The following is a 57,671-nucleotide window of genomic DNA, read 5'->3' as shown; positions in this document are numbered from 1 at the left end:
CGGATTGTCAAATTCCGCGACCACTTCGCGCATGATGTGAATCGCTTCGGCTTCTAATGCCTTAAGATGTGTTTTTCGTTCTTGACTAATCATGGTCTTCTCCTTTGCTACCGTTTTTCAATCAAATAAAAATAGCCCAATCGGCCAACTCTTTGCGGCTCGAGTACTCATTATCCTCGAGTAATCCATCCAAAATATCCAACAAAAATTTCATTGTCATTTCCTTTTTATGTGGAGTCCACACTCCTTATGCTCAGGATTTTCCCACCACCATCGTCCGGCTCGGAGATCTTCTCCCTCGCGTATTGCTCGCGTACACGGTGCGCATCCAATACTCGGATAACCTTGATCATGCAGCACGTTGTAAGGGACCTTATTCTCTATCACATAATCCCAGACCATTTGTTCACTCCACTCGATGAGAGGATTGAGTTTTATCAGGCCATTTGCCTCATCCCATTCGACGAGTTGCATCGTCTCACGTGTAGGAGATTGAGATCGGCGTAATCCTGTAATCCATACTTCTAAGCCGCTCAAAGCCCTGCGCAGCGGTTCTAGCTTTCGAACCTGACAGCATGCTTTTCGGTTTTCGATACTCTCTCGAAACCCGTTAATCCCCTGACTTTTATAAAGCTCCTCGAGACTCGTTTTGTCGGGGCAGAAAACCTCGACATTAATCCCGTATTTTCGATTCGTTTGATCCATCAGGGTATACGTCTCTTCAGGAAGTCTTCCCGTATCGAGTGAAAAAATCTTTGCTACCGGATCAATTTTTACCATCAGATCGGTCAAAACCTGATCTTCCACACCATAGCTCGAAGCTAAAGCAATCCGGCCTTTATACGTTTGTAAAAAGTGAGAAAGTACCGTTTCGATCGATGCATCCTCAAACCACGCATTTAATAATTCAAAATCGTTTTTCATCCCATCAACCTATATCTGATAATCGTTTTCGACCACTTTGACTCGACCGAAATTCGTTTTATTCCATGCTCGTTCATGTAAATAATATAAAAACATCTTCGTAACCACTTCGATGGAGCCGATTGAGACGGCCATCACTAAATCCCCTGTGATAAAGTAGGATACGATCATGGTATCTATAGTCCCTACGGTACGCCATGAAATAGCTTTAATCACACTTCTATAATGTTTTTCTCCCATTACGACCCTTCCTTAATAACGCATTTACGTATTCTCAGAGGGGTATTCATAAAGCTCCGTACTTAGATACCGTTCTCCGGTATCGCACAAAATCGTTACGATCTTTTTCCCTCGATTTTCAGGACGTTCTGCGATCTTTTTCGCCGCAGCCACATTGGCTCCCGATGAAATTCCCACTAAAAGTCCTTCCGTTTTTGCAATCGTTCTTGCTGTTGTAATCGCTTCATCATTCGTGATTCGAATGATTTCATCATAAATACCCCGATTAAGCACTTGAGGAATAAAACCGGCCCCAATCCCCTGTATTTTATGAGGACCTGCCAACTCTCCCGAAAGTACCGCTGAAGCATCCGGTTCTACCGCAATGATTTGAATGTTGGGGTTATACTTTTTGAGTATTTCTCCCACACCGGTAATCGTTCCGCCCGTTCCGATAGCCGCGACAAAAATATCGATTTGCCCATCGGTATCTCTCCAAATCTCTTCCGCCGTCGTTTCTCTATGAATCTGGGAATTATCAGGGTTGTTAAACTGTTGTAAAACAACCGCTCCGGGAATTGAATTCCCAAGCTCGATTGCTTTGACTACGGCTCCGCCCATCCCCTTTTCAGGTTCGGTCAAAACGATCTGCGCACCCAAGGCCGCCAAAAGACGTCGTCTCTCCAGGCTCATTGAACTTGGCATTGTCAAAATTAATTTTAAACCCAGGCTTGCGGCGACACTTGCCAAGGCGATCCCGGTATTCCCGCTTGTCGGCTCAATAATAACACTCTCTTCGGTAATCTCACCACGCTGTAGGGCTTGGAGGATCATATTGCATCCAATTCGGTCTTTAACCGATCCAGATGGATTCATAAATTCGCATTTTCCTATGATCGTTGTTAATCCGTCCGAAAAATGGTTTAGCGTAATGAGCGGTGTATTTCCGATCAGTTCCGTGACATTGGCTGCAATTTTCATTGTTCACTCCTTTCCTTGGTGAGATTCATCTTAAATGAATGCTCATTCGTTTCAAACTGGAAGAATTATACGGAGATATTTTTTCATTGTCAAGTAATTCTATTGAATTAGTAGTGTTTATTTGATATTTATTTCAAAAATCCCTATTTTGTGGACTTTAAAGATACAATATTATTCATAGTGATTTACTAAGGTATTATTTAAACCAACTCTTACAGAGGTCAAATATGGTATATTTCCCACTTCTTTCATCGACCTGTGCTACTATTTCCAAAAAATTTGAGGATATTTATGGCTATTATTTCCATCGCTTCCACTAAAGGTGGAGTAGGTAAAACCTCGCTGGCTTTTTCACTTGCCAAAGATCTGCGCTATCGCTACGCGACCAACGATATGTCGGTTGTTCTGACGAAGTATAAAAATGCCCGCTATTATCCCAATAAAATTCCCCTTTATCCCGATACCGTCTATGACTTCGGGGGATTTGAAAATCCACATGCCAATGAGATACTTCGAGAATCCGATATCATTATTCTCCCGACAACGAACGATCTCAACTCTATTATGAAAAGTTTGGTATTTATTAAAAATTTTAAAGAGAAGACAATCCTTGTCTTTGCCAACATGCTTGAAAATCCCAATGATGCGGTGATGATTCGGGATAAGATCCATGAACACTTCCCGAATCTTGCCTTTACGTATCTGCGCCGGACAAAATTATTGAAAAATGCGTTGGAAAGCGGAATGAGTGCTACAGAGCTGTATGAGAGCAATAATCACACCCAACACTTGTATAAACAAGCGTATGGAGAGTATTCGAAGATTTTGAAGATTTTTACCGAAGAGAATTCGGTATATTAAAGTCCGGCAACTTTTTTCAGTTCCAGCCGATCGTACATGGCAAGCATATTCTGATAATCAGCGTGTAAAGCAGTACTAACGAAAAGCTCTTCTCCGTTTACAATGCTTACCGCTTTGTCAACTCGCTCAGCGCTATAAAGAGCATAAAGTGCATGGACATAGTCGCTAAATTCAAGCCCAAATTCCGCCATTTGAATCAATTCAACAATCAGAACGCTCATCGTATTGGTGCTAAATTCCAGATAACTTATCGCCTCTTCGATATTCCCTAACGATAGATGCAACTGAGCTTTGAGCTCTCCGATAGTGAAATTCTCCTCGAAAATAACCCCGATAAATTTCTCAACATTCAGATGATCTTCGAGCGCTTCGATCTCATCCAGCACCGTTTCAGGATCATAACCTGCAACGTTCAAAATCACTTCACGATACGCTTTACCCCGATTACGGTTGTTGTAAATCAAATCATCGATCGGGTACACCTCGGAAACTCCGGGGACAATCATCTGACAAGAATAAAAGCCGAGGTAATTGTAATCTCGAATATAGACATCTTTACCCATCGAAGCAAAGATAGCAGAGAGATAGGCAAACTCCTCTGCGGTACTTTCACCGCTGTATCCCCATGCAGCCAACTCAAAACTCTTTTTGGCACTCAAAAACTGTATCCCCATCTTGCCGTTGGAATCGATAAAATGCGATTCCAGATTAAAGCTCTCGGAGACAACCGACATATCAAACGTCGGTACTTCGAAACTCTCCAAATTTTCTAATCCGCGTCCTTGCATCAGCTCCGTCATCGTCCGTTCCAACGACACTTCCAGTATTGGATGAGCGCCGAATGAGACAAAAAGTGTGGCGTTTTCTGGGTTAATAAATGAAATTGCGGTCACAGGGTATTTACCACCTAATGACGCATCCAAAACATTAACGATATAGCCTAATTCGCGTAATTTCATCAAATCGCTGTAAAGACGCTCAAACTGCTGCAAAAATTCATCGCTGTAATGCGGCAAAGCGTAACCGTTTTTGATAATCTCTATCTTCGCATACCGCTCCAGTATTTCACTCATCGCCTGCACTTGTGCCTCTTGAGCCGTATTCCCCGTAGCAAGCCCGTTACTGACGTAAAGATTGCTGAGGATATTGATCGGAAAATAGACCACCTCATCACTGGAGAGTTTATGAAACGGCAATGCGACGATCTTATCCTCGTAATCGCTGTTAAAATCGAGGAGTTCATCCATGCTCAGTTCACTATTGGGATCAAACAACTCCATCAACTCACGATTCAGATAACCGCCGCCAAATTCAAACGCCGCCTCGTCGGGATAATACTTCCGCTGGGGGAGGTGAAAATCAATAAAAAAGTTGTTGGTTTGAAGCCGTTCGATGTATTCACCCAATGCACTTGCCGTAGAGGCTTGTGAATAGATCCCTTTACCGTTGGAATAAATATGTTTTGGGGCTTCAAGTGAAGCGAGATTCACCGAGTAGCAGTTGTTGAGGGGGTGTTTCTCTTGCGAGTAGCTAACGATACATCCCATCTCGCTTAATATACTCTCCATTTTTTTAATGGATTCTTCTACGGGGGCATTTTTAGAGACTAAATTCATTTCGGTTCACTTTTAAAAAATTGTGGCTAAGTATAGCCAAATCTGTTAATCGGACGGAATATGAAGCGGAAAGAGTGAAAATTCTAAATCGTTTTTAATGTTTTATTTTTTCAACTGAGCTGCTATAAACGTATTAAACGATTCAGCACTCAAAGGCTTACTAAAATAATATCCCTGTATTTCATCACAACCCTCTTCACGGAGATAATCAAGCTGTTCTATGGTTTCCACACCTTCAGCTATTACTTGTAAACCTAACGAATGAGCCATACTAATAATAGCGTTTACAATGGCTTTGTCTTCAGAATCCGTAGTGATATCCCGAATAAATGACTGATCAATTTTGAGTTTGTATACTTTAAATTTTTTAAGATAACTAAGAGAGGAGTATCCGGTTCCGAAATCATCGATGGACATCCGTATCCCTCTCTCATGCAAATTATCCATGACGGCAAAAGCGCTTTTCGGATCATGCATGGTAACCGCTTCCGTCAACTCAAGTTCTAAATATTCCGAAGGCAAACCAAATTCTTCCAGTATCTTTGTCACCAGTTCAGGAAGATGAGAATGACGAAATTGTACCGCAGAGAGATTGACGGCTACAATCATTGGAGCAAATCCACGATCAATCCACTCTTTCGCCTGCTTTACCGCACTGCGCAATACCCACTCTCCAATAGGGAGAATCAAACCGTTCTCTTCTGCAATCGAAATAAATTCTAAAGGGGATATAGCCCCTAATTCTGGGTGATTCCACCGCAGCAATGCTTCTGCACCGATGATATGTGCATCCGTTATTGCGACTTGCGGTTGATAGACTACATGCAGTTGATCTTTTTCCAGTGCATGACGTAATGCATTGGTAAGTTGAATATTTCGTTCCAAAGACTTCTGCATCACTTTGGTAAAGAATCGGAAATTGTTACGCCCATTTAACTTTGCCTGATACATTGCGGTATCTGCATTTTTAGAAAGAGTCTCAGGGTCTGTCCCGTCAATGGGATAAATGGCGATGCCGATGGATGCCGTCACGATTAGTTCATTATGCTCAGCCGAAAAAGGCTTAGTAATGTTTTCTAAAAGTTTTTCTGCCACAGTGACAATACCTTGTGTCGTTGTGTTAGGAAGCATAAAAATAAATTCGTCTCCCCCTAAGCGAGAGACAGTATCTTCATTACGCATGCACTCTTGGATCCGTTTGGCCAATTCAACAAGCAAAGCATCTCCAATGCTATGCCCTAAAGTATCATTAATATCTTTAAAGTGGTCAAGATCCAAGAACATAATGGCGAATTCGCTGTTTTGACGTTTTGCGACATTGATAAAATAGGTAATGCGCTCAATAAACTGAGACCGGTTAGGAAGCCCGGTTAAAAGATCATAATTGGCAAGATAGTGAATACGCTCTTCAATATGCTTTTTCTCTGTAATATCATCTTTCATCGCCATATAATGGCTGATGCTTCCATCCGCCTGAAAAATGGGAGCGATCTTCACTTCTTCTATGAATTGTGTTCCGTCTTTTCTCTGATTCATAAACTCTCCATGCCAGCTTTTTCCCTGCTTGAGTTGATTCCACAAATCGCTATACGCAGATGGCAATGTTTTTCCGGATTGAAGTAAACGGGGATTTTTTCCGATTACTTCATCCAAGCTATATCCGGTTGCCGCTGTAAAAGCGGCATTTACATATTCGATATTTGCTTCATTGTCTGTGATAATGACACTGTTTGGACTTTGCTCAATCGCTTGGGAGAGTTTACGCAGTTCTCTTTGGGATTTTTCATGCTCGGTAATATCACGAACGATTTTTGAGAGCCCGATAATCGTATTATTTGAATCTTTGATCGGAGAAAGCGTTACGGAAGCATTAACATACGAACCATTCTTGGTCATAAATACCGTTTCATACTGCTTAAACGATGCTCCGTCTTTGATCTGAGCGATATTGTCATTTTCTTTAGACTCTGAAGATGGAAGATAAAGTATAGAAACTGATCTCCCGATCGCTTCATCTGCCGTGTATCCAAAGAGATTTTCAGATGCTGTATTCCACGTCTGAATTATTCCACTCAGTGATTTTGTGATAATAGCATCAGCTGAAAATTCAATTGCACCCGATTGTATCTCCCGACTGACAAAAAGTTTATTTTTTTCTTCAATTAAACGGATGAAATAAAGGAGCACAAAAAAGAAACCGCTTAATCGCATAAAATGCCAATACCACCATGTCGCTCCCCAAAGTTGGGAGTATTGAAAAAGAAATGCCGCACCTGATAATAGCAATGCAAGAACAAAAAAATAAATATCTTCATTTTGATGTTTTTGTCGGTAATGGTATGCAAAGCGGATAGAAGCAAAAAAGAAAAATAACGCAGATAGATTGTTTATAGCGCTTTCACTCTCTGAAAAATGTCCATTAATAATTGCGGCAGGAAGCTTCTCCCCCTGATTGAGTAAAATTAGAGCAATAACGACTGAAAGCGTAACAGCGGACACAGGAAGTGCAATGTAAAAAAAGGCAGAGACTCTTCGCTCCGGTATAAATACACCGAAAATCAAAATACTCCCGACAAACATTCCGATTGTATGCAACCAAACAAACATCGATCCCGGAAGGCTCATAGCATGGAAAAGCCCTATTACTGCGATGGCTATAAGGGCAATAGAGACAAAATGAAATCGGCTTAAATAGTATTTATTATTGTCAAACTTAAAAATAAACAAAGCAAAGAATAGTGCAATAATGGAGCCGGATGTTTCCAAAACCGCATGTAAGGGAATACTTTCGGTTAATCCATTCGCTTGAAGAATCCATACGGCTATCCCACTAAACAAAAAGGTTCCAATAGCTAAAGCGATTAGACGGTAGAAAACAATACTCTCTTTTTTCATCATTAACCCTGACACAAAGTACTTTCACTTTTATAATTCATATTGCAATGATTGTAACACAATACTATATTAACATCCAATCACATTGTTTAAATAGCTGACTAATATATAGGCATTGATCTGCTTCTATTAAAAATTAAATTTTACTTACGTATTATGTTAGTTTATAATTAAACAATACTATTTAACTATTATAAATTATTATAAGGATATATCTTCTGAATGAAGGAGTTGAAATGAAACATAATCTTATGGAATTGCCCTTTGAGCAAACTGCATTACAGCCTTATATTTCCGCTGAAACAATCGCTTATCATTACGGTAAACACCATGCCGGATACGTCAACAAACTCAATTCTCTTATCGAAGGGACAGAATACGAGGAAAAACCGTTAGAGTATATTGTCAAATATGCGCACAATGCTATTTTTAATAATGCGGCTCAAATCTATAACCATGATTTTTACTGGAAAGGGCTTAAGAATATACCCTCTGCCCCTTCGGTAGAACTTTTAGGGTTGATCGAGCGTGACTTTGGTTCAATGAAAGCGTTTAAGGATACTTTTTTAACTGCCGGTGCAGCTCTTTTCGGTTCGGGATGGGTATGGCTTAGTATTTCGAAAGAGAAGAGATTAGAAATTAAAATGACCTCTAATGCCGATACACCGATACGTCACGGAGACACCCCTTTATTGACCTGTGATGTCTGGGAACATGCCTATTACATTGATTATCGAAACACTCGCCAAGAGTATCTTTCAAATTGGTGGAAACTGATCAATTGGAATTTTGTTTCAGATAATCTTTCAGATTTTATGAATGATCCGATTGCAGGTTATAATCAACCGTGCAACGCTATAAATTCAGTCTGTGAGTATGTTGATTTTATGCAAAACAATGAGCGTACACCTTCTTAATAGGTATACAGGTAAAACCTAATAGAGTAAAGGATATAAGATGTCAACCGCATTATCCCGCAGAAGCTTTTTTAAACATATGTTGGCAATCGGAGCAGTCACTTTTTTGACTTCTCCATTGCAGGCTAAAGTGACACAAATATTCGTAAAGTATCAGCAAAAATCTACCAACGGTAAAAAATGCAAAGAGTGTCTTCATTTCTTAGCAGCTACAAAAGAATGCAAGCTAGTGGAAGGAAAAATAGATCCGGAAGGTTGGTGTACGTATTACCTAAAAGATCCAAAAAAAGCCTAATATTACTCTAAAAGTTCACTAAAATCTTCTTTTCCGACATTGCATACCGGACATACCCAATCATCGGGGATATCCTCAAATGCGGTGCCGGGAGCGATCCCGCCATCAGGATCTCCTACTGCCGGATCATAAATGTAGCCGCATACGTTGCACTCATATTTTTTCATCTTCTACCCCTTATTAAATGGTTTTTTCCATTTCCTCATTAAGCCGCTGAAAATCAACTTCATGCGAATACAACGGCATATCTCCGCTTTGACTTTCATCCCGAAGAGCATCTTCCAACACAACTTTTTGCGGACTTTTATAGATAACTCCGATCGGAAACGGATGAGACTCCAGCGATTTTTCAAACGCTTTGACCTTATCCTCAGGGTTATAGTCACTCTCTAAAAGATAAACGTTCTCTTTGAACCATTTGAAGGTATTGGTTTTATTAAACGTAACGCACGGCTGAAAAATATCGATCAAAACATACCCCTTATGAGCAATGGCAATTTTAAGCATTGCTTTGCAGTGCTCTTTATTCCCCGAAAACGTCCGGATAACGAGCGATGCATCAAGCGATATTGCCGTAGCGATGGGATTAAACGGCTCGACATGAACCCCCTGCGTCTGTACGGGTGTCTTAAACCCCCTCTGAGACGTCGGGGAGGCCTGCCCTTTGGTCAACCCATAAACCATATTATTATGGACGATGTTGATGATGTCGGCATTTCTTCGGATCGCGGAGATAAAATGGTTTCCCCCTTCCCCGTACATATCGCCATCCCCCCCTTCGGCGATTACCGTTAGAGAGGGGTTGGAGACTTTCACCCCCTGCGCGATCGGCAATGCCCTGCCGTGGAGTCCGTTGAACATATGGACATGCATGTATTGGGGCGTTTTCGCCGCCTGCCCTATCCCTGAAACCACCACCGTTTGATTCGGATCAAGCCCCATCTCATCCAACGCCTCTTTTAAATGCGAAAGAATGGAAAAATTACCGCATCCGGGGCACCATGCGTTATCCTCTACGATTCTATCAAATCGCGTATTCATCGGATCTCCTTTAACAGTGATACGAGCTTTTCGGAGAGTTCATCGACAAAAAAGCTCAACCCGTCGGATTTCAGTATCTGTGCATCTGCGATGATTCCGTGCAGTCTCAAGAGTTTTGCAAACTGCCCGGTGGCATTGTTTTCAATCACGATAAGACGTTTGGCTTTTCGAAGCGGCGCAAGCTGGGATTCGCTAAGAGGGTGAACCCACGAGAAATGGATACAGGAGAGCCTCTCATCCGCTATCCTCTCTACCGCCTCCTTGATGATGTGTTTCGTACTTCCCCATCCGATAAGTACGATTTCACCCGTTCCTTCGATTTCAGGGAGGATAGCCTCTTTCTCTATTAAAGTACGTTTTCTGAGACGTTTGCCGTTTTGCTCGTTCCGCACCGACATACTTTCGGTGATCAGCCCCTCTTCGGTATGTTCGTCCGAATCGACCAGTACCAGCCCCTCACCGTATCCCGGAACTCCTCTGGGACTGATCCCCTCTGGAGTGAGAAGATAACGTTTATAATCCGCCTCGGTTTTGACGATGTGATGAGCACTCTGTTTCGGATCGATTGCAAACCGCTCGACATGAAAATAACTGTCCGCCAAATACTGATCGCTCATGAGTATCACCGGAACCTGATAAGCATCGGTGAGATCAAACGCCGCTCGTGCAAGCTCGAAGCACTCTCTCACATCTCCCGGAGCCAGCACGATTCGCGGAAACTCTCCATGTCCGATATAAATAGCCAGTTCCAAATCCCCCTGCTCGCTCCGCGTGGGAAGTCCGGTAGCGGGGCCGGGACGTTGCGCCAGATAAACGACCATCGGGGTCTCCGTTATCCCTGAGAGACTTATCCCCTCTCCCATCAGAGAAAATCCGCCCCCGCTCGTCGTCGTAATCGCCCGTCCGCCGCTGTACCAAACCCCTAATCCCATCTGAAACGCCGCGATTTCATCTTCGGCCTGCTCGACGCAGATACCGAATTTTTGGCTCTGTTTCGCTAAAAAGGTCAACACCCCCGTCGAAGGGCTCATCGGATAACTGGAGATGAAATTGCATCCAGCGGCAATCGCGCCGAATCCGACCCCCTCCGTTCCGCTCAAAAAGAAATCGTTCTTCTCTTTGATCGAAGGATGCGGTGCGATGCAGTAGCGGCAGTTTCCGTTCTCACGTGCCAGTTTTGCTCCAATCTCCAATGCTTTAAGGTTTATCTCTAGTAACTCATCAGGGTACAACTCCGCAACAATCTCCTTCAACACCTCACCATCGCAACCCAGCAATCCAAAGACCAGTGCCGCCGCAATGGTGTTAGAGACGATGGGGTTGCCTATCTCTTTCGCCAAACTCTCCAAATCATAATCGTACACTACGCAGTCGCACTCAAAATCCCCTTTTTTGGCGATCACAAACGTCTCTTTATTTATCCTCTCCTGTGCGTGAGCAAACGCGTTTGCATCCAGCGGTACGAAAATATCGACCTTGTAATCGGGTGCATTGACGGGCTTATCGGAGATTCGTATCAGCGTCGTATTGCTCCCGCCACGGACTCTGGACATAAACTCTTTGGTCGAAAAGGTATAAAATCCGGAGCGCTTAAACCCTTTGGTCAAAAGAGTTTCGATACTCGCGATCCCCTTCCCCGCACTCCCCCCGATCAATACCGAAACCGAACTTCTCATTTTTTCGCCCCCCAGGTGATTTTTCCGCCGTAATAACCGACAATCGTTATCGAAATGACCGTCATGAAAATAACGGCGTGATAGATTATTCCATCTACTCCCGTGCTAAAAGCGACATTGGGGTTCAACAGTTTTTGCCCAAGCGGAATTAATCCGACGATGAGGGTGAACAATGCCCCGATCAGTTTGATGACAAACGGTTTCGAGATCGAAAAATCATAATTAATCCACCAGCTGAAAACACCGGAGATCAAAGCAAAAAATCCCGCTATCGTCGCAATCAAAAACGATAGGAAAACAGCCGTTTCATACCCAGCGGAGGGATTGTCTAAAAACAGAATATCTACAAATGCACTGAAATAATGCAATGCAATCGGAAAGTGTATGATAAGCGGATGGGGATGGTATTTACTGTACCATTGCCGATACCGATCTTTTTTATTTTCGGGAGTTAATGAGCAAGGAGAGACAAATTGGCCGATACAGGGATAATTTTCAAACACCTCGTCACTATGGGGCGCATGCGCCATTGCGTCAGTCAGATCACACCCCGCGAAATGTTTTTTAAAATGGGTACCCTCTTGCCAGAATTTGGACGAAGTGACATCGTACACCTGATTTTTAAAGGCGATGTAAGCGGGCATACCGTCCTTCCCGTTGTATTTTCGAAGCTCTTCCTCACTAAATTGCTGCATACAATCCTGCTTTTATTACGTTACAGATACTTTAGTCCAATTTGGTAAATAAAAAAATACAACTACAAACTAATACTATTTCTAAAACTTATTTTTTAGCTTCAAACTCACTCACAACCTGTCGCATTTTGAGGAGTGAATCGGGGTTAAGAGAGATCGAATCGATCCCCTCTTCCACTAAAAACCGGGTAATTTCAGGATAGTCCGATGGAGCCTGACCGCAGATACCGATGTATTTCCCTCGCTCTTTGCACGCACGAATAGCCTGTGACAGTATCCGTGTCACAGCAGGATTACGTTCATCAAATACGGCCGCGACCAATGCACTGTCACGATCAACTCCGAGGGTGAGCTGCGTAAGATCATTGGAACCGATACTGTAGCCGTCGAAGATTTCCAAAAACTGATCTGCGAGGATGACGTTGGAGGGGATTTCACACATGGCATAGATTTCTAAACCGTTCTCCCCCTGTACCAATCCCGCCTCATGCATAACTGCGATTGCTTTGCGCCCTTCATCAGGCGTACGGACAAAGGGGAGCATCACTTTGACATTAGAGAGCCCCATCTCATCCCGTACCCGTTTGAGCGCTTCACACTCCCACATAAACGCCTCTTTGTACTCCGGTGAATAATAGCGGCTGGCTCCGCGAAATCCGATCATCGGATTCTCTTCATCATTTTCATACGACTTACCGCCGACCATATGTTTGTACTCATTGGATTTAAAATCACTGGTTCTGACGATAACAGGACGGGGATAAAACGCCGCCGCAATCATCCCTACCCCTTCCGCTATTTTGTCGATAAAAAACCTCTTAGGATCATCATATCCCCGCATCGCTTTTCTCACAGCTTTCATCTCATTAATTTCTTTGCCCTGAGAAAGTTCTACCAATGCCATCGGATGTGCCGCCACGTAATTGGTAATGATAAACTCCATCCGTGCCAATCCTACTCCGTCATTTGGGAGTTTAGCCACTTTGAATGCGATATCGGGGTTACCGACGTTCATATAGAGCTTCGTTACAGTCGGAGCAAGATTGCCCAAATCGATATTGGTGATCTCATAATCAATCAGCCCCGCATACACACGACCGCTCTCCCCCTCAGCACAGCTCACCGTCACTTCATCGCCATCATGCAGCATGTCCGTCGCATTCACCGTTCCTACGATTGTCGGAACACCGATCTCACGTGCTACAATAGCGGCATGACATGTCCGTCCTCCTCGATTGGTGATCACAGCCGATGCTTTTTTCATGATCGGTTCCCAGTCAGGATCGGTGATGTCGGCGACAAGGACATCGCCGGCATTAAATTTCTCACCCTCATGAGGAGAATGGATGATTTTTACCCGACCGGAGCCGATTTTTTCCCCGATTGCTTTACCACTCAATAAAATTTTATTCTCTATTGCTTCACTCAAATGATATTGTTCCAAAGAATTATTGCTGAGTTTACGGCTTTGAACCGTCTCAGGTCGTGCTTGAACGATAAATAACTCTCCGCTAAGGCCGTCTTTTGCCCATTCGATATCCATCGGACGATATTCTCCTGCGATAGCGGTGTAATGTTCTTCGATCGTCAATGCATAAGTAGCCAATGTCGCTACCTCATCATCATTAATCGAAAAAGTCTCTTGGAGTTCCTTAGGGGTTGAGAGGTTCATTGTATGATGACGTTCATCATACGTCATGCTCAGGGCTTTGGAGCCGAGTTGGCGTTTAAGGATGGATATTTTTCCCTCTTTGAGTGTCGGTTTAAAGACGTAGAATTCATCGGGATTCACCCGCCCGCCGACAATGTTCTCCCCCAATCCCCAAATCGAGTTGATGAGGATCAGATTCTCTGAACCGTTTTCGGTATCGATGGTGAACATCACCCCGCTGCTCGCCTTATCGCTGCGTATCATTTTCTGCACTCCCACCGAGAGGGCGACGGCAAAATGATCATATCCCCGACTGTGACGGTAACTGATCGCACGGTCGGTAAAGAGGGAGGCAAAACACCGCTTGACGTGTTCGATGAGCATTGTCTCACCACGTACATTCAGATAGCTCTCCTGTTGACCCGCGAAACTTGCATCGGGGAGATCTTCTGCCGTTGCGGAAGATCGTACCGCAACATCCACACTCACCATATCGTATTCACGTTCCATGATACGGTAACTTTCGGCAATTTCAGTTTTTAATATTTCTGGCATTTCACCCGTTAGTATTAAAGAACGTATCGCATCCCCGCAGCGATTCAGTGCTTCGATGTCGGTGAGATCCACCCCCTCAAAAAAATGTCGTATCGGAGCTTCAAAATCATTATGTTTGATAAAAAAACGATACCCATCAGCAGTTACGGCAAAACCTTCGGGAACTTTAACGCCCAATGATTTGAGTGAACTGATCATCTCCCCCAACGAGGCATTTTTACCTCCCACTAAAGCAATATCCTCTAATCTCAATGAATCCAAACGGCGAATATACTTCATACACACTCCCTTTAGGGTCTTAGTATGTATAGAATAGCATATAATACGTTTATCTTTTATCGGAAAACCCATGCACACAATTTTACTGACTACTCTCAATGCCCGCTATGCTCATACCGCACTTGGTCTACGCTCTCTTTACGCCAATATGCACGAGTTACAAAAGAGTACTACTATTGTCGAATTCACGATGAACGAACAGATTCAAAGCATCACCGAAGATCTCCTAAAATACTCTCCTAAAATCATCGGAATCGGTGTCTATATTTGGAATGCGGCGCAAAGTGCAGAATTGATCCAAACGCTCAAAAAAGTCTCTCCGGACACGATTATCGTCCTCGGCGGCCCCGAAGCAGGGTATCTACCCCACCGTGTTGATTTGAGTAAAGCCGATTACATTATCAGTGGTGAAGGAGAGGTGGCGTTTTATGAGTTGTGCAGAGAGTTGCTGAATCCCGTTCGTGGCGAGCCTGTCGAACCATGTACCCTTCGACAGGCTCAGGGCGAACGGAAGCCTCAATTTATTAAAGCTCCGCTTCCCGACCTTAAAGCGATTAACCTCCCCTACTCCGCTTTCAATGACGAAGACGTAGCCCATCGCTACATCTACGTCGAAGCCTCACGCGGATGTCCGTTCGAGTGTGAATTCTGCCTCTCTTCCATTGACGAAAAGGTACGAAATTTTCCCCTCGATCAGCTTCTCGAAGAGTTTGAGATACTTTGGCAGCAGGGAGCACGCAGTTTCAAATTTATCGATCGTACTTTTAACCTCAACATGACATTCGCAAACCGGATATTGGACTTTTTCCTCTCCAAAGAACCGCCGTACTTTGCCCATTTCGAAGTCATTCCCGATCACTTTCCTGAGGTGCTGAAAGCAAAAATTTCCCAATTTCCCGCAGGATCGTTGCAACTCGAAATCGGTATCCAAACCCTAGACCCTGAAATTGCAAAAGGGATCAATCGACCTCTAAAACTCGAAAAGATTTTTGATAACCTCCGCTTTTTAGAAAATGAGACCTCTGCTCATATGCACCTTGATCTCATCGTCGGATTGCCGGGAGAGAGTATCGAGGGATTCGGACGAAATCTCGATAAACTCGTTTCTCTCACCCATAGCGAAATCCAGATCGGTATCCTCAAAAATCTCTCCGGTACCACCCTCTCACGCCACGATCAGCGTCATGGGATGATCTACAGCGATACACCCCCCTATGATATCCTCCAAAATAATCTGCTCAGCTTTAGTGATATTCAAAAAATGAAGCGGTTTGCGAGGTTTTGGGATATTTTCTACAACAGCGGAAGTTTTACTAAAACGGTTCCGTTGCTGTGGAGTTCTCCACTTAACCGTCATTGCGGACTCGATCCGCAATCTGAGATCCTGAATCAAGTTCAGGATGACGAAGAGAAAGTACGGGATGACAAGTTGCCAGCCGTATTTAAAAACTTCTACACCTTCAGCCTCTGGATCTACACCCAAACCCTCTCCACGTGGAAAATATCACTGGAACGTCAAATCGCATTGATCCATGCCTATCTGTGTTTATATCACGACAAAGAGATTGTTGAAGCGGCATTAATAGACGATTTGGCACAGCGTCCTGAGAAAACGATCCCTTTTTTCCTGCGACAATCGACCCAAGATAAAAAAATAAAAGAAACTCATTCGGTTACTCCGAAACGGCAAGCAAAACGGATTTAAAAAAGAGTGTGTTGAGGGTGCCAGAGGGTGACGAATCCTCTGGCGGAAAGCTTAACATAAGGAGAATTGAAAGGGCCCGAAGGCCCTGAGAAGAAAAAAGACTTCTTAGAATTTCAAAGAAGCAATGATACGGATAGTATCGGTATCTTTATCTGCAGCACTGCCATCTCCAGCATTACCTGCACCATCAATTTCATACTGAGTATAAATTGCAGTCAAGCCAACTGGTCCAACTTTAGTGTTCGCCGATACATCCCATGCAGAGAAATCAGTATTACGTGTACTTGCTCCACCTACAGCCGTTGCAGTTCCACCGTTATCTCCAGTTTCAGCTGAACAATAGCTAGCCGCAAGAGTTACACCCGGAACAGCTTTGGTTGAAGCACCGATTTTCCATGCATCAGTGTCCGGAGCCGCTACGATCTCACCATCCATGTAGATACTGCCAAGAGTTGTGTACAACATTGATTTATCACCCGTTGCAACGTTGGCAAAACCGATTGAACCATCACTGACAGTTGAATACGCTGCATACACGTTTACCGGTCCTACATCCGCCGCTGCTTTAACCGAAAATGCATCTGTGGTACGGTTAGTAGTAGTAGAAGCCGGTGTACCAATAGTTGCTGAAGAGTTGTCAGGATTCATACCAGCAACTTGTACACCAAAATCAACCATACCCATGACTTTAGCATCCGCTTGCAACCAGTAAGCATCTGCAACATCCGGCACATTATAGTACCATGCTTGTAATGTAGTACCCGGCAATGATTTGTTGATTACAGCCGCCGCATACGCACCGTTTACAGCGAAATCACGGAATTCACCGTTGTAGTTTACAGTACTTCCGCGTGATGTTGTGCTCAAGAGACCAGCACCGTTATGTTTTCCAACCCATGCTGCTGCAAGGATAGTATCCGGCAAGAAATAACCATGTGCTACAACCGCTTCGAAAGTGTTGTCAACAACGTTCCATGATTCGGTAAAACAAAGAGGTGTTTGCAACGCCATACGACCCATTGCAACATCGAAATCTTTTGTTGCATATTTAAGATTTAATACTTCAACCCATGCTTGATCATTCAATGCGCCAGTTGCCGCAGCACCTGTATCAATATCAATTTTTGCAGCTGGAATAGCACCTACCATGTTATTTTCAAGACCAAGAGTAGAGATAGCCGTTACTTTAACCGCACCGCTCAAGTTATCAGCCAAACCTGCTGATGCACCGAATTTCAATGCACCCAATGCCATAGAGTTAGCCGTTTTATCAAAAAAATCTTGTGTCAACTGTGCTGCAGTTGCACCCGCTCCACTGTACTCTGATGTTTGGTACCAAAGTTTTGCTTCACCATCAACTTTAATATTATCAAGAGCATATGCGCTTGTTCCTAATGCCATTACAGCGACTAGACTAAGTTTTCCTAATTTCATTCATTCTCCTTCAAGAAACCGTTCGAGATAAGATTTACTTATTCCGAATCATGCACTCATCATAACAATTATTTCTTAAGGATTTCTTGATTTATATAGTATTTAGTAATAATTGAGACAAATTTGTCAGAGTGTGAGACAAAAATGTGATAAAAATAGAAAACTAGCTGAAAAACTTTATATAAGGAGTATTATAAATTAGAAAAAGAAATGATTAGATAATGAAAAAAAATAAAAGAAGCGTGCTATTCCCGTATGTACGGGAATAAAGAGGAATTACCAGTTACGGATTCGGATATGACATGAGGTACATTGTTTGAGTAACTGAGTGTAATCATCCAATGCGTTATCCATCCGACCTGCTTCGATCGATACAATCATATCATCCGAATACATTCGGAGCATTTGAGCGGTTTTTTGGGCAAATTTATAGGCATAAACTTGATCTTTCGGCAAAATCGTTTTTACCTCTTCACTCTCCAGTGATTTAAGTGTCCCTTGAAGTTTTTTAACCCCTGCTTTCATCTCATCGGTTGAGCTGTACAAACCACCGCGTTGAATTTGCTCCATCGCATCCATCATCGTACGCATATCCTGCATAAGTTCTAATCGAGGATCTTTCTTTTCTGCCGCATTCAACGATCCGGCCAATAATGTTCCTACCACTAAGGCTGCTAAAGCTTTTTTCATGAATTCCCCTTTTAGTATTGGATAATTTCTTTAGAATATTCGGTGAGCTTAACGGTTTTTGCCGAAATAGAAACCAGCTTTTTCGCTTCAGCGGGGCCGCCGTAGAACTCTTTTAACTCTGGACGGAAACTTTTGAAATAATCTTGAAATTTATCCGATCCCAAAATACCGACTGCCCAAAGGGTATCATCTGCTGCATGTTCTAGCACAACCGAATTAAGAGGCTGGGTCGCTGCTCCACCGAGTACTTTTGCACCGGCCCCGGCATCAAATGCTGATAGATGAGATGAACAAACGATAATGCCGCTTTTTTCATACGCCATCGTTTTTTTCGCCGTTGGAACATAGGCGATAAAACTGTCATTTGGTGTCGGGTGAGTCATTTGATGCGTACAAATCGCTACATAAGCGACAACACTGCGCTCTTTTCCGACACCGCTTTTCCATACGTATTTTTCACCACCCTCCGAAGTTAATTCAACATCTTTAGTAGTTGGCTTCGGCAAGTTGATCAACATACATGGAGTTGAGGCATGAGGGTAATTAAAAATATAAGTAACCTCTTTTTCCAAAGCCGATGCTTTGATCGGTTTTCCGGCAGCATCCACCAATTGCGTTTTTTCATAAGCTTTGTATAATGTACCGTCCGCCGCATATAGATTGCCGCGAATTAACGAAGGACTAGCCGCGATGACTGTTGCACCGGCAACAACTTTTAAAAAATTTCTTCTATCCATGATATTTTCCGTGTGAATTATTTTGAGTAGTTAGTGTAGCAGAATTTTCTTTTACTCTCCGAGTGGAGAGTAAGATAACTTGTATTAGTTAAACAAGTCGCGCATAGCACCTTTGTACCAATCGTGAGTCGCTTTACCAAGACCGGTTGTACGGAATTTACCAGTTGCTTCATCTTTAGGAACCGATCCTTTTGAACCGATAACCGGACCAGCAACCATAAATTCATGATTAACCATGATCGCTTCTTCAGGATTTCCGTTAACCATTGAGTAACATACGTTTGCACTTTTGTATGGAAGCGCTGATGCAACACTGTATGATTTACCGTGAAGAACGTGAGCGATCTCTTTAGCACACTCTTTACCTGACCAGATAGCCGATTGACCACTTGGTGGGATCGCATGTCCAACAACGTCACCAACTGCATATACAGCTTTATCGGTTGCGGTTTGGAATGAAACCGGTTTTTCTGGGCTTGTAGCCATTTTAACTTTTTTGAATCCGTCCGGAGTTGTTGCAACGCCAGCCATTTCGATAACCGGGTTAGACATATTGTGCGGGATAAAGTTAAAGATGCCGTATTTGATTGTTTTGGTTGTTTTTACACCTGTTGTATCTTCTTTGTTTGCAAAAACTGTTTGAACGTAAGTGATCTCTTTTTTATCGAAATCAACATCAGAGATTTTACAATTGTCTTCGTGAACGACAACATCCGGATACAACTCTTTCCAAGTCTCTTTAAATGCCGCACCTTTAGCTACTTCAGCCGTTTCATTCAAAATGATAACTTTACCTTTTAGCCCTTCAGTTTTCATGAAGTTTGCGATCATACTTGCACGCTCAAACGGTGCCGGAGGACAACGATATTTTCCAGCCGGTACAGTAATAATAACATCACCGTCTTCCATATTTTTAACCATACGGTCAAGAGCAACGTGTTCGCCGCCCGGTACAAGTGCCGCTGGAGCTACACGACGTGCTTTTGCGATTTTTGCGTCTGACCACGTTGGGAACTGCCCTTTGTAGTTATAGTCGATACCAGGAGCGAGAACAAGAATATCGTAACCTACGCCGCCCTTAGAGGTATGAACCACTTTGTTTACACGGTCAATTCCGGTAACAACTGCTGTCAACATTCCATAGCCGTTTTTCTCAACTGCTTGAGAGTAGTCATGCGTTAATGTACTAAGACTAACACCTTTGATACCGCCAAGATTACAGTTAGAGAATGGGCAAGACATAAAGCTGTCATTTTTCTCGATAATTGCAACATCGAATTTAGGATCGATTTTTTTCAACTCTTTAGCAACGGTTAATCCGCCGAAACCACCACCAATGATAACTACTTGATGTTTACCAAGCATTTTACCTGCTGCACTTTGTGCACCCGGAGCTGCACCTGTAGCGGTTGTACAACCAGTTACGGCAGCTGCTGCTGCGCTAAGACCGGCGAATTTAAGCAAGTCACGTCTTGAAATGTTCATAATGAGTTCTCCTTCATTCTATGCAAAATCGATTGCGAATTTTGATTTATCGCTGGGGACATCATAATCGTGTTATTCTTAAATATTTATAAGAAATAGTAAAATGTATCAAAAAAAGCCGAATAAGATATTATTATATGATTTTGTGTGATATAAATGTGATACATTGAGAGAATTAGTATTATATGGTATCATGTCACCATGTTTAAAAGGGAGATTTTGGATGAAAATTGAAGAGTGTCATTCCCTTGTGGAAGTTCGTAATCATATTGACCGCTTAGACGATCAAATCGTCGAGCTTATCGCTGCTCGCAACGGCTATGTTAAGCAAGCTGCAAACTTTAAACACTCCATCGAAGAGATAAAAGCGAATGAAAGAATGGAAGCGGTAATGGATCGCGTTCGCTATAAAGCAATGGAGTTCGGTGTGTCACCGAATCTTCTTACAAAGCTTTACGGTATCATGATTGACGCGATGGTGGAAGCAGAGATTTCAGAGTTCAGGAATGCAAAATCGTTGTAAAAGCTCGTTCGTGGTGAGAGCGTCGAACTATGAATGCCTCAACACCCTTCGACGAGCTCAGGGCGAACGGTAAAAACTAAAATCGTGTCACTTCGCCACGGCAGATTGCCATAATCACTTTTCCTTTTAACACCTCTTTTTTATACAGACTGTGATGATGAGCTACAACTGTTGTCGAGTCAGGATCAAAGAGAATACAATCACATTTGCATCCAACCTCGATTTCCCCGGCTTTCACTCCGATATGTTCTCCCGGAGTTCGCGATGCTACCTTCACAAATTTGGATATATCAATAATTTTTGTCGAAATCAAATAGGTGTAGACTAACGGCAAATATTCAGTAATGGAAGTTGTACCGACATTAGCATCGTAAAATGTGATATCTTTATGGATATCAGAGTTAGGTTGATGCAGTGAAGTGAGCGAATGGATATCACCTCGTACCAGTGCATCAAGTAGAGCCAGTCGTTTGGTTTCATTCACCAACGGAGGATTGATTTTGGCATCGGTATCAAAACCTGTACAGGCCGAATCATTTTTAAACAGATGATGGATAGCAACTTCACACTCTACGGCGATTCCGCTTTTACGCGCCTCAGCGATCAACTCTATCGATCGGGGTTCCGTAATACTTTTGAATACAATTTTAATCCCGAAATAACGGGAAATTTCGATCATCGCGGCAACATGAACTACCTCTGAGAGTGGAGATATCCCCGGTAATCCAAGCTGCGAAGCAACAGCACCATCGCTCATAACACCGCTCTCGACAAGACTTTTCTCTTCTGCTTTGTAAAAAAGTGATTTATTGGCCATTTTCAGATATTGGGCAATGCGGGTTATGAGGTTGTAATCGTTGATCGTCGAAGTGTGCACCGATACGCACCCTTTTTTCAGCATGATCGCAATGTTGCTCAAAGCTCCTGTTTCATTCAAAGCACTTACTGCCGATTCAATCGTTGCACCATGAGGTAAAAAACGATGCTGTTGAACAAATTCCAGCGTAATCTCATTGTCGATACGAGGAGTCGAATCGCTTGCCAAAACTGCCGTAGTAACACCACCGCTAAGGGCTCGATATGAGAGCTTTTCCAGATTGGTTCGACTGAGCTGAGAGTCTTTTAACCGTACATCGGTATCGATGAGACCGGGGATCAGATAACACCCCTCCGCACGAATGATTTCATCACCGCTGAGATTTTCGCCAATGCGCGTAATAATCCCCTCTTCAATCTGAATGTCAGCATGACGTTCTCCGTTAATATCACAGATAATTGCGCCCGATATGATCATAGATTGCTCCCGTTAGGTATAATTACGCAATTTTAGTCAAAGAAATGTTATAAAAAGGGTACGTGTGGTTAAAATCATCCTTTTTTTGATACCTATGTTCCTTTATGGCGGTACTGATCTCTATAAGATAGGTAAAAATCTCTATTTTTCAAAAGGATGCAGCGGATGCCACGGTATATCAGCGAGCGGAACCAACTTATATCCCGCCCTCGCCCATCGACGCCAACCGTTTTTAGCCTCAAAGCTCAAAAACTATCGAGCAAAACAAGGAACGACACAACAATCTCAAATGATGATCCCTTTTGCTATGGGGTTAAGCGATAAAGAGATCGATGCTCTTACTACTTTTCTCAGTGAATATCATGAAGGAAGGAGTAATTATAAAAGCGATACATCCACACGGGGAGACGGAGGATCATGAAACTACTCGTCAGCGCGTTAGAGCACTCTGCCAATATTCATCTCTCGTTTTTGGTTAAAGAACTCGGAAGTGATGTAGAGCTATCGGGGATTTTTGATAATACGCTCGGAGAGAGCATCGTCGATTTGCGTTCCACTTCGGTGATGGGATTTGTGGATGCGATAAAAAAACTCCCGTTCTTCTTTCGTTTGAAAGATCAGATGGTGGAACTCGCACAAGATGCCGATAAAGTACTGCTGATCGACTCTTCGGGATTCAATCTCCCAGTAGCCAAAGCAATCCGAAAACGTTATCCTAATAAAGAGATAATCTACTATATTCTCCCCCAAGCATGGGCATGGAAGAAAAAACGGATTCCGGTTTTAGAGAAAACCATTACCCGACTTTGCTCTATATTACCGTTTGAACCTTCGTATTACTCTCCCAATGCCCCCATCGAATACGTCGGGCATCCGCTCCTTGATGAGATCAACATTCGAAAAATGTCTCTCGAACCTACCGGGAAAATGACCTTTATGCCCGGAAGCCGTCCCGGAGAGATCAAACGGCTAATGCCGATTTTTCGTGAACTTCGTTCTATGATACAAACACGTGCACTCATTGTCATCCCGCCCCATTTCACTGCGGATCAAATCGCAGAACTTTATGGCGATATTTCGAGTTTTGAAATTACCCATGAAGCCCATCAAAGTTTGGCGGATTCTGATTTCGCCTTTATCTGTAGTGGAACCGCCACACTTGAAGCCTCTTTGATTGGTACCCCTTTTATCCTTACCTATATCGCTAAATCACTCGATTACGCTATCGCTTCACGTCTGGTCAAACTTGATTATGTAGGATTAGGGAATATCTTGTTTTCCCACAAATACGGACGAAAATTGCACCCTGAATTCATCCAAAACGAAGTCAATGCTCAAAATCTGTATAATGCTTATCAGCAAATGGATAAAACCGCTTTTTACCATGATGCCAGCGCCCTCCGTGAGCTCTTAGGCCATGGAAGTGCCGCACGTGTCAGTCAAATTATCAAGGATTATAATGCTTAGAATATTTTCATGGATGAAAACCAAAACGCGAAACTTTACGGATGAAAAAATCATCCCTTACGTCTTTACTCTGGGTGATGGGCCAATGCTCTTTCGCGATCTGCTTAAAACCAATAAAATGTATCAAGAGGGATTGAAACTGGAGGGAAAAATTCCGGGATTTCGCCTTAGCATCGGGAGAAGCTATCTCGTTTTTATCGGACTTTGGCATCTGTTTATTTTACCGGTTTCGGTCGCATTCCATCCCTTTTTGGCCAAAATCGACTGCCATCTATTAATCATAATGGCCGTCTTGTTTACGGGGATGTTTTTTGCAACCTATGCTATTTATAAAGAATATCTAATCGATACGGTCGCTTTGAAAATTATTAAAAATGGATGGGAAAATCATTTTCCCCATTTTGATTATGATTTACATGCCAAAGAGGTCGCGAAGATTTACTCAGAAGCATTGGAGAAAGAGATACCGCATAAAAATATGCAGCTCTATATTTTGGATAAATTGGTAGAAAATAAATAATCGATCGCTATAGACTAAAAGGCATAAATCAAATCAAACGATGCCTTGTTGTCCGGTTGTTCAGCTTCTAAACTTTGAATCACACTCACTGACGTTTTAATTTTTTTGTTAATTTTATGTTTGTGCGCCAATTTGATTTTTTTATTGGGACCAAGAGTCGGATCTGCACCCTGCACTAACATATAAGAAGCGTTAATCGCCGTATTCGTACCCTCAGCATAGCTTATCCCCGTAGTATAGCTGTACGGATTTCGATATATTGTACTCTCCGACGCGGGAGTATCCAACAAAGAGTAACTCCCCTCCGCAAAAACACGATAAGCATCGTTTAGCGGATAGAGGGCTTTCAGCAAACTCGTATATTTCATCGGATCACTCTGATCATTGGCTGTTTTAACAGGGATAGTAACGTTTTCCGAAGCACTCAGCGTTAGCGAATCCCATAGTTTATTTCGATATTGCACCGATAGATTTGTTTTGCCTACTGAGGGAGTATTGTCGAATCTCCCTTTTACATAGGAGCCTTGTAGCTTTGCAGAAAAGAGATCGCGTGAATATTGGGCCCCCATCGATACCGTTTCGATGGTATTATTTTTCTTCAAATCGTAGTTCATCGTACTCACACCTCCCAATACCTGCGAAGAGAGCGCATTTTGAGAGTACTGAAGCGTTTTTTTTTCGCATCCACCCTGATGGTATGCCCATATCGGAAGCGACGTATTGCAAGGGGAAACGAAAATATTATTCTCCATCCCCGGCAATGCAGTCGCAAATACAATTCCTATGAGACTACTCCATCGCACCTATAAACACCTATCCATTAAAAAATGAGGAAATTATAGCGCAATAGAAAAATTTACTTTTTATATTTTCCCAAAATCCCTAAAAATGTCGGAATATTTGCACCGCCGTCATGACGACCGATTTTTTTCCCTTTTGCATCCAAAAAATGGAATGTCGGAGTTCCGATATACCCTAATCCCTCAGGGATGAAATCTTTGTGAATATCAAGATGAACGGGGACAAAGTTTTTATTGATCTCATTTTCCACCGCTTTTTCTTCAAAAACGATATCGTTCATATATTCGCACGCCGGGCACTCTTCTCTCGAGAGCATCACCATTACCTTTTTCTTCTCTTTTACCGCCTGAGCTAACGCCGCATCATACGATGATGCCCATTTGATCTCTGCCAATGCCAAACTGGCCATTACCGATAAAACTAAAAATATTTTTCCCATTAGATTGCTCCCAAATGTTTTAGAAATTCATCGCTTGTTTTAAATCCGATGATATCGGCGCTTTTTATCCGCTCACCGTTCTCATCAAAAAATAAGATCGCCGGTGGCCCGAAAATACTGTATTTAGAACTGATCGCACGTGCTGCCTCATCATTTGCCGTCAAATCGACTTGAACCAGAACATAGTTATCCATCGCACTTTTCACTGCTTCATTACTAAAAGTTTTCTCTTCCAGTTCTTTGCATGCACTGCACCAATCGGCATAAAAATCGACCATCACTTTTTTCCCTTTATTTTCTGCCAAAATGGCATCCAATTCTTCAATCGACGTGATTTTCTCAAAGGTTTTATGTTGAGGCTGGACAACGGACGGCATAGAATCATGATTTGGTAAAAACGGATCAAGCGGATGAAGTGGATTTTTGGCTCCCGCCATCCCTCCAATCAATAAACTGATCCCATACAATAAAACCATAAATCCTAGGGCTTTAACGTTTGCACGGGAACTCCATGAGGGATGTTCCCCTAACGGTTCCAAAGCGTTCATATTGATCGCCACAAAAATCGCCAAACCGCCCCATAACAACAATGTTGTGTTTTCATCCAACACACGCCCTATCATCCAAATCGCAATACCGAGCAACATAACACCGAATACCGCTTTGATGATGTCCATCCACATCCCCGGCTTCGGCATAAATTTACCCGACGTAGTCCCTACAATCAGCAATGGAATACCCATACCGATAGAGAGTGAGAAGAGTGCGACACCTCCAAGCAATGCATCACCCGTTTGTCCGATGTAAATCAGTGCCCCTGCCAGCGGTGCCGCGACACACGGTCCGACGATCAACGCTGACAAAAAGCCCATGATCGCTATCCCGATCACTCCGCTTCGCTGAGAACCCATTTTACTCAAACGCGATTGGATGAAGTTTGGAATTTGCAATTCATAAACATCGAACATCGACAGTGCCAAAAGGACAAAAATAAGGGCAAAGAGGGTAATAACCCACGGCGTTTGAAACGCTGCTTGAAGATTTGCTCCGAAAAGGCCAGCCAAAACACCCGCAATCGTATACGCTACCGCCATAGACAATACATAGACAAGTGAAAGGAAAAACGCCCTTTTTGCCCCCATCCCTTTGCCCTGAGCCAAGATAACGGACGAGATAATCGGGATCATCGGAAATACGCACGGAGTCAACGCGAGCAATAATCCAAATCCAAAAAAGCTCAAAATGATAAACCAAAGACTTCCCCCCTGAATCACCTGCGCAATCTGATCGGTTTCTGAGGTTTTCACCACCGCTTTAGGAGGGGTTGCTTCCAAACTCGCTCTCTCAACCGCAGGAGCTTTTAAAATGGAACTGCCGGACGGACTTCTCTTACTCAATTTATCGGCATCAACGGTAATATCAAGGAGAGTTTCCATCGGTTCATAACACAATCCGGCAGCTGAACATCCTTGATACGAGAGTTTCACTTTGAGCGTTTGTTCCCCTGTAATATCAGAACTTTTTGAGAGCCCAATTCGAACCGCCGGTGAAGATTCATAAACGCTCTCCCCCTCGTGTTTAACCGCATCGGCCATTGTGATCGAAGCAAAATCAATCCCGTCTTTGGGATCGGCATCTTCGATTTTCAGTTTATCCGCATAAATATAGATTTGATCGCCCAACTCGATTTCAATACCGATTGTAGAAGGATCAATCATGCTGATTTTGGGTTTGAATGCTTCATCCGGCTGCAAAAATCCAACAGCCCAAATATTTAATGAAATAAGTAAAAAGAATAGCAAACGCATAAATGACCCCAGAAAAAATTTATCTCTATTTTATCGCAATTAACTGTTACGAAACCCACAGAGCAACATTGTTAATATTTTTCAGCTTCATTATAGCCTCAAATGCTACACTACACGCAATAATCCTATGGAGAATGATATGTCAAACCGCCTTGCACTTGAAGATTCCCCTTATCTCCAGCAGCACAAAGAGAATCCCCTGGAATGGTATCCATGGTGTGATGAAGCATTTAATCGGGCCAGAGAAGAGCACAAAGCGATCTTTATCTCTATCGGATACAGCAGCTGCCATTGGTGCCATGTGATGGAGCATGAAGTGTTTGAAAACACTGAGATTGCGGCTTTTGTCAATCAACACTTCATCTGTATCAAAGTGGATCGTGAAGAGCGCCCCGACATCGACAAGCATTACCAAGAACTTCATCTCCTCCTCAACCGCCGAGCCGGAGGATGGCCTCTCTCTATTTTCTGCACCCCTGAAAACAAACCTTTTTACGCCGCCACCTATATCCCCCCCACTAATAAAGAGCGAATGATGGGATTTAGTGAACTTACCGCTATTATCGCCGAAAAAATAGCCCAAAATGATGAAAAACTGTTTCAAAACGCCGATGAGATCAGCGGATTTCTCCGCCCGAACAACGACCCTGTCCAAGCAACAAACTTGAACGATAAAATCATTACCCAATTTGCCCTCCAAGCCGAACACAACTATGATCAGATAAACGGCGGATTCTCTAAATCTCCTAAATTCCCCCATGTCTCGACACTCCAAACACTCCTCACGATGGAGAGGCTCCAAAACAACAACAAAATAAAATCGATGATTACCCACACTCTCGATTCTATGGCATTGGGCGGGATGTACGATTTGATCGACGGCGGTTTTTGCCGTTACAGTACGGATGAGGCGTGGCTGGTTCCCCATTTCGAAAAAATGACCTACGACAACGCCTTGCTCTGTGCTCTGTATGCTGAAGCGGGAAGGGTGTATAAAGAGGAAAAATATCTCAAAATTGCTCGTGAAAGCGCTGATTTCATGATCAATTTCATGATGGAAGAGGATCTTTTTTACAGTGCTAGCGATGCCGATTCTGAAGGAGAAGAGGGAAAATATTTCATATACAGCTATGATGAAATTATTACTGCACTCGAAAGTGCCTCTGTTTCTCAGCCCCATGAAGCGGCAAAGATAATCGGTGCAACACCTGAGGGAAATTTTGAGGGGAATACTATCATTCGTTTATCGTCTCACGATCGCCCTGAGTGGTTTGACGAATTTCGTTTGCAATTGCAAACATTCAGACAGCACCGAATCTACCCTTTTATCGACCGGAAAGTGATCACGGCATGGAATTCCATGATGATTAAATCCCTTTTTATTTTAGGTAAAACCGATCCACACTACACTGAACAAGCAATCAAGAGCTTAGAGAAACTCAAATCAACCATGTTCTTAAAAGATCAGCTCAAACACTCGACCCTTATCCATAAAACACCGAAAATCGATGCGTTTTTAGAGGATTATGCCTATTTGTGCGGCGCATTGATCGAAGGATATCAGTCAACGCTAAATGAGAGCTATCTTATCAATGCACAGCGATTTGCCAACAAAGCTCTGGAACTCTTTTACGAAGGGGGAAAATGGTATTTTAGCCGTGGAGCCTTTACAACGGTGGCGGAGCTTGATGATGGTACCTACCCTAGCGCCTTAGGAATTATGGTCAATGTCATGTTTACTCTTGGTATATTGGTCGATCCGAAATACCGCCATTTTGGGTTTAAAAGCCTCGAATACGTCTCAATCAAGCTGATGAAAACACCGATCTACTATCCGACACTTACCGGTGAAGTGATCCGTCATCTCAATGAGCAGCGCCTTATCAAAAACAAATCGGTAAACCTATCTCAAATCATCCAACCTCTGAACTACCCGTTTGTTCTCCTCAAAAATGATGAATCTCTCGATGAATTTACCATTTGCGGTGAAAGTTCCTGTTTCGTCGCAACCAAAAATATTAAGAATATTGACGATTTAATCAACTCAACGTTATAATCAAAAAAAGGAGTGAGAATTAATGGGCGCTAAACACTCTATGGCAACAACAGAGATTGCCGAAGCTACACAAATCGAAGATATCGTTCATGAAGATAGACGTAAAGATCAGGTGATACCTTCAGATGAAAAACGCAAAAGCGGTTCCAAAGAAGAGCGGCTTCCGGTGTGGATCAAGCAATCTGTTCTAGAGTACGAAAAAGATCTCAAAAGTCTCCAAATTGAATTGCTGAAACTTCAAAATCATGTCAAAGATAAAGGGATTAAAATCCTCATGATTTTTGAAGGACGTGATGCGGCAGGAAAAGGGGGAACCATCAAACGGATTACCGAACACCTGAATCCTCGCGGTGCCCGTGTCGTAGCCCTTGACAAACCTTCCGATGTCGAAAAAACGCAATGGTATTTTCAGCGCTATTCTCAGCACCTTCCCAGCGCGGGAGAGATTGTCTTGTTCGATCGAAGCTGGTATAACCGAGGAGGTGTTGAACCCGTAATGGGATTTTGTACCCCCGAAGAGCATCAAGAGTTTTTGAATCATGTCAGTGAATTTGAGCGGATGCTTGTAAACTCCGGCATAATCTTGTTTAAATTCTATTTTTCCGTTTCTAAAACTGAACAAGCCAGACGATTTAAAGAGCGCAAAACCGATCCTCTCAAACAGTTCAAACTCTCCCCAGTTGATGCTGCGTCTCAAGAATTATGGGACAAATATACAACTGTCAAACACTCCATGCTCAAAGCATCCCATACCGGTTCCACTCCATGGATTATCATCCGATCCGATAACAAGAAAAAAGCCCGTATCAATTGTATCAGACACATTTTATCCAGCGTTCAATACCCTTCCAAAAATCCGCCGAATTTAAAAACGTCGAAAAAAATTCTGATTTGGGGAGATGAAGAGATTAAACTCATGGAGACGATGATGTTAGGGAAAGATGATAAAGGGCTACAGAAAAAAGGGTAACCCTTGAGGGTTAGAGAAATTTGAGAATTTCAGCTTCGATATTCTCTTTTTCGATGACCGTAGATTGTGTAATCGGTTTATCGAATAACCCTTTGATCATTGGAGGAATAGGAGTTTTAGCGATTTTACTGATCGATTCGAGTGCATCAATGTCATTTGCATCTTTTTCTCCGGTAAGAGCGTTCGCAATGGTCGGAGAAAATTTTGTCCACTCCGCAGTAGAGTAGACAATCGTTTTTAGCGGCTGCGTTGCGCAACAGTCATATGCTTTAAAGCAGGTGGCCGTATGAGGATCCATCAAATAACCGGTATCGAAGGCCTCTTTGATATACCCTTTTCCTTCTGCTCCATTGCAATAATCGGCCGCAAAGAAGTTTTGGAGTTTCATCGTTTCATCATCATTCAATGCATAAAAACGTTCCGCTTCCAATCCTGCCATCAACTCTTTAGTCCGTCCATATCCGAAAAGATCAAACAAAATACGTTCAACATTGCTGGAGATCAAAATATCCATCGCCGGAGAGGTCGTAGCCACAACATGCTCACCACGCAAATCATAGCGCCCAGTATTGATCAGGCGGGTAAGGACATTGTTCTCATTGGATGCGATAATAATCTTCTCAACCGGAAGTCCCATTTTATAGGCGTAATATCCCCCAAGAGCATTCCCGAAATTTCCGCTTGGGACATCAAGATACACTTTTTCACCCATCGCAATAACATTTTGGCGAATCAGCTCAAGATAACTGTGAATGTGATAGATAATCTGAAAAATAATTCGTCCGAAGTTAACTGAGTTCGCCGCTGAAAGAGAGATATTTTTAGCTTTCAATGCCTCTTTAAAGGTTGTGGAACCGAGAAGTCGTTTGAGTGCACTTTGGGCATCGTCAAAATCGCCGTGAATGCCGATCACTTTTAGATTTTTCGCATCTTCGGTCACCATTTGGAGGCGCTGAACGTCCGATGTTCCCCCATCAGGATAGAGACATGCGACACGAACATTGGCTCTGTTTTTAAATGTCTCTAATGCTGCAGGACCGGTATCGCCGCTCGTTGCTGCCAAAATCAGATACTCTTCGCCGCGCTTTTGGGCGATTGAGCTGAGAACGACACCGAACGGTTGAAGCGCCATATCTTTAAATGCGCGGGTTGGGCCGTGATAAAGTTCACTGACATAAAGATCATCACGCACTTTTACAACAGGAACAGGATTGGAAGGATCATCAAATTTATCATAAAGCGACAGCGCCTCATCGATCACGGATGGCTCAATATCGATTGCCAGCGTTGTGAGTAAATCTTTGGCCAGTTCTTTGTACGATGAGTTTAAATGTTTTGAGAGAAACGCTTCACCAAGGTTAGGAAGTTCACTGGGAACATACAATCCGCCGAATGATGCGATAGGACTTAAAATCGCCTCTGAAAAGGTAACCTGCTGTGGATGAACTCCGTCATTTCCGCGTGTTTCAATAAATTTCATTGCTTCACTTTATAAAATTTTCGTGATTATAACAAAGCACCACTCAGTGCTTGCTTAGAGGGTGATTTGTGTCCCTACTCCCTCTGAGGTGAAGAGTTCGAGTAAAATAGCGTGTTCTATCCGCCCGTCAATGATATGGGCTTTTTGAACCCCTGCATCGACCGCTTCCAAACACGAATCGACTTTTGGAACCATCCCGCCGATAATCGTACCGTCTGCTTTGAGCGCTTCAACCTCTGCTTCGGTCAGGGTCGAGAAAAGTTCTTTTTCTTTGTTCAATACCCCCGGAGTATCGGTCATAAAAATCACTTTACAGGCACCGATTGCTGCGGCTACGGCTGACGCGGCGAGATCGGCATTGATGTTATACCCCGGATGACCAACGATAGCATCCGCTCCGATTGGAGCGATAACCGGAATAAACCCTTCGCGTAAAAGATTATGGATCACTTCCGCATTCACACTTTCCACCCGTCCGGTAAGACCGAATTTCGCTTCGTCTTTAGGTTTAGCTTTCAGGAAATGGGCATCTTTACCGCTGATACCGATCGCTTTTGCACCGTAGGAATTGAGAAGTGAAGTAATCTCTTTATTGATCTCACCGCTGAGCACCATCTCAACAATCCGCATAACCTCAGGTGTACTGACACGCTCACCGTCGATAAACTCGGTCGGGATTTTTAGATCGCCGAGAAGCTGAGAGATACGGCTTCCGCCGCCGTGTACGATGACGACTTTCACCCCGACGAGATGAAGAAGAACAATATCTTGAGCAAATTTGGCTTTTAATTCATCCGAGCTTTGTGCTGACCCGCCGTATTTAATGACAACAATCTCATCACGAAACTCTTTAATGAACGGCATCGCGTCCATCAGGGTTTTGACGGTATCAATCTTTTTTTGCATCAGCGTATTCCTTGACAATTTTTATCAGTGTTTCATCCAGTTCCAACGAAAGTTCTAAAACGGACAAATTAAGATTCATAGACGACATTTTAACCAAGTCTTTTGAAGTTACCAATAAGCTCGTAGCCCCTGTCCGCTCCACTATCGCTTCGAGTTCCCACGGTGTAAAAAAATGGTGATCTTCAAAATAGACTTTTTCGATTGTCTCAGGCAAATACGGCTCTAGTCGCTCAGGACGGGCAATCGCCGTAACCAGTACCATTTTTGCCGTAGGGTTCCGGACACTCACGGAGCGTTGAAAGGATTTTCCCTCATAGAGCATAATAACCTGTTTATCATGCCACAATTTCTCTCGATACGCCCCTGATGGAAGACAAAAACGATTCGGCGTCTCAACGTCAATCACAAGATCAAGTTTATCGATTCGGTGTTTTCCATACCCGTCATCGAGTAGTACGACCTCACACCCCATCGACACCGCTTCGGCAATTCCACGCTCTCGAATCTCACTCACAATCACTGTCGCATTAGGAAGAGTCTTTGCATAAAGCATCGCTTCATCACCGCTTTTGATCACATCACAGAGAATCGTCGATTTATCTTTAACAACCACCATCCCATGGCTTTTACGGCCGTATCCGCGTAATACTATCGCCGGTTTTTCAAACTGCTTTGCCAATTCTATGACAACAGGGGTTTTTCCGCTCCCCCCGACGGTCAGATTTCCGACACTTATAACCGGAATTCCCATAAACTTTGGGCGGCTTTGACGATACCGTACATACGCGATAAGACAATACAACCAACTCAAAGGCAAAAGTAAAAAAGAGAGGATTTTTTGGATCAGCGAAGGGGTATAAAGATACCCTTCACCCCACTGAACGAACCAATGTTTCAAACGCGTGTTGCGGCTACGTCCAAAATTGCGTCACAAATTTCTTCTACCTGATCGTCGCTAAGTGCCGCGTAGTTCGGGATAGAGAGAACTTGCTGATAGTTACGTAGTGCAAGCGGAAAATCGTTAACACGCAATGAATATTTTGACTTATAATAGCTCAACAAATGGAGCGGAATATAATGCAGTCCGCATTCAATCCCGCGAGCGGCTAATTCTCGCGCAAATGAGTCACGGTTTTTATCAACTTTTATAATATAAAGAGCATACGCATGCTCATCATTGGCAACAGGAAGTTTGATATGGGGTGCATCGGATAAACGTTCGTTGAAAATTTCAGCAATTTCACGCTGACGCGCTATATTTTCATCTTGTTTCTCTAACTGCACGAGAATCGTCGCTGCATCCAGAGGACTCATCATGTATTGACTCCCGATATCGGTCACATCATAAATATAGCCCAATCCCTCATCTTCGATAACCATTGCATGATTGCGGAGTGATTTGGCACGTTCCATGATCTCTTCATCATCACACACCATCATTCCTCCGTTGCAAACATTACGGCGTAAATGGGGACTGAAATCAAAACAGGTGATATCGGCACCGGTAGAACCGATTTTTTGCCCGTTATACGTCGCACCCAATGCATCCGAAGCGTCCTCAACGATTTTGACATCATACAATTTTGCAATGGCATACAAACGATCCAGTTCAACGCTTTGTCCTGCTACGTGAGAGACAATCACCGCTTTAAGTTTTTTGGATTTATTTTCACTCAAATACGCTTCGAGTTTATCCAAATCGATGGTAAAGGTATCAGGATTGATATCGATAAAAATCGGTTCTGCATCAAAATGGCGCACCACTTCAGGAACAGAAGGATACGCATTAATCGAACAAAGGACTTTGTCTCCTCGTTTAAGGTCAATCGCCAACATCGCTAAATGAAGTGCTGACGTCCCGTGTGACGTGGCCAGTGCATAGGTGGCACCCACATACGATTCAAATGCCGCTTCTAAATCTTCAATGATATTAGGAGCCTCGCCATCGAGAACTTCATCGATCTTTTCACGTTCATCTCCGCCAACTTCGACGCGGTAAAAGGGGATACTCATTTTTCTTCCTTTATAAGGTTATATCTCTGGGATAATTAAAATCATGATTGACCGTCCGTGAGGTCAACTTCGCTATTACAGGCATTTTACGTTTAAACTGATTCTTATATATTCTTGTCACTATCATATCGACCAACTCAGGATTTTCTCCAGTCGCAATCATCTCTTCAGAGGTGTGCCTCTCTTCTACGTAACGTTTTAAGACACGATCCAGCTCGCTGTAGGGATATCCGATTTCCGTTTCATCGCTCTGACCTGCCCACAAATCCGCAGACGGGGGCTTATCGATAATTGAGCTTGGAATCCCTAAATAACGGGCCAATTCAAATAGTTCGGTTTTATACAAATCCCCGATAGGATTAAGCGCACTGGCTAAATCCCCATACAGAGTCCCGTATCCAAGCATCAGTTCGCTTTTGTTGCTGGTTCCCAGTACCAAAGCTCCCTCTCGCGCCGAAATATCAAAAAGCGTTACCATCCGTAACCGAGCCGAAAGATTACCTACCCGAAGCGGTGACATTTCGGGACTTTCATACGCACGCAGCATTGGCTCAATACTATGAGTTTCAGCACGCAGGGAAAACGCGGCACACAATTCCTCCGCATCATCCAAAGAATTTTGAGATGAATAGTGTGAGGGCATTTTGACGCAAAGCAAATCATCCCCGAACGTACGATGCGCCAGCACCGCTACGACGGCGGAATCAATCCCTCCGCTCAAACCGACAATCACTTTTTTCAGCCCTGTTTTACGAACTTCTTGACTCAAAAATTCGCTCAAATACCGGCTGATCAGCTCGTATTTACCCACCGCTTAACCTTATTTTTGTATTAACAATTTGCATTATAACTAATTTTGGTAACGAAGTATCAACACGAAGTAAATGAAATTTTGGAGAGTTCATCCTTGGTAAATCCAGCATTACGCCGTGCTTCGCAATTAATATCGATTTTACGGGGAAAACTGTGAGGATAGTGTTTTTCGATAATCTCAAAATAACTTGAGCTCTCTTTCCCTTCCACTCTACAAGCATATTCAAACCACACATCCCCTTTACGGACATGATCGACCTCTTCGGCTAAAATCACGTTTAATGCCGCCATGATCTTTTGAATCATCGGATCACTCCGATGGGAATACAGCTTTTTTAAGATCAAGGGCGTAGCATCCAATCCGTTTGCCTCAAGATACCTCGGAACTACCGCCATCCGTTCATGCAGTCCCAGAGTCCGCTGTGACGCTTCAAAAAGCGCATCGTGCACCGGATATTCCCCATAAAAACTCCCCAACTCTCGAAGCAGCCCTTCTATCATCTCAAAATGGCGAACCTCATCGTCGGCTACAACCAACCAATCCTCTTCAAATGCCTCAGGGCAATCGCGAAAACGGTACACCGCATCCAACGCCAGATCAATCGCACTGTATTCGATATGGGCAATCGCATGAAGCAATAAAATTTGACCGTGAGGAGTACCCAGTTTGGTCCGTTTTGGAACCTCTTTTGGATCGATGATCGTACAATGTTCACGATACGAGGGGTGGCTAAAAACGGTGAAAGGGGTACTCATATCACGATAAATATCGCCGTTACGATAAAGGGTATAAAAGGTTTTGAATGCAGCGATTTTTTCGCTTGGGATAGAGGCCGTTAAAATAGTTTCAAGAGTGTTGTAAAGTTCCATGTGGTAATTATGCTAAAATTTGTCTAAAAAAGAGCCTATGATGGAAATCCTAAAACGCCCGATGGGTGAGTATCAAACCAACTGTTATATTGTAAAAGAGGGTGATAAAGAGATCATCATCGATCCGGGAATGGGGGCTACCGAGTGGGTACTGGCAAACGTTACAAACCCCGTCGCTATTCTCAATACCCACGGGCATTTTGACCACGTGTGGAGTAACAGCGAACTGCAACAAAAATTGAAGATCCCTCTTTACACCCCCAAAGGGGATCTCATGCTGCTCCAAAACAGTACATGGATGCCGGGATTACCACCATCCAAACCCGATGTCGAAGTAAATGGTGATGAAATCTTTGATATTTCAGGGATTGAGGTAAAGTTTCACCACTTTCCGGGACATTGTCCGGGGTGCTCGATGATCGAAATCGGTGATGTGATGTTTAGCGGCGATTTTTTATTTAAAAATTCGATCGGGCGAGTTGATTTCCCCTACTCTGATCCCGAAGCGATGAAAATAAGCTTGAAAAAGTTTTCACAAATGAGCGGGAACAAAACACTCTATCCCGGACATGGAGAAGCGACCAGCGTAGAGGCGGAACAACGCCATGTCGATTATTGGATTCGCGCGATTTAAACGTCCGTATTCTTCATCAAATCCAAACGCAATACATGGCGTTCGGTGACAACGGTTTTGAAATCCCCTTCAAAGACCTTGATCTCATGGACATAACCTTTAACCGATACGTTTCGTTTTCGTCCCTCTTTTTGGTGTTCACTTGCTTCAAAAGTAACGATATCTCCGATTCTCACCGGAGCTAAAAAAAGACAATTACACGAAGCCAATACGACATTAGGTTCATTGACCGCTGCCATAGCGGCAAAATCAGCTGCACTGAAAATAAAGCCGCCATGTACCAGCCCCACTTCATCCGCACGCATTACTTCTGTTGTTTCTAGCGAAACTTTTGCGTAGCCAATTTGTAATTTGACTATTTCACCACTGTAAACCGTATTGATTCTCTCATGAGTATTCAACGAAGTTTGCTGATTGATCGCGACCTGAATCGATTCTTCTGTTTCTGTTTGATTGTTTGACAAAATTATCCCTTTTTAATCCGAACATATCCCCGAACCGGTGCCGGGTATCCTTCAACTGTTTTGGTAGTATCGGCAGGATCGAGAAAATCTTCAAGACTTTGCGATTCAATCCAAGATGTTTTGCGCTGTTCATCCGAGGTTGTCACAACACTGCCAAGTACTTCAAAAGAGGTAAATCCGGCACGGATACACCAGTTCTCTAACGCTTTAAGGGTCGGAACGAAATAAACATTGGTAATTTTCGAGTAACTCTCGCTCGGACAAAGAGCGTACGGTTCTTCCCCCTCAATGATAAAGGTGTCGAGATAAATCTCACCCCCCTCCGCCAAGCCTTGTCCCAAGGCCTTAATCATTGCAATGGGATCGCTGCGGTGATACAATACCCCAAGACAAAAAATGATATCAAATTTTTCCTCGTAAAACGGGAGATGTTCCACCCCCAGAAGTTCATACACAATTTCGCTTTTAACGTAATGGTTGATCAAATCAAACTGTGATTTAAACAGAGCCGATGGATCAAAGCCGACCACTTTTGCCGGAGCGTCTTCGAGGAATCGGAACATATAATAGCCGTTGTTACACCCGATATCGGCTACTTTTTTACCGCTCAAATTAAAATGGGGACGGAGAAAATTGTATTTAAGATCACTGCGCCACTCAGTATCGATAAACAGACCAAACAGATCAAATGGCCCTTTGCGCCATGGCATCATCAAACGTGCGATTCGTTCAAGCTCATCTACATCAACCGCATCATTGCTTCTGAGGCTTACCGTATTATCTAAATCAACCTCGGCAGTGATATGAGGAAGCTGATTCAGCGCTTCACGCAGTGGAGCAATATTTTTCCATGTCATCCATTTTTGTCGCTCTTGCCGAATTGCATTTAAATCCATCATGGCTCCTCACAATAATCTCGAAATTTTATCCATATTAGGCTAAAATGGCACCATGCGTATAGAAAAAAAAGCCACTCTCATCTCCACCATCGTCGCCTTTTTACTGGTGGCATTTAAACTCACTGTCGGGATTATCAGCGGCTCCGTTGCCGTCCTTGCTTCCGCTATCGACTCACTCCTCGATACGGTTATTTCCCTCTTTAACTATTTTGCACTGCATAATTCCGATAAAGAACCGGATGAGCATTTCAACTTCGGTCGTCGAAAACTTGAACCGCTTGCCGCAGTAATTGAAGGGACGATCATCAGCCTTTCAGCACTTTTTATCCTCTACACCGCTATTTCTAAAATGGTTCAAGGGAGCGTAATAAACCATCTGGATCTCTCCATCTGGGTCATGGGTGCGTCACTGATCATCACGACAGGTCTTGTCATCTTTTTAACTTTGATCGCTAAGAAAACCGGCAATATGGTCATTCAAGCCGATGCACTCCATTACAAAACCGATTTACTGAGTAACGGAGCTGTTTTAATCTCACTGATTGTTATCACCTTTACCGACTACACCTTTATCGATCCTCTATTGGGGATTGGAATCAGTATCTACATGATTTATTCGGCTTATCCGATCATCAAAGAAGGGGTTCTCATGCTCCTCGATGCGGCACTCGATCCTCAAAGTGTCACTAAGATTAATAAATTACTCAATAATCAGCTCGATATCAGCGGATATCATGACCTCCGTACGCGCAGTTCAGGATCCGATATTTATCTGAGTGTTCATGTTGTTTTTAGTATCAGCACATCGCTCTATGATGCTCACATGGTAGGAGACCGGATTGAACTGGCTCTTAAAAATCTTTTCCCCGAAAATAATGTTTACCCCCTTATCCATCTCGATCCGTACGATGATTCTGAAGTAGAAGATTGAGAATTAGCAAGTTTTTAAACGAAATTACTCTCTTGGAGAGCGAACAATCTTCGCTCTAAACGCTCGATTGCCGTTATCAGCTTTTCAGAAATTGTTTTTAGCTCTTTATAATGCTCTTTTGCTATTTCTTGACTTTCCGGAGAGATTTTTTTTCGTGTCCCAAAAAATTTTGAGAAAAAAGAGCGGTCTTCATCACTGAAATAAATTTTAAAGATTTTCATATAGATATCGTGAAGTTCATAATGGAGCGCCTCAATCTCTTTGAGACAATCCATACTTGGAATCCGATTGAGTCTTTGTCCTTCGCCATAAAACCATTGTCCAAATTTACAATCGGTACAGCTGACCGGGACCTGTTCTTTTTCAACCGGAAGCCCTTCGATAAGGGCATGTGCGCGATGAACCCATGAGATATGAGCCTTTTTCGCGTTATGAAGATGGGTAAGAGTCTCTTCTTTTTTCATATAATATTCTTTCATTTGAGATTATTAGCCATTAAAAGGATAATAATACCATTTTTATATCACAACAATATAACACTGATCTATAAAATAATTAACAAAAATACGATTATCGGGCGTATTCTACCGCACGGCTTTCACGTATCACGCTCACTTTGATTTCACCCGGAAACTGCACTTTTTGAGAAATCTCATCAGCAATCTCTCGTGCAATCAATACCGTTTCATCATCATTGACACTTTGAGCACTCACGATAACCCGAACTTCACGCCCTGCATTAATCGCATAGGCTTGTTTAACCCCTGCTTTTTGGGTTGCAATCTCTTCGATTTCGCTTACCCGGCGTAAAAAACTTTCCAGCACTTCTCGACGAGCACCCGGACGGGCGGCAGAGAGGGTATCTGCGGCGCACACTGCGGCGCACTCGATGCTTTTGATCTCTTCATGACCGTGATGAGCATAAATAGCGTTGATCACCACCGGGTCCTCGTTGTAACGTCGACAGAGTTCCACGCCGATATCGACATGATTCCCTCCATTTTCTTGAGTCAGAGTTTTACCGATATCGTGTAGTAATCCGGCACGACGGGCGAGTTTCACATCCCCTCCCATCTCAGATGCCATAATTCCGGCCAGATGAGCTACTTCGAGGGTATGTGCCAATGCATTTTGCCCATAACTGGAGCGGTATTTGAGCCGTCCGATCAGTTTAGTGAGCTCTGAATGGATACCTTGTAACCCCATCTCAAAAATGATCTCTTCCCCTTCACGGGTCATTTCCTCATCAAATTCATCGCATACTTTTTGGTATACCTCTTCGATACGTGCAGGCTGAATCCGACCGTCTTGAACCAACAGTTCGATCGTTTTTACCGCAATCGCACGACGATAGAGATTAAATGAACTCACGATAATCGCGTTCGGCGTTTCATCGATGATAATATCGACTCCGCTCACCATCTCTAGCGCCTTAATATTGCGCCCCTCTTTTCCGATAATACGCCCCTTGAGCTCGTCATCATCGAGGTGGATAACACTGATCAGCCGTTCAGCCGCATACTCTCCCGCAAAGCGAGACGTTGCTTGCGCCAAAATATAGTTGGCTTTACGCTTAAGCTGTTCCTTGGATTGTTCGTCCAATTCACGCATGTGTCGCGCTAAATCCAAACGGGCATCTTCGCGCACCTGCTCTAAAAGAATCGTTTTTGCTTCCTGCACCGATAATCCGGCACGCTGTTCAACGATCACCTTAACTTGTTCACTTTTTTGGCGGTAGTCTTCTTTTAATTTCTCTAAAGCACGTTCATTACGTTCTAAATTGAGACGTCGATTTTCAACATTCGATCGCTCGTGCGCTATCTTCTCTTCTTCATTGTGACGAAGCAGTTCAAATTCACGCTCAACGCGTTCAATTTTTTCTTCACGCATCGAGAGATCTTTTTTGACCTGATCATACGTCTCATCGTAATGTTTTTGTGCCTCTTTTTCGATCTCACGCGATCGCAGTGAAGCACGTTCTAAAATCATTTGTGCTTCGTTTTCAATCGCTTTCGATTTTGCTTTCGCTTGTTCTAAATAAAGATCAAAATGTGAGGCGGTAATCTTTTTTGAAATTAAAAATCCGACTAACCCGCTGATGAGGGCAACTGCGCCCCCTACGAGTAGGCTGTTTAACATTGGTTTTCCTCATGCCCTGAGCCCCGTAAGGGGTAATGAGCAGGTCTCCTTGCACGTCGTAATCATCACATACATTTTGCGCCGTTTGACACGCGCATGATTGAATAAAAATCGTAAATGGTTTCGTTTTCAGGGTCGGAAAAAATCGATCATACATCCCCTTACCGAAACCTACTCGGCGCAATGACCCGTCTACCCCTACTACAGGGACAATAGCTACATCTATTAAATTATATTTTCTATACGAATTCCGTGGCTCATAAATCCCAAAAGCTTTACATTCCAACGGGTGCCTAAATGGTACCATTTTGAAACTGACGCCATCCATAAACGGTAAATATACTTCTTTTGTACGACGCAATAATTGAATTGTTTTACGAATATCGGCTTCAAAACCAATCGGCCAATAGACCAATATCCGTTTTCCCGCTAAAGCTTTTAAGACCTGTTGCAATTGGCTGTTAACGGTTGCATCACGAACTTTTTTGGTACTGGGAGAGAGAGACTTGAGCCGATTCAAACAATGAGCTCTAAAATCACTTTTGGACACTTTTTACCTTTGCTTCGTTATAATCTTCATTATTTTATCTAAAAAAAGGTTTTGTATGCGTTTTTCAACACTCCTAATCCCTTTATTCTCATTAACCCTCCTCTTTCAAGGTTGTTCCGAAGAATCTTCTGATGAGGCAATGGTTTCAACGGCTAATTTTGCCCTTATGGACACCCAAGGCAAAAGTTACAACGTTGAAAAAAAAGGGACTAATTTTACCCTTGATGCCGGAGAGGACAAAGTCGTATTGTTTGATATCTTCGCTACGTGGTGTCCTCCCTGCCAAGCCGAAGTGATGCATCTGGGGAATTTACAGAAAAAATACGGAGACGATCTGATTATCATGGGAGTTACCATCGAAGAGGATAAAAGTAATGCTGAACTTGATGCCTTCCGTGAAAAATACAAAGGGGGCGAATACCTCATCTCCAACAAAGCCGATAACCAAGAGCTCGCCCGCGCCATTGCTTCAACGATTGGGGTAGGACAACAGTTTCCGATTCCGTTGATGGTTTTGTATAAAAACGGTGAGTATGTTACCCACTATGCCGGAGCCACCCAAGAAGAGATCATCGATCACGATATCGCTACGGCATTAGGAAAATAAATATGTTCAGTTTTATTAAAAAAGGGCTTCAAAAAACCGTTGAAGCTATCAGTGCCATTATCCCCGATAAAAAAGCGACCATCAGCAAAGACGATCTTGAGAATATCCTCCTCGAAGCCGATGTCGAATACGATCTTGTCGAAATCATCCTTCGTGAACTTTATCAAGAGAACATCACCCGCGATCAACTCCGTTCCAAACTTCTTGCGACGCTCAGTTTCGCCCAAAATACCCTTGCCGATAATCCCGACAAACCGACGGTGAGTCTTATCATCGGGGTCAACGGTGCCGGCAAAACAACGACAATTGCTAAACTGGCTCAACATCATTTAAACAACGGTGAGCGGGTAATCCTCGGTGCGGGTGATACGTTCCGCGCCGCCGCCATCGAGCAGCTCACGAGATGGGCGGATAAACTCGATGTCCCGATCATATCATCGCGCCAAGGGCATGACCCGAGCGCAGTTGCCTACGATACGATCGAATCAGCCAAAGCACGCGGATTTGAGCAGGTAATCATCGACACTGCCGGACGGCTCCATACCCAGACAAACCTCGGTAATGAGTTGAAAAAAATTGTCCGTATCTGCGACAAAGCCCACGCAGGCTCACCGCACCGTAAAATCCTCATCCTAGACGGGACACAAGGCTCTTCCGCCATTGCGCAAGCCAAAGCGTTTAATGAGATGGTAGGAGTAGATGGAATCATCATCACCAAACTCGACGGTACGGCCAAAGGGGGATCGGTATTCTCTATCGCCTATGCCCTCTCGCTCCCGATTCTCTATATCGGGGTTGGTGAACAACCTGAGCATTTAATTCCGTTTGATAAATACGAATTTGTGGATGGGATTTTGGATGCAATTTTTGGGGAAGAACCCAACAAATAATGGCAAAGAAAAAAAATGTCCTCTTCGAATGTCAAAACTGCGGGTTCACCACCCCAAAATGGATGGGAAAATGTACCAACTGCGGCGGATGGGACAGTTTTGTCGAGCTGAGTGAACAACAGCAAGAGGTGATCAAACTCACCTCAACCTCTTCACCATCAGCCGGGGCAAAAGCCAAAGAGATCACCCAAATACTCGAGGAGTATACCGAACGATTCACCAGTGACGATGCCGAACTCGACATGGTGCTCGGTGGCGGTGTCGTTCCCGGTTCGCTGGTGCTCATCGGCGGAAGTCCTGGAGTCGGGAAATCAACCCTCCTTCTCAAAATCGGCTCAAATTTGGCGAAACAGCGCCGCAACGTTCTCTATGTATCAGGAGAAGAGAGCGAAGGACAGATCAAACTCCGCGCCAACCGTCTGGGTGCGAACGTCGACAACCTCTACCTTCTTGCCGAGATACGACTGGAGCAGGTACTCGCAGAACTGCATGAACGCGCGTATGAGTGTATCATCATCGACTCCATCCAAACCCTCTACTCCGAAACCATCGCTTCAGCACCCGGATCGGTGACACAGGTTCGTCAAATTACCTTTGATCTGATGCGGATTGCCAAAGAGCGCCGCATTGCCATCTTTATCATCGGACATATCACCAAAGAGGGTTCCATCGCAGGGCCTCGTGTTTTGGAGCACATGGTCGATGTCGTCCTCTATTTCGAGGGAGATAGCTCTCATGAACTGCGTATCTTACGCGGATTTAAAAACCGTTTCGGTCCCACGAGTGAGATCGGCGTCTTCGAGATGCGCCACGACGGACTTGTCTCGGCAAAAGACCTCTCCTCGCGCTTTTTTAACCGTACAAAATCGCAAAGCGGCTCCGCCCTCACCGTTATCATGGAGGGGACTCGCCCGATAGTGCTCGAAGTGCAAGCACTCGTCAGTGATACCCATGCCCCGAATCCGAAACGTCAGGCGACGGGATTTGAAAACAACCGTCTCAATATGCTCCTGGCATTGTTAGAACGGAAACTCGAAATACCGCTGAATAGCTACGATGTATTTATCAACATCACAGGTGGAATCAAAATCACCGAAACTTCTGCCGATTTGGCGATTCTTGCCGCCATCATCAGCAGTTTTCGCAACCGTGCCATTTCCAAAGAGACCGTGTTTATCGGTGAAGTCTCCCTCGTCGGAGATATCCGAGAAGTATATCAGCTCGATCAGCGACTCAAAGAAGCGGCTTCTCAGCAAATTACCAAAGCATTAATACCGAAAAAACCGATCGAAAAAACAGCCGTTAAATGTTATGAAATCGATGAAGTAAGCAAATTGCTAGAGTGGTTTTAATTTAAACAAAGTATAATTCACTATTACAAAAATCAAGGAGAACCCACATGCCAATGTGTTCCATTTTTGCCGATCATAAATCTGAAGAGCGCTATTGCAAGCTCTCGTTAGCCTATTCTACCGAAGAGGAACACAAAATGATCGAAGAAGCGATAAATGTGTGTACTCCTTTGTGCCCTATCACTCCAAATATTTACAGTGGTGATGTAACCGGCGGAAAAAAAATGGTCACGATTGAATATCATGATGATTGCGATCGTGAAGGCGGGAAAGTTTTTGACGCTATTATTAAACACTTAGGAATTGATCAGTGCCACTAAGCAAAAATGCTGCAGACCTAAGTATCCAACGTCTCAAAGAGTTTGCGGACGGTAACGAAACGTTTCAACAAACCTATTTTAAAAAACATGAAACCCAATTACTCAGTCTTGTCAAAGAGGGTCAAAATCCGAGAGCTCTTTTTATCGGGTGTTCCGATTCACGGGTTATTCCCGATCTCATCATCCAATCAACTCCGGGTGACCTTTTTGTCGTTCGTAACGTCGGTAACTTTGTAGCTCCCTACAAACCGGATGAAGATTTTCACTCCACGGCAGCAGGGATAGAATATGCCGTATTGGTGCTAGAAGTATCCGAGGTTATTATCTGCGGTCATTCTCACTGCGGTGCTATTGAGGCGCTCTATAAATCATCCTGCGATACCTCAATGGTTCATACAGCAAAATGGCTTACCCTTGGGGAAAAAGCAAAATCTATGGCAATGTTGGCATTAGGAGAGAATGCTCCACGCGAAGAGTTACTCCGAGCTACCGAGCATCTCTCGATCGTTACCCAAATCGAAAACCTTCTTACTTATCCGTACGTGAAAAAAATGGTGGAAGAAGAGAAACTATTTATTCATGGATGGTATTACGATATTGAGACGGGAGGAATTGAATATTATGACCCCGATATCTATCAATTCCGCCCACTCAGCGAATTAGGGGATTAATTTTCCCCTTTTGCATTACATATCCAAATATAAAAACAGCGCCGAGAGAAAATAGTTGGTGATAAAAATCGCCACTGCCGAATAGACAACAGCATAAATCGTCGATTGCCCTACTCCCCGAGCTCCACCGCTGGTATGATAACCGATATAACTCCCGATTGAACTGACAATATATCCAAAAACTGCCGCTTTAACCACACCCGTCATAATATCATCGAATTCACCCAATCGCATTAGCGTCTCTTGATACGATATCGGATTGATCCCCAAAACGCCGGTCGAGATCATATAACCTGAACCGATAGCGATAAAGTCAAACCAAATGACCAATAAAGGGAGTGAAATAACCGTCGCGATGATACGGGGAGTGATTAAATACTCTTTCGAATTAACCCCCAGAATATCGATTGCATCAATCTGCTCGCTTACTCTCATCGTCCCCAGTTCCGCCGCCATCGCACTGATAGAGCGGGAGATAAGCATCAAAGAGGCAAAAACAGGACCGAGTTCCCGACTTATCGAGAAAAATACCGTATAACCGATAAAGTTTTCGGCACCGAATTGATGAAACCCGTTGTAAAGCTGTATGGCCAAAACCATTCCCGTAAAGAGTGCGGTAAGGGTAACAACCCCCATACATCCCAGTCCGATCACGTCGATCTGTGTCAACACAATTTTATACCGTTTAAAAGCGAGGGGATAAAGTCTAAAAAGTTTTAATTGGAATAAAATAAATAGGCCAAATCGCTCAATTGTCTCATAAAAATGGACAAATGGACGACCGATATAACCTAAAAGCGTCTCAAGCATAATGTTTCCCTTCTTTTCTTGAAGTAAGTTTAGCTAAATCAAACCAAAATTCAAAAGTTTCTCGCTACAATAAGCGATGAATATTTTCAAAGGAGCAACGGATGGCCGATAAAGAGAAAGAACACGAAGAACAAGCACCCGAGGGTGGTGAAAAGAAAAAAAGTAATCTTCTATTAATCATTATTATTGCTGTATTGGTATTGGTTTTAATCATAGGCGGTGTTGTAGCGGCCCTGATGCTGGGTAATCACGACACTGAAGCCGAAGCGGGAAGTGGAGCCAAAACGGAAGTAGCTGCCGATGGACACGATGCAGAAGCAAAAGCCGATGCTGAACATGCGGATGAAGAATCACACGGCGGTGGAGAATCGACAGAAGTTGGCCTTATGTACCCGCTTGATATTTTCACGGTTAATCTACTCAGCGAGAGTGGACGCCGCTATCTCAAAGTCGAAATGAATCTTGAAATCGAAGGGGAAGAGCTATCGCCGGAACTCGAGCAGAAAAAACCGGTCTTCCGCGATATTATTATCCGTATTTTAAGTTCAAAATCCCTTGAAGAGATCTCTACGATCAAAGGGAAAGAAAAACTCAAAGAACAAATCGTCAGCGAACTCAATACCCGTCTGAAAGACGGAAAAGTCAAAAACGTCTATTTTACTGATTTCGTGGTGCAATGATCGGCATCGACCTCATCAAACTCGATCGGATGAAACGTTTTATGGAGCGTTTCGGCGACCGTGGTCTTCATAAATTTTTATCCGAGAATGAAGTTCTTTTAATCAAAAACTATCGTAACGCCGCCGGTTTTTGGGCAGCCAAAGAGGCATGTGCTAAAGCTTTGGGATGCGGTATAGGGCACGAATGCGGATTTCATGACATCCTCCTCTCCAAAACACCCAAAGGTGCACCCCTCATCGACCTCTCAGTCCATGTCAAAGAAGCGTTTGCTATCCAAAGCCTCAGCGTCTCGATCACCCATGACGGAGAGTATGCGATTGCTGTCGTTGCACTCGAATCCAATATCTTAAGGTAATCCCTATGCAAGAACTCCTAAGCATTCAAAAATATGCATCAAAACACCATATCAGTACATTTAATGTCATTAAAAAAACGATGAGCGGAGAGTTGCCCACCGTGGTCAAAGAAGAGAACGGCAAAGAGGTAACCTATATCGTTATGAACCCATCATCAAGCCAGCCTCAATCAGAAACAAACAACACCGGTAGTGAAGAGTTTGAAATCGATTATAAAAAAGCGTATGAAGATTTGAACAAAGAGTATCTGATTTTAAAAACGAAGTATCAAAAACTCGTTGATATGCTCGAGGGGTAAAAGTTAGATTCCGTATCGAGTACGGAATGACGGGAGATTTATTCAGTCTGCCTACGTTTTTATTTATTTTTTGTGGTATAATTTTTTCGCTAGTATCACTTTCCGTATCGTTAATGGAGCGGCAAGACAAGGTCGGGGGTTTAATCGCCTTCGGCCTTTTTTTTTGCCCTCCAAAAACGATACGTGAAGGGGGTTCTTTATGGATAAGCTGATACTAGCACTACTGCTTATGTGCATTTTTGCGCCTATGCTCAGGTGATCCTGACGTAGCCAAGGGGTTTTACCCCTTGCCCCCTCATTTTATTTGAGTTGGAGATCATTATGAAAATATTTTTATTTTTTATTCTAAGCATTTCTCTCATGGCTTCCGAATCCCCCTCACGGATTGTTCCTTGTAAAGATATTATGAATTATCCTGAGTTCAATCCATTAATCGATTCACTCAATGATCAAAAAGAGTTAGAACACCGAAAATGGAAAAATGCAGCTTCTAATAATCGAATACATGGAAACGCTCAAGCCACAGATGTGTACAACGAAATAGCTGAAATGCTTTATGAAAGTAATGAATTAGAAAACTATGATGAGTGCGTTGCTGTCAACCAAAACAATTTTTTAGGCTTGAAAAAATCTAACCATTACTATAATGAATTACGTATTTTTCATATTAAAAACGGAGTTTTTTTAGAAGATGATGATCTTGATAAAATCAACATTGCATATAGTCCAGAAGTAATCACAGATATTCATAAAGAGTTCTCATATCAGAGACATCATTATATTGCCTTGTCTCAAGCTTATCTACATGAGGGTAAGAGCTATTCAGAATATTTTCTACTAAAAATGCCTTCGAATCCATCATCAGATGAAAAATTTGAAAAAATTATTCTGATGAATACCGATGATAATCTAGGAACATTAGGCGATACAAATCCCTATAGCAGTATTCTGACAATAGGATCAAAATATCATGATTATAAAAACAAATTGATCGAAATTACATTTTCGACACTATCTTTCGATGAAAAGCAAAAACCTCATCTCAAATTCTCAATTAATGTGGCAAATAAAAAATCTTTCTTTGTCGAGTTCAGCCCAAATAAGAATGATCAATTTATGCTAACAAGTAAGCTACCCACTAATATGAAAAACAAAAAATAAAGAGATTTCACCCTCCCCCAACAAAATCAAGCAATTCGATCGTATCACCCTCTTTTAAAAGGGTACTGCTCCAAGCGTCTTGTTTCACAATCTCCATATTCAAAGCCGATGCCATAACACGCTCTTCCAATCCCAAAGACCTGATAAGATCGAGCATACTCGATCCCTCTGCTATCTCCCTCATCTCACCGTTTACTTTTATCTGCATCTTCTCTCCTACATCGACATTTTAATCAGTTGGGCAATAGCAAAATTTTTCTTTGCCATTGCGAAATCATACGGTGTTGCTCCGTCATTATTTTTTACATTCGGATCAGCTTTCGCTTTTAGGAGAAAATCGACCACTTTTTCATTTCCGCTGAATGCGGCTTGATGGAGCGGTGTAATCCCGTCGTTATTGGCGAGATTGACGTCGGCTTTGCGCATCACTACAAACGTAACCAGCTCCAAATCTTTTTTCTTTATCGCTAAAATCAGCGGAGTATTACCCTGAAAATCCTGTGCGTTGATATCGGCACCGTAATCGAGCAAAAGCTGAGAAATTTTCAAATCACCCATTTTGATAGCCACATGCAGTGCCGTCAATCCGGCTTTGTTTTGCTCATCAACATTTTTATGAAGTTTCAAGTGTGCTTTGATTTTTTCACTGTTTCCCTCATAAGCATAATCATGTAAAACTCCTCCATAAAGGAGTGTTGAAATAAAAATAGTGATTAAAGCTAAACGCATTGATTACTCCTTAACAAACCGTATCATCTTAAATCGTTCCCCCATCAACGAGGGGGTGATGAGAATTTTTACTTTTTCCAGCTCTTGGGCATAGATATCCTCTCCGGCATGTTCTTTAAGCATCGCAAGAAGATCCAGAATCCCCATTTCGACCAATGCGACCAACTGAGTTGCATACTGGGCACACGCTACTCCTGACTCTGCGTAGGCATCTTTCACATGCGTAAAGTTGACATCATACGTGATATCGCTTTTTCCAAAAGATTCAGAGCGATTGAGTGCTTCATCAAAGAGGGGAAAGGTTTGATGCGTTTGGTAGACACGGATCGAAAAATCACTCCGTGCACTCAGTTCACCGTAATCAAAGCTCATAAACTCAAACCGCTTCGAGCTCTTTTGCATCGCGTGAGCGAATGATTCGTATCCTAAAACAATTTCCCCACGATCTTGCTGATATTTTTGTGCCAATGCAGCAATTTTAGGATCATCAATATCGAAATGGATTTCATGATTCTCCACGTGCGCAATTTTCCCTTTGTAAAAAAGCTCACACGAAAACGCATCAAAAATCTCATTGGCGATAAAAAAAGTCGATTGTTCATTCAGTTCACACAAATCGCTGTAGTGTTCTAAAGAAACCGCATTGCCGAACGATTCGTCAAAATAATTTTGTTGAGCCATCCTTAGGTTTTCAAACCGCTCTATGATCCCAAATCGAAGACTCTGCACTAATTGCGGTCGGAGGGTATGGATAAACTCGATGATATCGGCGAGTAAATAGCCGTGATGGGCACCGATCTCACAGATGAGCGAGTCGGAACGTAAAAACCCATCATCGATGCGTTTGATGATATGATTGGCAATAGAGCCTCCAAAGAATTTGGACGTACTCACCGCCGTGTAAAAATCCCCTTTTTTACCGATCGGACGATACGAGGCATAATACCCCTCGGCTCCATAAAGCCATTGCTCCATATACTCGCTAAATTGCACGTCTGCCCTTAAAGAGTTGCGATCGCTTTTTCAAGACGCGCAAACCCCTCATCGATGTCCGCTTTGGTGATCGTGAGCGGCGGGAGGAAGCGAAGGGTATTGCGCCCCGCTTTGAGGACGATTACCCCTGCTTCACGTGCGGCATTGATAATTTTACCCAAAGTATCAGCGTCTACGACACGAAGCCCGCGCATCATTCCCAAACCGACATGCTCTAAGAAAATCGCAGGATGAGCACTTGCGAATTTCGCTAAAGACGTTTCGAAATAGAGGAGATGTTCATCCAGTTCGCCGCTCTCTTTAATCTCTTCAAGGATGTCAAGCACCTCATTCGCCGCTGCGGTTGAGAGGTAGTTCCCCCCGAAAGTCGATCCGTGATCTCCTGGGGCGAAAATATCTTTTTTACTTGTCATAACGACACCGATCGGGACACCCCCGCCAAGCCCTTTTGCCAACGTGATAACATCGGGTTCGATCCCATAAAGGTTTGAAGCCAAAAACTCACCTGTGCGGTAAATTCCCGTCTGCACTTCATCCACCATCAGTAAGATATCGCGTGATTTGAGCATCGCAGCTAATGCTTGCACTTTCGTGCGATCCTGTGGCTGGACTCCACCCTCCCCTTGTACCAATTCGATCATCACCGCAACCGTATGATCATCGATTAATGATTCGATCTCATCGATATTTTTGGCATACACAAATCCGTCTGGAAACGGACCGAAATAATTATGCATCGACTCTTGTCCCGTCGCTTTGAGCGCCGTAATCGTACGACCGTGGAAGGAGTGATCGAGCGTGATGATTTTATAGCGCTTTGGCTGCCCTTCTATCTCTCCGTACTTGCGGGCAATTTTAATAGCCCCTTCGTTTGCTTCGGCACCGCTGTTGCCGAAAAAACATTTCATGTCATAGCCGCTCAGCTGAACGATACGGCGTGCACATTCGGCTTGGGGTTCGATGTAATAGAGATTCGATACGTGGATCACTTTACTAACTTGATCGCATATTGCTTTGGTAAGACGGTCATTAGCATGTCCGACACTGCACACTGCGATTCCCGCTGCAAAATCAATGTACTCTTTCCCCTCACTGTCGATCAGAATCGCATTTTTTCCTGCCGTAAAACTGACGTTTTGGCGTCCATACGTCGGCAATACATAATTATCAAAATTTTTAGTCATTTTTTTGTCACCTTTATTTTATTTTCTTGATACACGGCACTCTCCCCCTCATAGCTTAGCAATGAAGGAGTAAGTACATTCACATGGGGAGTTCCTGAATAAATCAGCACGCAATCGCGCCTCAAAGAGGCATTATGCCGCACTGGCATATCAACCGTTCCCGTGTGCGAAGAGAGCTGAACGATCTCCCCCTCTTCAAATCCTGCCTCAGGATGGAGATAAACTCCCTCAGCCCTTTTAAACTGCGAATTAAGCCCTTTTGTGTATTTCGAGGTGATGAGATAAAATCCCTCTTCTTTATCAATCTCTAAATCGACCTCGTCTAAAAATTCAAATTCACCGTTTTCAAATCCCTCTGCATAGGTGATTTTAGGAGAATTTGAACGATATCCGACACCCTCAGAAAACTCGATTTGTTGTCGAAAAAAATCCAGATAATATTCTTCGCTCTCCAACTCTACTCCGAACGCTTCGCACAACTGCCGAGTCAATTCATATTCGCAGATCCCGATCTCACTCTTGAGCAATCGTGGCATCTCTTGAAGCGTATAATCACCATACGAACTGCGAAAATCATTTTTTTCTAAAAATGTTTTTGCCGGTATCACCAAATCAGCCAAGCGAGAAGTCTCGTTTTCATACAATCCGAAATAAACACTAAATCCTGAGGAGGCAAACCGTTCTCTTACCACTGCCGTATTGGGCATTTGTGAGAGGGGATTGCCACCTTGAATAAAAACACAATTATACTTCGAAAAATCAACTGTTGGCTTACTGACACGATGAGAAATACTCTTAAACGGAAGTTCGATACCACTCAGAGAATTCCCAAGATAACTTACTCCGCTTCCGCACTTGCCAAAAAGTCCCATAATTGCTCCAAAGGCATCAATAGCGCGGAGTACATCGGCACCGTTACGGTATTTCTGAACACCGATACCGACCAAAACAGCTGTCTTTTTTCCCTGAATCAATTCCAGCATTGCTCCGATTTGCCCTAGACTCACATCGATTGCATCAAGGGTCGCTTTGATTCGAACACTCTGGGTTAGTTCATAAAAATCGTTGTACTCGCTGGCATGTTCTTCTAAAAATTCTTTGTCGTGCAACCCTTCAATCATGGCGAATCGGCTGAGCAGTAATGCCAAATGTAAATCGCAATGAGGTTTGATTTGAATATGTAAATCGGCCTTTTGTGCCATTGGAGTCTTTATCGGATCGATCACAATGATCGTCTTCCCCTCCAAAAACGGTAACAGATGAGAGTGGGTCGTATGGGGGTTGCGTCCCCAAAAAATCACCACCTCGCTCTGTGCTATCATCTGCGGTGTTAATACCTCATTTTTACCGCGTCCCGCTAATACACCGGCCTCTCCTGCACCGTCGCATAACGATCCAGAGGTTCCGACTGCTTTGATAGAAGCGAAAAAATGCTCACTTACACGCTGCATCAGAGCAACATTTCCGCTTCCGCGATAGTAAAGGACAGAATCGCTTTTAGAACTTTGCAATACATCTATCAGAGTTTGTATCGCTGTCTCCATCGAAATATCTTGCCCTCGAAGCTTGGGAGTAATCAAACGATCCTGTTCTGTGAAATGGTTGAGATTCGGGCACAAAAAACCTCGCGTAACAGGATGGGTTTTATCGCCCTTTAGCTTCTGATTCTCATCCAGGAGTATACGGCATGCATCGTAACAATCGAGAGGGCAGGCAGTAGCTTGATTCATGTTCTATTACTTTTCTTTTAAAAATAGGTGTTTAGATAAAAAATATTGTGATCCTGTGCGCATTTTACCCTTCACACCCTTTAGTTTTTAGTAAAAAAAACTCTCGAATAGGATATGATAAAGAAATATAAAATTATTGAGGTCACTATGTCTCTACTTGAACACGTTGACGCTGCAACCAATTTAGCGAAAAACAACGAAGTCCAACTTTTAGTCTTTAAAATTGATTCGGCAGAATCATCCCCCTATTATGCTATTAACGTATTTAAAACCCGCGAAGTTGTTGAAGCCAAACGCCATCACCTCACCCAAATTCCCGGGGCGCATCCATTACTGGAGGGAACCATCGTTTTGCGCGAAATGCAGATCCCTATCCTCAATCTCCCACGATGGCTTGATGCTGAACTTGACGATGCCCATAAAAAAACCTCTAATCTCCTCATATGCGATTTTAACGGAATCATTATCGGAATTCGTATCATGTACGCGTATCGTGTTATCAAAAAGAATTGGAACGAAATGCACTCGCCTGACAGCTATCGTTTGGGAGACGATGGTTTAGTGATCAACGATACCCGTCTGGATGATGGGAGTTTGTGTCTGGTCCTCGATTACGAAAAGCTCCTCGCTGAAGTTATTCCCCAAGCAATGGTCAATGTGGAAATTGCAGCAAAATCACTCGCAAATATTACAATGCCGCCTAAACTCAAAAATGGCGTTGTTCTCATCGCTGAAGATTCCAAAACGGCTCAGCGCCATTTGATCCATATTTTTGAACATGCCCATATAGGTTATCAGATTTTCAATAATGGCAAAGATATGATAGAGTTCATTGCCAAACATCCGAATCCTTCCTCTATCCCCGCCATTATCACGGATATCGAAATGCCTGAAATGTCTGGTTTTACGGTTATTCAACGCCTTAAAGCGAATGCTGAAACCAAATTTATCCCTATTATTGTGAACAGTTCAATGACGGGTGATAATAATAAACGTGAAGCGGCCAGCTTAGGAGCGGATGGGTTTATCGATAAAACAAAAAGTGAAAATATTTTACCATTGATTGTAGAGAAGATGAATGAGATGGAAATGAGACTTCTCCCAAAATAAGGGAGAAGATCAAAAGAGTTATTCGACAACCGCCAAGACTTGACCTGCTTCGATTTTATCATTAACGTTTACATTAATTGATGTTACTTTTCCGGCGCGTGGAGCAACTACGTCAATCTCCATTTTCATCGCTTCCAAAATCATAATTTTATCGCCGGCATTCACACTGTCGCCAACTGCAGCAACCAATTTAAAGACAGAACCCGGAAGTTCAGCACAAATCGCATTTGCGTTCGCTGCAGGAGCGGCAACTACCGCCGGTGCTGCTACTGGAGCAGCAGGTGCTACCGATACTGCCGGAGCAGTTTGAACCGTTGCATTTCCGCCTACGATTTGTACGTTGTATTGTTGTCCGTCTACGATTACTGTGTAAGTACCATTTGCCATAATTAAATTCTCCTGTAGTGTTGATTGAATTTTAGATTCTGCCGTTTTCGGGCTATTTTTTCGAACATTAACTGTCGCTTCCCCTTTAAGAAAAGCAATCCCTTTAACATCACATGAAGCGGCAATGAAAATATTTTCATCCGTTGCTTCAATCCCTTCGTCGCTCAAACGTTTAGTCCAATAAGCGACCGATTTGGTTTCATCACGATCGGCAATATCGATAGCATGATCGGTAGTCGGTTCAAGTTTAAGCTGTTCATGCGCAATACGAACTATTTCAGGATCCGGTGCTGTAGGGGTTTTTCCGAAATACCCCAAAACCATTTTTCCATAACCCGGAGCAATTTTTTTCCATGGCCCCATAAGGGCATTGTTCAATGCCTGTTGGAAGTAAAACTGAGATACCGGAGTAACCGATGTACCGTATCCCCCTTTTTCAACCACTTCACGCATCGCACGGATTACTTCTGGATAGCGATCGAGCATGTTGTTATCACGCATCATTTGGGTATTCGCTGTAAGCGCTCCCCCCGGCATCGGAGAAAATGGAATAAGAGGCGATACTTGTGTCGCTTCCGGCGGCATGAAATAGTCCTTCAGACAATCACCCAAAACATCTTCGTATTTGAGGATTTTTTCGAGTTCAAGCCCGCCAAGATCGAAATTTTTTCCTTTAACCGCGTGCAACATAGTCAAGATATCGGGTTGTGACGTACCGCCGCTCACTGGAGCCGCCGCCATATCAATCCCGTCAACTCCGGCATCGAGCGCGGCAAGATAACATGCAACACTGACCCCTGCCGTCTCATGGGTATGAAGACGCAAATGGGTCCCCTCGGGAACGAGTTTACGTGCCATTGTTAACGTTTCATACACCTTTTGCGGACTCGACGTTCCACTCGCATCTTTAAAGCAGATAGAGCTGTATGGAATCCCGGAATCTAAGATTTCACGAAGTGTTTTCTCATAAAACGCGACGTCGTGCGCTCCGACACATCCCGGAGGAAGATCCATCATCGTAACGACGACTTCGTGTTTCAATCCATGATAAGCGATACGTTCACCCGAATATTTCAGATTTTCGACATCATTGAGGGCATCGAAATTACGAATGGTTGTCGTTCCGTGTTTTTTAAACATTTTGGCATGCAAATCGACCATTTCACGACTGCCCGTATCGAGCATCACCGTATTCACCCCGCGTGCAAGGGTTTGAAGATTTGCATCCGGCCCTACGATAGCACGAAAACGATCCATCATATCAAATGCATTTTCATTCAGATAGAAAAAAAGACTTTGAAAACGGGCACCGCCTCCAAATTCGAAATGTCGGATTCCCGCCTCCGCAGCCGCTTCAACCGCAGGGAAAAAATCTTCCATCAACACCCGTCCGCCGAATACGGACTGAAAGCCGTCACGGAACGTAGTGTCCATCACATCGATGTATTTTTTTGCCATTATACGTAATCCCTACTTCTTTAGATTATTATGGTGGTGAATCACTGCTGCAAGTGCCGCAATTCCTAATAAACCGCCATTTTGAGAGTTTTCCATTTCATGATGATGAAGCGCGGCTGCAATCGCAGCTACTTTTGCTCTTACATCACTGTTTTCCAAATCATGGTGGTGTAATGCTGCTGCAATCGCTGCTACTTTGGCACCTTGTGTACGATCACATGAAGATGCAACGGCACCCTCACCTGCAAAGTTTTGAGATTCCGGGGCATTCTTGGATTGAAACATAGTCAAATATTTCATTACTTTATTGAGTAATTCCATTCGAGATCCCCTAGTTAATTTGCACGCGTAATCTTTACACGATGCGTGATTCTAGTATAAAGTTCATTAAAAAAGATTTACTGCGACCGGTTTCAATGAACCTTTTAGTTTCTTTCGTTACAATCCGCCTCATTATTTTATACACAGAGGTGCCTTATGGATCTAAGCAAAATCGGTTACGGCGAAAATCCGGATAAAGTCAAAGCAATTATTGAGATTGCCTGCGGATCAAACATCAAATATGAAGTTGAAAAAGAGAGCGGTGCACTTGTGCTTGACCGTGTTATGCACTCTGCTATGTACTATCCGGCAAACTACGGCTTTGTCAACAAAACACTTTCCCAAGACGGCGATCCGGCTGATATCTTGATTCTTACCGA

At 43.3% G+C, this 57,671-nt stretch carries 61 protein-coding genes (2 of these 61 running past the window's edge); 23 read left to right on the top strand and 38 right to left on the bottom strand.

The genetic code is table 11. From position 1 onward, the window contains the following. The 4 genes from cysD to cysK all read right to left on the bottom strand — a co-directional run. A protein-coding gene (gene cysD / locus B649_RS04460) for a sulfate adenylyltransferase subunit CysD (protein ID WP_015653314.1) crosses the window boundary here: on the bottom strand, positions 1-93 show its 5' portion. Its footprint begins 819 nt before the window's first position; the window shows 93 of its 912 coding nt (coding positions 1-93); the start codon lies at positions 91-93; the stop codon falls past the left edge of the window. 123 nt (positions 94-216) lie between these two features. After that, positions 217-924, bottom strand: a complete 708-nt coding sequence (locus B649_RS04455) for a phosphoadenylyl-sulfate reductase (protein WP_015653313.1) — start codon at positions 922-924, stop codon at positions 217-219. 9 nt (positions 925-933) lie between these two features. Then, positions 934-1,164, bottom strand: a complete 231-nt coding sequence (locus B649_RS04450) for a DUF2061 domain-containing protein (protein WP_015653312.1) — start codon at positions 1,162-1,164, stop codon at positions 934-936. A 24-nt stretch (positions 1,165-1,188) separates the two neighbouring features. Further along, positions 1,189-2,124, bottom strand: coding sequence for a cysteine synthase A (gene cysK / locus B649_RS04445; protein WP_015653311.1), 936 nt, complete (start codon positions 2,122-2,124; stop codon positions 1,189-1,191). 291 nt (positions 2,125-2,415) lie between these two features. On the opposite strand from cysK, the gene B649_RS04440 reads away from it, so the two are divergent. Next, the gene (locus tag B649_RS04440; protein ID WP_015653310.1) at positions 2,416-2,985 is read left to right on the top strand and encodes a hypothetical protein; all 570 of its coding nucleotides are present in this window, start codon (positions 2,416-2,418) and stop codon (positions 2,983-2,985) included. Here B649_RS04440 and B649_RS04435 read toward each other — a convergent pair. Together B649_RS04435 and B649_RS12115 are read right to left on the bottom strand one after the other, a co-directional pair. Continuing rightward, entirely contained in the window at positions 2,982-4,601 is a 1,620-nt protein-coding gene (locus tag B649_RS04435) for a YcaO-like family protein (RefSeq protein ID WP_015653309.1), read from the bottom strand. The genes B649_RS04440 and B649_RS04435 overlap by 4 nt on opposite strands. 102 nt (positions 4,602-4,703) lie before the next feature. Beyond that, the gene (locus tag B649_RS12115) at positions 4,704-7,496 is read right to left on the bottom strand and encodes an EAL domain-containing protein (protein WP_015653308.1); all 2,793 of its coding nucleotides are present in this window, start codon (positions 7,494-7,496) and stop codon (positions 4,704-4,706) included. 236 nt (positions 7,497-7,732) lie between these two features. On the opposite strand from B649_RS12115, the gene B649_RS04425 reads away from it, so the two are divergent. Both B649_RS04425 and B649_RS04420 read left to right on the top strand, forming a co-directional pair. Next, entirely contained in the window at positions 7,733-8,413 is a 681-nt protein-coding gene (locus B649_RS04425; RefSeq protein WP_015653307.1) for a superoxide dismutase, read from the top strand. Positions 8,414-8,453: 40 nt separating this feature from the next. After that, entirely contained in the window at positions 8,454-8,708 is a 255-nt protein-coding gene (locus tag B649_RS04420) for a hypothetical protein (protein WP_015653306.1), read from the top strand. Positions 8,709-8,710: 2 nt separating this feature from the next. On the opposite strand, the gene rd is transcribed toward B649_RS04420, so the two are convergent. From rd to ppsA, 5 genes are all read right to left on the bottom strand, one after another. Further along, entirely contained in the window at positions 8,711-8,875 is a 165-nt protein-coding gene (gene rd, locus B649_RS12460; RefSeq protein WP_015653305.1) for a rubredoxin, read from the bottom strand. Between the two features lie 13 nt (positions 8,876-8,888). Next, entirely contained in the window at positions 8,889-9,749 is an 861-nt protein-coding gene (locus tag B649_RS04415; protein ID WP_015653304.1) for a thiamine pyrophosphate-dependent enzyme, read from the bottom strand. Continuing rightward, entirely contained in the window at positions 9,746-11,425 is a 1,680-nt protein-coding gene (locus tag B649_RS04410; RefSeq protein WP_015653303.1) for a 2-oxoacid:acceptor oxidoreductase subunit alpha, read from the bottom strand. Before B649_RS04410 ends, B649_RS04415 begins: the two co-directional genes overlap by 4 nt. Further along, the gene (locus tag B649_RS12455; protein ID WP_015653302.1) at positions 11,422-12,120 is read right to left on the bottom strand and encodes a cytochrome b5 domain-containing protein; all 699 of its coding nucleotides are present in this window, start codon (positions 12,118-12,120) and stop codon (positions 11,422-11,424) included. Before B649_RS12455 ends, B649_RS04410 begins: the two co-directional genes overlap by 4 nt. 88 nt (positions 12,121-12,208) lie before the next feature. Continuing rightward, the gene (gene ppsA, locus B649_RS04400) at positions 12,209-14,605 is read right to left on the bottom strand and encodes a phosphoenolpyruvate synthase (RefSeq protein ID WP_015653301.1); all 2,397 of its coding nucleotides are present in this window, start codon (positions 14,603-14,605) and stop codon (positions 12,209-12,211) included. A 70-nt stretch (positions 14,606-14,675) separates the two neighbouring features. Here ppsA and B649_RS04395 point away from each other — a divergent pair, with 70 nt between their 5' ends. Continuing rightward, positions 14,676-16,310 carry a B12-binding domain-containing radical SAM protein gene (locus B649_RS04395; protein ID WP_015653300.1) on the top strand — a complete coding sequence of 545 codons (1,635 nt, stop codon included), beginning with the start codon at positions 14,676-14,678 and terminating at the stop codon, positions 16,308-16,310. Between the two features lie 105 nt (positions 16,311-16,415). On the opposite strand, the gene B649_RS04390 is transcribed toward B649_RS04395, so the two are convergent. From B649_RS04390 to B649_RS04375, 4 genes are all read right to left on the bottom strand, one after another. Beyond that, complete coding sequence (locus B649_RS04390) at positions 16,416-17,711, bottom strand: hypothetical protein (protein WP_291750939.1); 1,296 nt, start codon at positions 17,709-17,711, stop codon at positions 16,416-16,418. Positions 17,712-18,020: 309 nt separating this feature from the next. Further along, on the bottom strand, positions 18,021-18,434 hold the full coding sequence (locus B649_RS04385) for a hypothetical protein (protein WP_015653298.1): 414 nt from the start codon (positions 18,432-18,434) through the stop codon (positions 18,021-18,023). 11 nt (positions 18,435-18,445) lie between these two features. Beyond that, a complete protein-coding gene (locus tag B649_RS04380) occupies positions 18,446-19,171 on the bottom strand; it encodes a Rieske 2Fe-2S domain-containing protein (protein ID WP_015653297.1) in 726 nt (241 codons plus the stop codon). A gap of 84 nt (positions 19,172-19,255) precedes the next feature. Continuing rightward, positions 19,256-20,656 (bottom strand): FAD/NAD(P)-binding oxidoreductase, encoded by a 1,401-nt coding sequence (locus B649_RS04375; protein WP_015653296.1) that lies wholly within the window; start codon positions 20,654-20,656, stop codon positions 19,256-19,258. 223 nt (positions 20,657-20,879) lie between these two features. On the opposite strand from B649_RS04375, the gene B649_RS04370 reads away from it, so the two are divergent. After that, positions 20,880-21,179 carry a chorismate mutase gene (locus tag B649_RS04370; protein ID WP_015653295.1) on the top strand — a complete coding sequence of 100 codons (300 nt, stop codon included), beginning with the start codon at positions 20,880-20,882 and terminating at the stop codon, positions 21,177-21,179. A gap of 76 nt (positions 21,180-21,255) precedes the next feature. Here B649_RS04370 and B649_RS04365 read toward each other — a convergent pair whose 3' ends face one another. Next, complete coding sequence (locus tag B649_RS04365; protein WP_015653294.1) at positions 21,256-22,473, bottom strand: amidohydrolase family protein; 1,218 nt, start codon at positions 22,471-22,473, stop codon at positions 21,256-21,258. A gap of 64 nt (positions 22,474-22,537) precedes the next feature. Between B649_RS04365 and B649_RS04360 the strand changes: the two genes are divergently transcribed. Genes B649_RS04360 through B649_RS04350 form a run of 3 tightly spaced genes read left to right on the top strand, consistent with a single transcriptional unit; the run spans position 22,538 to position 24,460 of the window. Continuing rightward, positions 22,538-22,894, top strand: coding sequence for a c-type cytochrome (locus tag B649_RS04360; RefSeq protein ID WP_015653293.1), 357 nt, complete (start codon positions 22,538-22,540; stop codon positions 22,892-22,894). Further along, positions 22,891-23,940, top strand: coding sequence for a lipid-A-disaccharide synthase (gene lpxB / locus B649_RS04355; protein WP_015653292.1), 1,050 nt, complete (start codon positions 22,891-22,893; stop codon positions 23,938-23,940). Before B649_RS04360 ends, lpxB begins: the two co-directional genes overlap by 4 nt. After that, the gene (locus tag B649_RS04350) at positions 23,933-24,460 is read left to right on the top strand and encodes a hypothetical protein (RefSeq protein ID WP_015653291.1); all 528 of its coding nucleotides are present in this window, start codon (positions 23,933-23,935) and stop codon (positions 24,458-24,460) included. The genes lpxB and B649_RS04350 overlap by 8 nt, the downstream gene beginning before the upstream one ends. Positions 24,461-24,474: 14 nt before the next feature. Here the strand turns inward: B649_RS04350 and B649_RS04345 are convergent, their stop codons facing one another. Genes B649_RS04345 through dsbD form a run of 3 tightly spaced genes read right to left on the bottom strand, consistent with a single transcriptional unit; the run spans position 24,475 to position 27,508 of the window. Next, positions 24,475-25,263 (bottom strand): hypothetical protein, encoded by a 789-nt coding sequence (locus B649_RS04345; RefSeq protein WP_015653290.1) that lies wholly within the window; start codon positions 25,261-25,263, stop codon positions 24,475-24,477. Positions 25,264-25,316: 53 nt separating this feature from the next. Continuing rightward, entirely contained in the window at positions 25,317-25,700 is a 384-nt protein-coding gene (locus B649_RS04340) for a thioredoxin family protein (protein ID WP_015653289.1), read from the bottom strand. Then, positions 25,700-27,508, bottom strand: coding sequence for a protein-disulfide reductase DsbD (gene dsbD / locus B649_RS04335; protein ID WP_015653288.1), 1,809 nt, complete (start codon positions 27,506-27,508; stop codon positions 25,700-25,702). Before dsbD ends, B649_RS04340 begins: the two co-directional genes overlap by 1 nt. Positions 27,509-27,647: 139 nt before the next feature. Between dsbD and B649_RS04330 the strand changes: the two genes are divergently transcribed. Together B649_RS04330 and ppk2 are read left to right on the top strand one after the other, a co-directional pair. Beyond that, on the top strand, positions 27,648-29,564 hold the full coding sequence (locus B649_RS04330) for a thioredoxin domain-containing protein (RefSeq protein WP_015653287.1): 1,917 nt from the start codon (positions 27,648-27,650) through the stop codon (positions 29,562-29,564). Between the two features lie 22 nt (positions 29,565-29,586). After that, positions 29,587-30,534 (top strand): polyphosphate kinase 2, encoded by a 948-nt coding sequence (gene ppk2 / locus B649_RS04325; RefSeq protein ID WP_015653286.1) that lies wholly within the window; start codon positions 29,587-29,589, stop codon positions 30,532-30,534. A gap of 10 nt (positions 30,535-30,544) precedes the next feature. Here the strand turns inward: ppk2 and thrC are convergent, their stop codons facing one another. The 6 genes from thrC to B649_RS04295 are packed head-to-tail and all read right to left on the bottom strand — an operon-like array spanning position 30,545 to position 36,616. After that, positions 30,545-32,014 (bottom strand): threonine synthase, encoded by a 1,470-nt coding sequence (thrC, locus tag B649_RS04320; RefSeq protein ID WP_015653285.1) that lies wholly within the window; start codon positions 32,012-32,014, stop codon positions 30,545-30,547. Positions 32,015-32,068: 54 nt separating this feature from the next. Continuing rightward, a complete protein-coding gene (gene argB / locus B649_RS04315) occupies positions 32,069-32,920 on the bottom strand; it encodes an acetylglutamate kinase (RefSeq protein ID WP_015653284.1) in 852 nt (283 codons plus the stop codon). After that, a complete protein-coding gene (locus B649_RS04310; protein WP_015653283.1) occupies positions 32,904-33,818 on the bottom strand; it encodes a tetraacyldisaccharide 4'-kinase in 915 nt (304 codons plus the stop codon). Before B649_RS04310 ends, argB begins: the two co-directional genes overlap by 17 nt. Continuing rightward, positions 33,815-34,933, bottom strand: coding sequence for a DegT/DnrJ/EryC1/StrS aminotransferase family protein (locus tag B649_RS04305; RefSeq protein WP_015653282.1), 1,119 nt, complete (start codon positions 34,931-34,933; stop codon positions 33,815-33,817). Before B649_RS04305 ends, B649_RS04310 begins: the two co-directional genes overlap by 4 nt. Before the next feature lie 10 nt (positions 34,934-34,943). Continuing rightward, positions 34,944-35,744, bottom strand: a complete 801-nt coding sequence (locus B649_RS04300; RefSeq protein WP_015653281.1) for an NAD+ synthase — start codon at positions 35,742-35,744, stop codon at positions 34,944-34,946. A 59-nt stretch (positions 35,745-35,803) separates the two neighbouring features. Beyond that, positions 35,804-36,616: a ferritin-like domain-containing protein gene (locus tag B649_RS04295; RefSeq protein WP_015653280.1), complete on the bottom strand. Its 813-nt coding sequence runs from the start codon at positions 36,614-36,616 to the stop codon at positions 35,804-35,806. 40 nt (positions 36,617-36,656) lie between these two features. On the opposite strand from B649_RS04295, the gene B649_RS04290 reads away from it, so the two are divergent. Then, positions 36,657-37,250 (top strand): MBL fold metallo-hydrolase, encoded by a 594-nt coding sequence (locus B649_RS04290; RefSeq protein WP_015653279.1) that lies wholly within the window; start codon positions 36,657-36,659, stop codon positions 37,248-37,250. Here the strand turns inward: B649_RS04290 and B649_RS04285 are convergent. After that, on the bottom strand, positions 37,247-37,714 hold the full coding sequence (locus tag B649_RS04285) for a hotdog domain-containing protein (protein ID WP_015653278.1): 468 nt from the start codon (positions 37,712-37,714) through the stop codon (positions 37,247-37,249). The two genes, B649_RS04290 and B649_RS04285, sit on opposite strands and share 4 nt — an antisense overlap. Before the next feature lie 2 nt (positions 37,715-37,716). Then, positions 37,717-38,610 carry a tRNA 5-methoxyuridine(34)/uridine 5-oxyacetic acid(34) synthase CmoB gene (gene cmoB / locus B649_RS04280; RefSeq protein ID WP_015653277.1) on the bottom strand — a complete coding sequence of 298 codons (894 nt, stop codon included), beginning with the start codon at positions 38,608-38,610 and terminating at the stop codon, positions 37,717-37,719. 55 nt (positions 38,611-38,665) lie between these two features. Here cmoB and B649_RS04275 point away from each other — a divergent pair, with 55 nt between their 5' ends. Further along, positions 38,666-39,544, top strand: a complete 879-nt coding sequence (locus B649_RS04275; protein ID WP_015653276.1) for a cation diffusion facilitator family transporter — start codon at positions 38,666-38,668, stop codon at positions 39,542-39,544. Positions 39,545-39,558: 14 nt separating this feature from the next. Here B649_RS04275 and B649_RS04270 read toward each other — a convergent pair whose 3' ends face one another. The 3 genes from B649_RS04270 to B649_RS12450 all read right to left on the bottom strand — a co-directional run bounded on the left by B649_RS04270 (position 39,559) and on the right by B649_RS12450 (position 42,233). After that, entirely contained in the window at positions 39,559-40,023 is a 465-nt protein-coding gene (locus B649_RS04270) for a CZB domain-containing protein (RefSeq protein WP_291750938.1), read from the bottom strand. Between the two features lie 91 nt (positions 40,024-40,114). Further along, complete coding sequence (rny, locus tag B649_RS04265; RefSeq protein ID WP_015653274.1) at positions 40,115-41,683, bottom strand: ribonuclease Y; 1,569 nt, start codon at positions 41,681-41,683, stop codon at positions 40,115-40,117. Beyond that, positions 41,589-42,233: a 5-formyltetrahydrofolate cyclo-ligase gene (locus B649_RS12450; protein ID WP_015653273.1), complete on the bottom strand. Its 645-nt coding sequence runs from the start codon at positions 42,231-42,233 to the stop codon at positions 41,589-41,591. The genes rny and B649_RS12450 overlap by 95 nt, the downstream gene beginning before the upstream one ends. 55 nt (positions 42,234-42,288) lie before the next feature. Between B649_RS12450 and B649_RS04260 the strand changes: the two genes are divergently transcribed. From B649_RS04260 to B649_RS04240, 5 genes are read left to right on the top strand one after another with little or no spacing between them, the layout of a single operon-like run. Further along, the gene (locus tag B649_RS04260) at positions 42,289-42,840 is read left to right on the top strand and encodes a TlpA disulfide reductase family protein (RefSeq protein ID WP_015653272.1); all 552 of its coding nucleotides are present in this window, start codon (positions 42,289-42,291) and stop codon (positions 42,838-42,840) included. A gap of 2 nt (positions 42,841-42,842) precedes the next feature. Continuing rightward, complete coding sequence (gene ftsY / locus B649_RS04255) at positions 42,843-43,730, top strand: signal recognition particle-docking protein FtsY (protein WP_015653271.1); 888 nt, start codon at positions 42,843-42,845, stop codon at positions 43,728-43,730. After that, positions 43,730-45,082: a DNA repair protein RadA gene (gene radA, locus B649_RS04250; protein ID WP_015653270.1), complete on the top strand. Its 1,353-nt coding sequence runs from the start codon at positions 43,730-43,732 to the stop codon at positions 45,080-45,082. Before ftsY ends, radA begins: the two co-directional genes overlap by 1 nt. A 47-nt stretch (positions 45,083-45,129) precedes the next feature. Beyond that, complete coding sequence (locus B649_RS04245) at positions 45,130-45,402, top strand: hypothetical protein (RefSeq protein WP_015653269.1); 273 nt, start codon at positions 45,130-45,132, stop codon at positions 45,400-45,402. Then, positions 45,393-46,073 carry a carbonic anhydrase gene (locus B649_RS04240; RefSeq protein ID WP_015653268.1) on the top strand — a complete coding sequence of 227 codons (681 nt, stop codon included), beginning with the start codon at positions 45,393-45,395 and terminating at the stop codon, positions 46,071-46,073. Before B649_RS04245 ends, B649_RS04240 begins: the two co-directional genes overlap by 10 nt. A gap of 15 nt (positions 46,074-46,088) precedes the next feature. Here the strand turns inward: B649_RS04240 and B649_RS04235 are convergent, their stop codons facing one another. Beyond that, on the bottom strand, positions 46,089-46,883 hold the full coding sequence (locus B649_RS04235) for an ABC transporter permease (RefSeq protein ID WP_015653267.1): 795 nt from the start codon (positions 46,881-46,883) through the stop codon (positions 46,089-46,091). Between the two features lie 101 nt (positions 46,884-46,984). Between B649_RS04235 and fliL the strand changes: the two genes are divergently transcribed. From fliL to B649_RS04215, 4 genes are all read left to right on the top strand, one after another. Next, entirely contained in the window at positions 46,985-47,563 is a 579-nt protein-coding gene (gene fliL, locus B649_RS04230; protein WP_015653266.1) for a flagellar basal body-associated protein FliL, read from the top strand. After that, entirely contained in the window at positions 47,560-47,919 is a 360-nt protein-coding gene (gene acpS / locus B649_RS04225; protein ID WP_015653265.1) for a holo-ACP synthase, read from the top strand. Before fliL ends, acpS begins: the two co-directional genes overlap by 4 nt. A 5-nt stretch (positions 47,920-47,924) precedes the next feature. Then, positions 47,925-48,218, top strand: a complete 294-nt coding sequence (locus B649_RS04220) for a hypothetical protein (RefSeq protein ID WP_015653264.1) — start codon at positions 47,925-47,927, stop codon at positions 48,216-48,218. 321 nt (positions 48,219-48,539) lie between these two features. Then, a complete protein-coding gene (locus tag B649_RS04215; RefSeq protein ID WP_015653263.1) occupies positions 48,540-49,379 on the top strand; it encodes a hypothetical protein in 840 nt (279 codons plus the stop codon). Positions 49,380-49,386: 7 nt separating this feature from the next. On the opposite strand, the gene thiS is transcribed toward B649_RS04215, so the two are convergent. The 5 genes from thiS to B649_RS04190 are packed head-to-tail and all read right to left on the bottom strand — an operon-like array spanning position 49,387 to position 54,015. Then, positions 49,387-49,587, bottom strand: a complete 201-nt coding sequence (gene thiS, locus B649_RS04210; protein WP_015653262.1) for a sulfur carrier protein ThiS — start codon at positions 49,585-49,587, stop codon at positions 49,387-49,389. Between the two features lie 8 nt (positions 49,588-49,595). Further along, a complete protein-coding gene (locus B649_RS04205) occupies positions 49,596-50,108 on the bottom strand; it encodes an ankyrin repeat domain-containing protein (protein ID WP_015653261.1) in 513 nt (170 codons plus the stop codon). Between the two features lie 3 nt (positions 50,109-50,111). Then, positions 50,112-51,101 carry an SAM-dependent methyltransferase gene (locus B649_RS04200; protein ID WP_015653260.1) on the bottom strand — a complete coding sequence of 330 codons (990 nt, stop codon included), beginning with the start codon at positions 51,099-51,101 and terminating at the stop codon, positions 50,112-50,114. An 8-nt stretch (positions 51,102-51,109) separates the two neighbouring features. Further along, on the bottom strand, positions 51,110-52,285 hold the full coding sequence (locus B649_RS04195) for an aspartate aminotransferase family protein (RefSeq protein ID WP_015653259.1): 1,176 nt from the start codon (positions 52,283-52,285) through the stop codon (positions 51,110-51,112). Beyond that, positions 52,282-54,015 carry a molybdopterin-dependent oxidoreductase gene (locus B649_RS04190; RefSeq protein WP_015653258.1) on the bottom strand — a complete coding sequence of 578 codons (1,734 nt, stop codon included), beginning with the start codon at positions 54,013-54,015 and terminating at the stop codon, positions 52,282-52,284. The genes B649_RS04195 and B649_RS04190 overlap by 4 nt, the downstream gene beginning before the upstream one ends. A gap of 147 nt (positions 54,016-54,162) precedes the next feature. Here B649_RS04190 and B649_RS04185 point away from each other — a divergent pair, with 147 nt between their 5' ends. Next, entirely contained in the window at positions 54,163-55,125 is a 963-nt protein-coding gene (locus tag B649_RS04185) for a chemotaxis protein (protein WP_015653257.1), read from the top strand. 18 nt (positions 55,126-55,143) lie between these two features. Here the strand turns inward: B649_RS04185 and B649_RS04180 are convergent, their stop codons facing one another. Next, positions 55,144-56,970 (bottom strand): biotin/lipoyl-containing protein, encoded by a 1,827-nt coding sequence (locus tag B649_RS04180; protein ID WP_015653256.1) that lies wholly within the window; start codon positions 56,968-56,970, stop codon positions 55,144-55,146. Between the two features lie 12 nt (positions 56,971-56,982). Continuing rightward, positions 56,983-57,291, bottom strand: a complete 309-nt coding sequence (locus tag B649_RS04175; protein WP_015653255.1) for a hypothetical protein — start codon at positions 57,289-57,291, stop codon at positions 56,983-56,985. Positions 57,292-57,447: 156 nt separating this feature from the next. Between B649_RS04175 and ppa the strand changes: the two genes are divergently transcribed. Next, a protein-coding gene (gene ppa / locus B649_RS04170) for an inorganic diphosphatase (RefSeq protein WP_015653254.1) crosses the window boundary here: on the top strand, positions 57,448-57,671 show its start. 298 nt of this gene lie beyond the right edge of the window; only the first 224 of its 522 coding nucleotides appear in the window; it begins with the start codon at positions 57,448-57,450; the stop codon falls past the right edge of the window.

The sequence above is a fragment of the Candidatus Sulfuricurvum sp. RIFRC-1 genome, from assembly GCF_000310245.1.
Classification (GTDB): domain Bacteria; phylum Campylobacterota; class Campylobacteria; order Campylobacterales; family Sulfurimonadaceae; genus Sulfuricurvum.
The sequence above is the reverse complement of the archived record's forward strand: the minus strand, read 5'-3'. Positions and strand labels throughout refer to the sequence as shown.

Bases quoted from the DNA above. Each gene is read 5' to 3' on its own strand.
- B649_RS04450 (WP_015653312.1), bottom strand. From the start codon at position 1,164: ATGGGAGAAAAACATTATAGAAGTGTGATTAAAGCTATTTCATGGCGT.
- B649_RS04190 (WP_015653258.1), bottom strand. From the start codon at position 54,015: ATGAATCAAGCTACTGCCTGCCCTCTCGATTGTTACGATGCATGCCGT.
- B649_RS04455 (WP_015653313.1), bottom strand. From the start codon at position 924: ATGAAAAACGATTTTGAATTATTAAATGCGTGGTTTGAGGATGCATCG.
- lpxB (WP_015653292.1), top strand. From the start codon at position 22,891: ATGAAACTACTCGTCAGCGCGTTAGAGCACTCTGCCAATATTCATCTC.
- B649_RS04365 (WP_015653294.1), bottom strand. From the start codon at position 22,473: ATGATCATATCGGGCGCAATTATCTGTGATATTAACGGAGAACGTCAT.
- cysK (WP_015653311.1), bottom strand. From the start codon at position 2,124: ATGAAAATTGCAGCCAATGTCACGGAACTGATCGGAAATACACCGCTC.
- B649_RS12455 (WP_015653302.1), bottom strand. From the start codon at position 12,120: ATGCAGCAATTTAGTGAGGAAGAGCTTCGAAAATACAACGGGAAGGAC.
- B649_RS04410 (WP_015653303.1), bottom strand. From the start codon at position 11,425: ATGAGAAGTTCGGTTTCGGTATTGATCGGGGGGAGTGCGGGGAAGGGG.
- B649_RS04425 (WP_015653307.1), top strand. From the start codon at position 7,733: ATGAAACATAATCTTATGGAATTGCCCTTTGAGCAAACTGCATTACAG.
- B649_RS04420 (WP_015653306.1), top strand. From the start codon at position 8,454: ATGTCAACCGCATTATCCCGCAGAAGCTTTTTTAAACATATGTTGGCA.
- B649_RS04180 (WP_015653256.1), bottom strand. From the start codon at position 56,970: ATGGCAAAAAAATACATCGATGTGATGGACACTACGTTCCGTGACGGC.
- B649_RS04375 (WP_015653296.1), bottom strand. From the start codon at position 20,656: ATGAACATTTCAAGACGTGACTTGCTTAAATTCGCCGGTCTTAGCGCA.
- B649_RS04340 (WP_015653289.1), bottom strand. From the start codon at position 25,700: ATGGGAAAAATATTTTTAGTTTTATCGGTAATGGCCAGTTTGGCATTG.
- fliL (WP_015653266.1), top strand. From the start codon at position 46,985: ATGGCCGATAAAGAGAAAGAACACGAAGAACAAGCACCCGAGGGTGGT.
- B649_RS04435 (WP_015653309.1), bottom strand. From the start codon at position 4,601: ATGAATTTAGTCTCTAAAAATGCCCCCGTAGAAGAATCCATTAAAAAA.
- B649_RS04195 (WP_015653259.1), bottom strand. From the start codon at position 52,285: ATGACTAAAAATTTTGATAATTATGTATTGCCGACGTATGGACGCCAA.
- B649_RS04380 (WP_015653297.1), bottom strand. From the start codon at position 19,171: ATGGATAGAAGAAATTTTTTAAAAGTTGTTGCCGGTGCAACAGTCATC.
- thiS (WP_015653262.1), bottom strand. From the start codon at position 49,587: ATGCAGATAAAAGTAAACGGTGAGATGAGGGAGATAGCAGAGGGATCG.
- ftsY (WP_015653271.1), top strand. From the start codon at position 42,843: ATGTTCAGTTTTATTAAAAAAGGGCTTCAAAAAACCGTTGAAGCTATC.
- B649_RS04245 (WP_015653269.1), top strand. From the start codon at position 45,130: ATGCCAATGTGTTCCATTTTTGCCGATCATAAATCTGAAGAGCGCTAT.
- B649_RS04415 (WP_015653304.1), bottom strand. From the start codon at position 9,749: ATGAATACGCGATTTGATAGAATCGTAGAGGATAACGCATGGTGCCCC.
- B649_RS04330 (WP_015653287.1), top strand. From the start codon at position 27,648: ATGTCAAACCGCCTTGCACTTGAAGATTCCCCTTATCTCCAGCAGCAC.
- B649_RS04235 (WP_015653267.1), bottom strand. From the start codon at position 46,883: ATGCTTGAGACGCTTTTAGGTTATATCGGTCGTCCATTTGTCCATTTT.
- rd (WP_015653305.1), bottom strand. From the start codon at position 8,875: ATGAAAAAATATGAGTGCAACGTATGCGGCTACATTTATGATCCGGCA.
- B649_RS04270 (WP_291750938.1), bottom strand. From the start codon at position 40,023: ATGAAAGAATATTATATGAAAAAAGAAGAGACTCTTACCCATCTTCAT.
- B649_RS04370 (WP_015653295.1), top strand. From the start codon at position 20,880: ATGAAAATTGAAGAGTGTCATTCCCTTGTGGAAGTTCGTAATCATATT.
- thrC (WP_015653285.1), bottom strand. From the start codon at position 32,014: ATGAAATTTATTGAAACACGCGGAAATGACGGAGTTCATCCACAGCAG.
- B649_RS04440 (WP_015653310.1), top strand. From the start codon at position 2,416: ATGGCTATTATTTCCATCGCTTCCACTAAAGGTGGAGTAGGTAAAACC.
- B649_RS04175 (WP_015653255.1), bottom strand. From the start codon at position 57,291: ATGGAATTACTCAATAAAGTAATGAAATATTTGACTATGTTTCAATCC.
- dsbD (WP_015653288.1), bottom strand. From the start codon at position 27,508: ATGCGTTTGCTATTCTTTTTACTTATTTCATTAAATATTTGGGCTGTT.
- B649_RS04205 (WP_015653261.1), bottom strand. From the start codon at position 50,108: ATGCGTTTAGCTTTAATCACTATTTTTATTTCAACACTCCTTTATGGA.
- cmoB (WP_015653277.1), bottom strand. From the start codon at position 38,610: ATGGATTTAAATGCAATTCGGCAAGAGCGACAAAAATGGATGACATGG.
- B649_RS04305 (WP_015653282.1), bottom strand. From the start codon at position 34,933: ATGAGTATCCCCTTTTACCGCGTCGAAGTTGGCGGAGATGAACGTGAA.
- B649_RS04350 (WP_015653291.1), top strand. From the start codon at position 23,933: ATGCTTAGAATATTTTCATGGATGAAAACCAAAACGCGAAACTTTACG.
- acpS (WP_015653265.1), top strand. From the start codon at position 47,560: ATGATCGGCATCGACCTCATCAAACTCGATCGGATGAAACGTTTTATG.
- radA (WP_015653270.1), top strand. From the start codon at position 43,730: ATGGCAAAGAAAAAAAATGTCCTCTTCGAATGTCAAAACTGCGGGTTC.
- B649_RS04275 (WP_015653276.1), top strand. From the start codon at position 38,666: ATGCGTATAGAAAAAAAAGCCACTCTCATCTCCACCATCGTCGCCTTT.
- B649_RS04220 (WP_015653264.1), top strand. From the start codon at position 47,925: ATGCAAGAACTCCTAAGCATTCAAAAATATGCATCAAAACACCATATC.
- B649_RS04290 (WP_015653279.1), top strand. From the start codon at position 36,657: ATGGAAATCCTAAAACGCCCGATGGGTGAGTATCAAACCAACTGTTAT.
- B649_RS04260 (WP_015653272.1), top strand. From the start codon at position 42,289: ATGCGTTTTTCAACACTCCTAATCCCTTTATTCTCATTAACCCTCCTC.
- rny (WP_015653274.1), bottom strand. From the start codon at position 41,683: ATGTTAAACAGCCTACTCGTAGGGGGCGCAGTTGCCCTCATCAGCGGG.
- B649_RS04390 (WP_291750939.1), bottom strand. From the start codon at position 17,711: ATGGCATTAGGAACAAGCGCATATGCTCTTGATAATATTAAAGTTGAT.
- B649_RS04395 (WP_015653300.1), top strand. From the start codon at position 14,676: ATGCACACAATTTTACTGACTACTCTCAATGCCCGCTATGCTCATACC.
- B649_RS12115 (WP_015653308.1), bottom strand. From the start codon at position 7,496: ATGAAAAAAGAGAGTATTGTTTTCTACCGTCTAATCGCTTTAGCTATT.
- B649_RS04295 (WP_015653280.1), bottom strand. From the start codon at position 36,616: ATGGAACTTTACAACACTCTTGAAACTATTTTAACGGCCTCTATCCCA.
- B649_RS04185 (WP_015653257.1), top strand. From the start codon at position 54,163: ATGTCTCTACTTGAACACGTTGACGCTGCAACCAATTTAGCGAAAAAC.
- ppsA (WP_015653301.1), bottom strand. From the start codon at position 14,605: ATGAAGTATATTCGCCGTTTGGATTCATTGAGATTAGAGGATATTGCT.
- argB (WP_015653284.1), bottom strand. From the start codon at position 32,920: ATGCAAAAAAAGATTGATACCGTCAAAACCCTGATGGACGCGATGCCG.
- B649_RS04215 (WP_015653263.1), top strand. From the start codon at position 48,540: ATGAAAATATTTTTATTTTTTATTCTAAGCATTTCTCTCATGGCTTCC.
- B649_RS04385 (WP_015653298.1), bottom strand. From the start codon at position 18,434: ATGAAAAAAGCTTTAGCAGCCTTAGTGGTAGGAACATTATTGGCCGGA.
- ppk2 (WP_015653286.1), top strand. From the start codon at position 29,587: ATGGGCGCTAAACACTCTATGGCAACAACAGAGATTGCCGAAGCTACA.